This window comes from Streptococcus chenjunshii, assembly GCF_003086355.1.
Classification (GTDB): Bacteria; Bacillota; Bacilli; order Lactobacillales; family Streptococcaceae; genus Streptococcus; species Streptococcus chenjunshii.
On record NZ_CP031733.1, the window covers coordinates 1841670 to 1899340 of the forward strand.

At 43.7% G+C, this 57671-nt stretch carries 44 protein-coding genes, 7 tRNA genes, 3 rRNA genes and 1 pseudogene (2 of these 55 cut by a window edge); 23 read left to right on the forward strand and 32 right to left on the reverse strand.

The genetic code is table 11. The features are described from left to right. Positions 1-821, reverse strand: the 5' portion of a protein-coding gene (locus tag DDV21_RS08810) for a glycoside hydrolase family 68 protein (RefSeq protein ID WP_241964665.1). Its footprint begins 1627 nt before the window's first position; the window shows 821 of its 2448 coding nt (coding positions 1-821); it begins with the start codon at positions 819-821; the stop codon falls past the left edge of the window. Between the two features lie 602 nt (positions 822-1423). Between DDV21_RS08810 and DDV21_RS08815 the strand changes: the two genes are divergently transcribed. Then, positions 1424-3163 carry a glycoside hydrolase family protein gene (locus tag DDV21_RS08815; RefSeq protein WP_116878027.1) on the forward strand — a complete coding sequence of 580 codons (1740 nt, stop codon included), beginning with the start codon at positions 1424-1426 and terminating at the stop codon, positions 3161-3163. A gap of 110 nt (positions 3164-3273) precedes the next feature. Here the strand turns inward: DDV21_RS08815 and DDV21_RS11955 are convergent, their stop codons facing one another. The 7 genes from DDV21_RS11955 to DDV21_RS08850 all read right to left on the reverse strand — a co-directional run bounded on the left by DDV21_RS11955 (position 3274) and on the right by DDV21_RS08850 (position 12308). Beyond that, entirely contained in the window at positions 3274-5805 is a 2532-nt protein-coding gene (locus DDV21_RS11955) for an SA1320 family protein (protein WP_241964666.1), read from the reverse strand. Positions 5806-5810: 5 nt separating this feature from the next. Beyond that, positions 5811-6482, reverse strand: a complete 672-nt coding sequence (locus DDV21_RS08825) for a hypothetical protein (protein ID WP_117287788.1) — start codon at positions 6480-6482, stop codon at positions 5811-5813. A gap of 66 nt (positions 6483-6548) precedes the next feature. Further along, positions 6549-7070 carry a hypothetical protein gene (locus DDV21_RS08830; protein WP_117287789.1) on the reverse strand — a complete coding sequence of 174 codons (522 nt, stop codon included), beginning with the start codon at positions 7068-7070 and terminating at the stop codon, positions 6549-6551. Positions 7071-7081: 11 nt separating this feature from the next. Next, positions 7082-7732: a hypothetical protein gene (locus DDV21_RS08835; RefSeq protein WP_116878386.1), complete on the reverse strand. Its 651-nt coding sequence runs from the start codon at positions 7730-7732 to the stop codon at positions 7082-7084. A 279-nt stretch (positions 7733-8011) separates the two neighbouring features. After that, positions 8012-9175 carry a MalY/PatB family protein gene (locus DDV21_RS08840; protein WP_116878387.1) on the reverse strand — a complete coding sequence of 388 codons (1164 nt, stop codon included), beginning with the start codon at positions 9173-9175 and terminating at the stop codon, positions 8012-8014. A 3-nt stretch (positions 9176-9178) separates the two neighbouring features. Beyond that, complete coding sequence (locus DDV21_RS08845) at positions 9179-10273, reverse strand: cystathionine gamma-synthase (protein ID WP_116878388.1); 1095 nt, start codon at positions 10271-10273, stop codon at positions 9179-9181. Positions 10274-10664: 391 nt separating this feature from the next. Continuing rightward, entirely contained in the window at positions 10665-12308 is a 1644-nt protein-coding gene (locus DDV21_RS08850) for a putative polysaccharide biosynthesis protein (protein ID WP_116878389.1), read from the reverse strand. A 96-nt stretch (positions 12309-12404) separates the two neighbouring features. Here DDV21_RS08850 and DDV21_RS08855 point away from each other — a divergent pair, with 96 nt between their 5' ends. The 17 genes and pseudogenes from DDV21_RS08855 (at position 12405) to DDV21_RS08935 (ending at position 30094) form a co-directional block, all read left to right on the forward strand. Further along, a complete protein-coding gene (locus DDV21_RS08855; RefSeq protein ID WP_116878390.1) occupies positions 12405-13853 on the forward strand; it encodes a UDP-N-acetylmuramoyl-L-alanyl-D-glutamate--L-lysine ligase in 1449 nt (482 codons plus the stop codon). Positions 13854-14140: 287 nt separating this feature from the next. Then, positions 14141-14923: an ABC transporter ATP-binding protein gene (locus tag DDV21_RS08860; protein ID WP_116878391.1), complete on the forward strand. Its 783-nt coding sequence runs from the start codon at positions 14141-14143 to the stop codon at positions 14921-14923. A gap of 422 nt (positions 14924-15345) precedes the next feature. Then, on the forward strand, positions 15346-16272 hold the full coding sequence (locus DDV21_RS08865) for an ABC transporter substrate-binding protein (protein WP_116878392.1): 927 nt from the start codon (positions 15346-15348) through the stop codon (positions 16270-16272). Positions 16273-16287: 15 nt separating this feature from the next. Continuing rightward, the gene (locus tag DDV21_RS08870; protein ID WP_116878393.1) at positions 16288-17313 is read left to right on the forward strand and encodes a FecCD family ABC transporter permease; all 1026 of its coding nucleotides are present in this window, start codon (positions 16288-16290) and stop codon (positions 17311-17313) included. After that, positions 17310-18315: pseudogene (locus tag DDV21_RS08875) on the forward strand (FecCD family ABC transporter permease). Before DDV21_RS08870 ends, DDV21_RS08875 begins: the two are co-directional and overlap by 4 nt. A gap of 142 nt (positions 18316-18457) precedes the next feature. Continuing rightward, the gene (locus tag DDV21_RS08880) at positions 18458-18922 is read left to right on the forward strand and encodes a MarR family transcriptional regulator (RefSeq protein ID WP_116878394.1); all 465 of its coding nucleotides are present in this window, start codon (positions 18458-18460) and stop codon (positions 18920-18922) included. After that, positions 18906-20111, forward strand: coding sequence for an alpha/beta hydrolase family protein (locus DDV21_RS08885; RefSeq protein WP_116878395.1), 1206 nt, complete (start codon positions 18906-18908; stop codon positions 20109-20111). Before DDV21_RS08880 ends, DDV21_RS08885 begins: the two co-directional genes overlap by 17 nt. Positions 20112-20392: 281 nt before the next feature. Next, positions 20393-20719 carry a PadR family transcriptional regulator gene (locus tag DDV21_RS08895; protein WP_116878397.1) on the forward strand — a complete coding sequence of 109 codons (327 nt, stop codon included), beginning with the start codon at positions 20393-20395 and terminating at the stop codon, positions 20717-20719. A 442-nt stretch (positions 20720-21161) separates the two neighbouring features. After that, positions 21162-21710, forward strand: coding sequence for a DUF2812 domain-containing protein (locus DDV21_RS08900; protein ID WP_116878398.1), 549 nt, complete (start codon positions 21162-21164; stop codon positions 21708-21710). A gap of 220 nt (positions 21711-21930) precedes the next feature. Then, the gene (locus DDV21_RS08905; protein ID WP_116878399.1) at positions 21931-22677 is read left to right on the forward strand and encodes an SDR family NAD(P)-dependent oxidoreductase; all 747 of its coding nucleotides are present in this window, start codon (positions 21931-21933) and stop codon (positions 22675-22677) included. Position 22678: 1 nt separating this feature from the next. Continuing rightward, positions 22679-23839: a glycosyltransferase gene (locus tag DDV21_RS08910; protein WP_116878400.1), complete on the forward strand. Its 1161-nt coding sequence runs from the start codon at positions 22679-22681 to the stop codon at positions 23837-23839. Beyond that, the gene (locus DDV21_RS11785) at positions 23817-24449 is read left to right on the forward strand and encodes a hypothetical protein (protein ID WP_162886303.1); all 633 of its coding nucleotides are present in this window, start codon (positions 23817-23819) and stop codon (positions 24447-24449) included. The genes DDV21_RS08910 and DDV21_RS11785 overlap by 23 nt, the downstream gene beginning before the upstream one ends. After that, a complete protein-coding gene (locus DDV21_RS08915; protein ID WP_162886304.1) occupies positions 24427-25695 on the forward strand; it encodes a glycosyltransferase in 1269 nt (422 codons plus the stop codon). Before DDV21_RS11785 ends, DDV21_RS08915 begins: the two co-directional genes overlap by 23 nt. Next, a complete protein-coding gene (locus DDV21_RS08920; RefSeq protein WP_116878402.1) occupies positions 25692-26675 on the forward strand; it encodes an NAD-dependent epimerase/dehydratase family protein in 984 nt (327 codons plus the stop codon). The genes DDV21_RS08915 and DDV21_RS08920 overlap by 4 nt, the downstream gene beginning before the upstream one ends. Next, on the forward strand, positions 26650-27450 hold the full coding sequence (locus tag DDV21_RS08925; RefSeq protein WP_116878403.1) for an MBL fold metallo-hydrolase: 801 nt from the start codon (positions 26650-26652) through the stop codon (positions 27448-27450). Before DDV21_RS08920 ends, DDV21_RS08925 begins: the two co-directional genes overlap by 26 nt. Next, a complete protein-coding gene (locus tag DDV21_RS08930) occupies positions 27447-28721 on the forward strand; it encodes a F390 synthetase-related protein (protein ID WP_116878404.1) in 1275 nt (424 codons plus the stop codon). The genes DDV21_RS08925 and DDV21_RS08930 overlap by 4 nt, the downstream gene beginning before the upstream one ends. A gap of 440 nt (positions 28722-29161) precedes the next feature. Beyond that, complete coding sequence (locus DDV21_RS08935) at positions 29162-30094, forward strand: 3-oxoacyl-[acyl-carrier-protein] synthase III C-terminal domain-containing protein (RefSeq protein ID WP_116878405.1); 933 nt, start codon at positions 29162-29164, stop codon at positions 30092-30094. Between the two features lie 131 nt (positions 30095-30225). Here DDV21_RS08935 and DDV21_RS08940 read toward each other — a convergent pair whose 3' ends face one another. The 9 genes from DDV21_RS08940 to DDV21_RS08980 all read right to left on the reverse strand — a co-directional run bounded on the left by DDV21_RS08940 (position 30226) and on the right by DDV21_RS08980 (position 40674). Beyond that, entirely contained in the window at positions 30226-30741 is a 516-nt protein-coding gene (locus DDV21_RS08940; protein ID WP_116878406.1) for a YbhB/YbcL family Raf kinase inhibitor-like protein, read from the reverse strand. Between the two features lie 407 nt (positions 30742-31148). Further along, positions 31149-31811, reverse strand: coding sequence for a DUF1803 domain-containing protein (locus DDV21_RS08945; protein ID WP_116878407.1), 663 nt, complete (start codon positions 31809-31811; stop codon positions 31149-31151). A gap of 209 nt (positions 31812-32020) precedes the next feature. Continuing rightward, on the reverse strand, positions 32021-32956 hold the full coding sequence (locus tag DDV21_RS08950; RefSeq protein ID WP_116878408.1) for a manganese-dependent inorganic pyrophosphatase: 936 nt from the start codon (positions 32954-32956) through the stop codon (positions 32021-32023). Between the two features lie 320 nt (positions 32957-33276). Beyond that, the gene (locus DDV21_RS08955; protein ID WP_116878409.1) at positions 33277-34608 is read right to left on the reverse strand and encodes an SLC13 family permease; all 1332 of its coding nucleotides are present in this window, start codon (positions 34606-34608) and stop codon (positions 33277-33279) included. A 17-nt stretch (positions 34609-34625) separates the two neighbouring features. Then, positions 34626-35585, reverse strand: a complete 960-nt coding sequence (locus tag DDV21_RS08960) for an alpha/beta hydrolase (RefSeq protein WP_116878410.1) — start codon at positions 35583-35585, stop codon at positions 34626-34628. A 933-nt stretch (positions 35586-36518) separates the two neighbouring features. Beyond that, entirely contained in the window at positions 36519-37274 is a 756-nt protein-coding gene (aroD, locus tag DDV21_RS08965; RefSeq protein ID WP_116878411.1) for a type I 3-dehydroquinate dehydratase, read from the reverse strand. Between the two features lie 92 nt (positions 37275-37366). After that, positions 37367-38563, reverse strand: coding sequence for an MFS transporter (locus DDV21_RS08970; protein ID WP_116878412.1), 1197 nt, complete (start codon positions 38561-38563; stop codon positions 37367-37369). A 35-nt stretch (positions 38564-38598) separates the two neighbouring features. Beyond that, positions 38599-39471: a shikimate dehydrogenase gene (locus DDV21_RS08975; RefSeq protein ID WP_116878413.1), complete on the reverse strand. Its 873-nt coding sequence runs from the start codon at positions 39469-39471 to the stop codon at positions 38599-38601. Between the two features lie 60 nt (positions 39472-39531). After that, positions 39532-40674, reverse strand: a complete 1143-nt coding sequence (locus tag DDV21_RS08980) for an MFS transporter (RefSeq protein WP_241964667.1) — start codon at positions 40672-40674, stop codon at positions 39532-39534. 221 nt (positions 40675-40895) lie between these two features. Between DDV21_RS08980 and DDV21_RS08985 the strand changes: the two genes are divergently transcribed. Continuing rightward, on the forward strand, positions 40896-41804 hold the full coding sequence (locus DDV21_RS08985) for a LysR family transcriptional regulator (RefSeq protein ID WP_116878423.1): 909 nt from the start codon (positions 40896-40898) through the stop codon (positions 41802-41804). Between the two features lie 147 nt (positions 41805-41951). Here DDV21_RS08985 and DDV21_RS08990 read toward each other — a convergent pair whose 3' ends face one another. The 3 genes from DDV21_RS08990 to rpe form a co-directional block, all read right to left on the reverse strand. Further along, entirely contained in the window at positions 41952-44870 is a 2919-nt protein-coding gene (locus DDV21_RS08990; RefSeq protein WP_116878415.1) for an NADH-dependent flavin oxidoreductase, read from the reverse strand. 494 nt (positions 44871-45364) lie between these two features. Beyond that, the gene (rpiB, locus tag DDV21_RS08995; protein ID WP_116878416.1) at positions 45365-45814 is read right to left on the reverse strand and encodes a ribose 5-phosphate isomerase B; all 450 of its coding nucleotides are present in this window, start codon (positions 45812-45814) and stop codon (positions 45365-45367) included. 4 nt (positions 45815-45818) lie between these two features. Beyond that, positions 45819-46466, reverse strand: a complete 648-nt coding sequence (gene rpe, locus DDV21_RS09000) for a ribulose-phosphate 3-epimerase (protein ID WP_116878417.1) — start codon at positions 46464-46466, stop codon at positions 45819-45821. Between the two features lie 183 nt (positions 46467-46649). Here rpe and DDV21_RS09005 point away from each other — a divergent pair, with 183 nt between their 5' ends. Further along, on the forward strand, positions 46650-47636 hold the full coding sequence (locus DDV21_RS09005; RefSeq protein WP_116878418.1) for a LacI family DNA-binding transcriptional regulator: 987 nt from the start codon (positions 46650-46652) through the stop codon (positions 47634-47636). A gap of 159 nt (positions 47637-47795) precedes the next feature. Here the strand turns inward: DDV21_RS09005 and rlmD are convergent, their stop codons facing one another. Continuing rightward, complete coding sequence (gene rlmD, locus DDV21_RS09010; RefSeq protein WP_116878419.1) at positions 47796-49169, reverse strand: 23S rRNA (uracil(1939)-C(5))-methyltransferase RlmD; 1374 nt, start codon at positions 49167-49169, stop codon at positions 47796-47798. Between the two features lie 74 nt (positions 49170-49243). On the opposite strand from rlmD, the gene recX reads away from it, so the two are divergent. The 3 genes from recX (at position 49244) to DDV21_RS09025 (ending at position 51003) form a co-directional block, all read left to right on the forward strand. Further along, entirely contained in the window at positions 49244-50020 is a 777-nt protein-coding gene (gene recX / locus DDV21_RS09015) for a recombination regulator RecX (protein ID WP_116878420.1), read from the forward strand. 82 nt (positions 50021-50102) lie between these two features. Further along, positions 50103-50636: a nucleoside tri-diphosphate phosphatase gene (gene ntdP, locus DDV21_RS09020; RefSeq protein WP_116878421.1), complete on the forward strand. Its 534-nt coding sequence runs from the start codon at positions 50103-50105 to the stop codon at positions 50634-50636. A 55-nt stretch (positions 50637-50691) separates the two neighbouring features. After that, a complete protein-coding gene (locus DDV21_RS09025; RefSeq protein WP_116878422.1) occupies positions 50692-51003 on the forward strand; it encodes a DUF960 domain-containing protein in 312 nt (103 codons plus the stop codon). 274 nt (positions 51004-51277) lie between these two features. Here DDV21_RS09025 and DDV21_RS09030 read toward each other — a convergent pair. The 11 genes from DDV21_RS09030 to hpf form a co-directional block, all read right to left on the reverse strand. After that, positions 51278-51349, reverse strand: a tRNA-Gly gene (locus tag DDV21_RS09030). Positions 51350-51351: 2 nt separating this feature from the next. Beyond that, positions 51352-51424, reverse strand: a tRNA-Thr gene (locus DDV21_RS09035). Positions 51425-51434: 10 nt separating this feature from the next. Then, positions 51435-51518: transfer RNA gene (locus tag DDV21_RS09040), tRNA-Leu, on the reverse strand. Between the two features lie 14 nt (positions 51519-51532). Next, positions 51533-51605: transfer RNA gene (locus DDV21_RS09045), tRNA-Lys, on the reverse strand. Positions 51606-51618: 13 nt separating this feature from the next. After that, positions 51619-51691 (reverse strand) — tRNA-Asp (locus DDV21_RS09050). A gap of 79 nt (positions 51692-51770) precedes the next feature. Further along, a tRNA-Val gene (locus DDV21_RS09055) sits at positions 51771-51843 on the reverse strand. A gap of 4 nt (positions 51844-51847) precedes the next feature. After that, a 5S ribosomal RNA gene (rrf, locus tag DDV21_RS09060) occupies positions 51848-51963 on the reverse strand. 58 nt (positions 51964-52021) lie between these two features. Further along, a 23S ribosomal RNA gene (locus tag DDV21_RS09065) occupies positions 52022-54921 on the reverse strand. 205 nt (positions 54922-55126) lie between these two features. Next, a tRNA-Ala gene (locus DDV21_RS09070) sits at positions 55127-55199 on the reverse strand. Between the two features lie 72 nt (positions 55200-55271). Continuing rightward, a 16S ribosomal RNA gene (locus DDV21_RS09075) occupies positions 55272-56827 on the reverse strand. The 16S, 23S and 5S rRNA genes sit together here with 7 tRNA genes alongside, the layout of an rRNA operon. A gap of 431 nt (positions 56828-57258) precedes the next feature. Continuing rightward, positions 57259-57671: the 3' portion of a ribosome hibernation-promoting factor, HPF/YfiA family gene (gene hpf, locus DDV21_RS09080; protein WP_116878860.1), read on the reverse strand. It continues 136 nt past the right edge of the window; 413 of the gene's 549 nt are visible here — the last part of the coding sequence; its start codon lies off the right edge, out of view — the gene reads right to left on this strand; the stop codon is at positions 57259-57261.

Sequence of the window (57671 nt, forward strand, 5' to 3'; positions counted from 1 at the left end):
TACTTATTGTAAAGAAGATAGATATGATTATCGTTAGTATTAGGGATTCCCATCATAGCAATAACCAGCTGGTAGCCGTTCCAATTGACAACTTCACCGGTTCGGACATCTTGTACAGGCCATGAGTCCCAAACATCCAAATCTGCTATCTCACCAGTTTGAGCGTCACGAGTTGTCGCTGCCTCCATATTTTCAATAACTTCTGCGTTAAAATACGGAATCGCATAGCGCGGATCCTGAGCAACCAGAATATTAGCAATTTCTTCAAATTGCTTATAAGTCATCTGTGTGCCGGTTTCTGCATCACTTGTCAGTTGTATCCGATTCAGCGCTGCCTTTTGAGCATCTGTCAAACTGGATATATCTAACTGCGCTTCTTCAGCAATATGAGCCGCTGTGTCCGTTAAACCAGTATCAGGATTGACTGCATTATCCGCAGCCTCGTCTTGATTCACAGCCGCTTCTGCCAGCACTTCCTCTGCAGGAGCTGCCTCAGCCTCCTCGGTCTGCTCAGCTGCTGGTATCTGTTCGGATACCTCAGCTGCTGCTTCTGTATTCTCAGCAGCCGCTTCAGCCGGAACAGCTGCTTCTAAGATATCTGTATCGGCAGGGGCTGCGTCAGTCTCTGAGTTTTGAGGATCTGCTGCCTCCGCAGGAGCAGGTGAGGTCGTTTCTGTCTGTGCAATCACCTCTGTTTCATTGCCGCTGGCTGTATCAGCCTGAACATCTCTGCCTTGAGCAGCAAAGGTCAAACTTGCTGCAGCAACAGTCATGACAACCCATCTTTTTTTGGATTTGCGCATTAATTTCCGAACTTTCATTAGAAATCTCCTTTTCCATTTATCAATATTTTGCTTAGCATTCTAACATGCTGAAAAATCAAAAACAAATTACAGGATGATGACTTCAAGATTTTGAAAGCGTTTTCTGTTACTTTAAGGTTATTTTTAGGTAACAGTTCTTCAGCCTGTATTTGCTTTTTCCCGATTTTTTTTTACAATAAAATCAGGCTTAAAAAGAAGATTTTTTGATATTTTTCTGTCTGCTCACGAGACAGCGAAAAAAGAAAAGATTTGTAATCATAATGTTACGTTATTCAGATGGTATGGAGATTACGGTTTAATGCTAAAAAAACAGCTGGATACTACTAAGCTGCTGCGGCTTGCATAACAGAGCAAAAGACTTAAAAAATAAAACTTTGTGCCCCCTTTCTGGTCATCTTGTCAGAGGGGCGCAGACGAAATCGGAGATTTCTGGCTTACCGTCAGCCGTAGACGTCTGAAAGCTTTGTCGTCTTAACAGCCGACCGCACCTTTCTAGTCGTCCTGGCAGGGGTGCGCAGACGAAATCAGAGATTTCTGGCTTACCGTCTTTTCATACGGATTTTGACACGGCCTTTGTATCTTACTTTAAGGAGGAGAAGATGAAAAAATCATTTAGGAATTGGGCTTTTTGGGGAGGGACTGCTTTTTTAGCGGGAGCGGCGGCTTTTGGGTTTTTGCAGCGCAGTACTGCGGCTGAGACCCTGACTTCAGATGAGCATGTTCAGAAAGCTCATTTAACAACAGCTCATGGCTGGTCCAACGACCTGCAGACGATTGTCTGGAATGATGAAGGGCAGTACTATGATATTTATTTCTTGCACTCGGCTGACGGGGCAACTCAGCCTTTTGGGCCGCAGGGGCAAGACTGGTACCATACAACTACAGCTGATTTTGTCCATTATTCGGAACAAAACAGCGCTCTTCCGTCATCAGGCGGAGACTCAAAAGATGGCTGGCTGTCTGCCTGGACTGGAACAGTTATCCGCAATGATGGTTCCGTCAAGGGAGCTCCTATCGAAGCTAAGGTCGCTTATTTTACGGGTATCCGAAAGAGCGACCAGCAGCAAAACATTTATGCCGCTTATTCTTCTGATAACGGAAGAACCTTCAGTCATGTTTTAAATGAAGGCAAAGCGGTGGCAGATATCAATGACAGCGAAACGGTAGGCGGCAGACACCCTGATTTTCGTGATCCTAATGTTTTTTACTGGAATAACAAAATGCTGATGTATATCGCCGAAGGCTCTGATATTGGGGTTTATCAGTCCAATGACGGCCTTAAATGGGAAAAAGCTGATAAACAGGGGGAATCTAAGGTTGTCAGTGCCACTTTCTTTCAGGGACATTCTTGGCAGGATAATGCGCCCGTTGAATGTCCGGTTCTCAAGACACTGACCATGCCTAACGGACAAAGCAGGCAGGTCCTCTTCTTCGGAGCCAAAGATGCTTCTAAGGGGGAAACAACGGGAACTTACTATATTGTTGGGCATCTTGATGCTAACGGCCTTTTTGTGCCTGAAACAGATGCCAGACGTCTCGACCAAGGCTCTGACTATTATGGGGCTAATTTTTCAGGAAGCGACAGCATTGACAGCAGCAATACGTCCATACTCACACTCGGCTGGGTCGGCAATTGGAACTATTTTACTAATGGGGTCCATTCAGATCAGGAAGCCAGCAGTCCATACGCTCAGCGGCTCGGTTCCTACTCCAGTGCCCGCCAAATCACACTGCAGAACGACCTGACTATAGCTCAAAGCTTAGTTTTACCTGATACGGTTCTCAGCCACACTGGAACTTATAGCAATGTGACTAAAAATAATCCGCAGTCAGAAGATAAAAAACCATGGGTAGACCGACAGGACACAAACGGTGACGTTTACGGGCTTTATGATATTCCCAATCAGTCGGCTGTTCAATACTATAAGCTGGATTTTACCAATACAAAAGGAAATTATTCAGGACGTATTTATATCGATATTTGGCAGGGAGCAGACTATGTTCACTTTAATTACGACCCTGCCAACGGTATGTACAATGTGAAACAGTACGCTGCTGAATTAAATAATGGGATAAACGGTCAGGGAGCAGCAGATTATTATCATAACGGACTATTGGGCAATGGCAACGGCTATCTGGCAGACAGCCAGCTCAAAGAGCAGCAAAACATTAGTTTGCAGGTTGTTACCGATATTAACAGTGTCGAATTTATCTTTCCCAATGGACAGACCTATACTGTCGCCCGCTTCAGTCCATCGTCCCGGCAGGATTTCAAAATTTTTACTGAAGACCCAACCGATGGCAATCAAGTCACTATCGAAACCGCTGATATCGGTTAACTAAGCTGAACTCCCCAAGACTTTTTTGTCTTGGGGAGTTTTACTATCTGTTATTCGTGCGCTTCGGCATTCAAAATCAGCTTGATTCAGCAGCTGACTGTTTTGCTGGCCTAATCGCCAAAACAATCTTCAATAAGGGTAGCCGCGTGTCCCATCAGCTGAGTGCTGTCCTGCATTTTGCTGCCCAGTGCTCTAACGGCTTCCCCTTCATTGATTGTTGCCAGCTCCTGTCCCAGCTCTTCAAAACGAGCCTTTACCGCTGCTAATATCTGACCCACTGCCTTCTGGCTGCGGACGATGGCCTCTAAACCGGCCGCTCCGTAAAAAGCATCCTCCATCCCAGTGCGAAAGACTGGTGTAAAGCCGCCCAGCATACCTGATACCGTATTAATCGTTGTCAGAGCGGTCGTCATCTGGCTGTCAATCGCTGTCAGACTGGTGTTGACTGTCTTCATCGTTTCCAAAACCGATATGGCTTTCCCAAGGGGCCCAAAAGTCTTTTTAGGCGGTGTTTGACCATCGGGTTTTAAATCCAGTTTGTCCTTGTAGCTAACGGTTTTCTTCGCCTCCTTCAGTAAATCGTCCAAACTGTAAGAAAGACCAGTCATCTTAACATTGACTTCGGTCAGAGAGTCTTCTGCACCGCGCAGGTAGGTCGAAAACTGTCCGGACATGTCCTCGGCCAAATCGCTGGACCGCACATCCACCTGATCGTCAAAGGCCGATAGCACCGCCCGGTCATCAAAAACCCCGCTGCTCTCCAGATAACCCTCATAACTCTCGGATACACTGACCGCCACATCCGGAATCTGGCTGGTATCAAAAGTGCTGATAGCATTGGCCAGACCGATATCTGCAGTCTCCATCGTCGTTTTGATGGTCTGCGCCACACTTGAGGTATAAGCGACTGCCTGCAAAAGGCTGGTCAGATTCTGAGCGATAACCCCCAGCAGTTCATGGACAGCCTGAGGCAGACCGTCCGCAAACTGACTGCGGCTGCCTAAACCCTGAAGCGACGCTTCAATGGCCCCTTCGAACTGGTTAACCAGATTTTCGCCTTTTTTAGCTAAGGCGCTGGTGCTGGTGTTTTCAAGCAGTCCGCCGTCAAGTGCTTCCGTAAGCCAATCATTCAAACTGCTGCTCGTAATCTGGGAAACCTGAGAGAGAATCTCACCGTCAATCATGCTTTTTAAGCTGCTGGCAGCGGTCGCCATCGTCTCCAGCTCACTGGCGGTCGTCTTGGGGTTCCAGCCTTTCTCTCCCTTAAACCAGTCTTTGGTCCAGGTATCAAACTGCCCGGAAAAGGCAGAGCTTTTGTAGTTGGAAAGGGTGGGCAGCTCATCAAACAGCTCTTCTAAGTCTTCACAAGCCTTGTCAATATCTTCGATGGCCTTGACCAGACTGATATTGTGCAGGTGCTCGACGATAACGGTTTTCAAATTCTGCTGCCGGCCGCTCATATTCTCCATAACGGTCAGATTTTCGGCAGATGCCCGAGCTGTCAGGTCAATCAGGTCTTGGAGCTGACTCTGGACGGTTCCAAGATTGCCTATCAGCCCTTCTAATGCCGCTGTATCCAGTTTAATCGTCCCGCCGGAAGAAGCAAAAGACGGCAGCAGAGGCTGACTGGTCAGGTAGTCCGGGGTTACGGCGAATTCTAAACTGCCGTCGCGGCCAAAATCAACACCGTAAGCTTCTTCCAGCACAATCTGTCTGCTGTAGGCCATGGCCTCAGCACTCTGACGGTAGTCCCGCATGCTGTGGAAGACAGGAACATCCACCGCCTGAACCCGCCCCAAATACAAAGGGTCGCTTTGGGTTCCCATAGCGATCTCCAAAGCGGTCATGAGTCCGCTGGCGGCCTTATCCCCATTGCGGTTAAACAAATCGATGTGACCGTCAAAGGAAATTTCCCCTTTGGGCTGATCCCAGAGGGCATTGGTCAGGATATCCCGGGTGGTGGAAAAGGTGATCGCATAGCCCTGATAATCCGCAACCAGCTTTTTAGCCCGGTCGGCTGCTGTGCGGGAGGCTTCTGCTGCAGTGAAGAGTTCCGGAGGCGCATAGCCGTTGTTAGTGGTCAGAGCTTGCTGCAGCGCGGTTTCCTGCAGAGTGAGAAGACTGACGGCCTGAGGAGCCCCTTGAAAACCGAACTTGTAAGGAATCTGCTTGAGGGCAGCCACACGGCTGGAGAGAAAATCGCCGTAGGAATGGCCGGCAGAAACTGTGATATTGGCTCCCTGCCGCTCCACTTTTTCATAAAAGGCGGCAGCTTTCTTTTCCAATTCTTCCAAATAAAGGGCATCATTGGTTCCGATAGCCATATCGGAGGTCACATCGGTCATGCCGTCCGCCTTCATATTGGTGCCGGCATAGGCAATATAGGTCTCGCCCGTCTGACTGTCCTCTACCGCCAGCGCTGCCACCCCTGTCTCCTCATCGTACATGGCGTCCGTGATGGTGGTATCGGAAGGAGGAGCAACGTTTTCTAATGCTTTAGTATTTAACTCACCTTCACTAAGTTTTGGTTGTTTGGACATAATTTCTGTATAGTTTTGCTCATACTTATAAACATAGTCAGAAATTTCGGCTGAAATATCAACACGTCGTTCTAATTTTTCGGCATTATTTAATTCAGTCATTAATTTCACTCCTTGAACGTTATATTATAAATTAAGTCAAGAATTTTGTTATCATCAACTATCATGATTCTAATGGAATATACCATTTCTTGTGTATAATAATTTTCTAAATAAAGAGACAGATTCGCATCCTGACTTATATTGTACTTTTTCATCAATTGCTTCAAAAAAGGAATACTGCTGTCTACCTCATAACTTATATCTTTCAAATAAGTTTCCGGATGTTCAGCTGTATAATCTGAAATAGGGAGTTTTTCAAAAAAATCTTTTTTCAAATGAAGATTAAAAAGGTCTTCATTATATTCTGCTGGCACGGAAGCAGAGTAGGATAATTCACCACTGTCATTAATAGATACAGGATACTCTGTCTTCCTCCCATTTTCAGTGATTGTATATGTCCCTTCCTGGCTACTAGGTAATTTATCAAAATCAACGCTATATTTTTTATCTCTACCTGTCTTACGATCTGTTTCAATAATAGCCGTCTCATATTTATTTACTTCCGAAAAATCCTTCTTCTCCTGTGCCAGAAAATCAAAAAGAGGCTGGAATTCCTGTTCCAGTTCGTACTGTTCTTTAGTGCGGTTATCAGGGATAGGTTCTTTGGTGCAGGCTGCAGCTGTCATTAGTATCACTCCTCCTAAAATCAGGAGACCTCGTTTCCATAAGCTTTTCATCGCTGGCTCCTTTTTTGCTTTTTTATTATTGTAACATGATTTGCTTTAATGTGAAAGTTATGAGAATTAGGACTGATATTGATAAGGAATCTGCTTGAGTGCAGCCACACGGCTGGAGAGAAAATCGCCGTAGGAATGGCCGGCAGAAACTGTGATATTGGCTCCCTGCCGCTCCACTTTTTCATAAAAGGCGGCAGCTTTCTTTTCCAATTCTTCCAGATAAAGGGCATCATTGGTTCCGATAGCCATATCGGAGGTCACATCGGTCATGCCGTCCGCCTTCATATTGGTGCCGGCATAGGCAATATAGGTCTCGCCCGTCTGACTGTCCTCTACCGCCAGCGCTGCCACCCCTGTCTCCTCATCGTACATGGCGTCCGTGATGGTGGTGTCGGAAGGCATTCTGTTTTCTATAGTATTTATCGCTTTCTTATTTATGTTAGTTACATTTACTTCTATATTTTTACTTTCTTCACGTTTTAAAAATTTAGTATAATTTTGTTCATATGTATAGACATAGTCAGAAAGTTCAGCTGAAATATCCACTCGTCGTTCTAATTTCTCTGCATTGTCTAGCTTCACTACCATCTCTGTCTCCTTTAATTTTGAAAGCTAACGGTATTAATAAAATCAAATGTCTGTTTTTTATCTTCCATAATAATTCTTATATTATAGATTAAATTTTTGTTATTACCGTATAATTGCTTAGCTCTTAAAAATAAAGTAGCATTATCAGACAAATTGTACTTCTTTTTAATTGGTGAAAAATAACTACTTTTATCATCTAAATCATAAGTAATATCCTTCAAATAGGTCTCCGGGTGCTCAGCTAAGTAATCTGAAATCGGCAGGCTCTGGAAAAAGCCTTTTTCAAATGTTAGATTAAAAACAGCAGTATCAAACGCTTCCGGTACCGCATCAGGATATGTCAGCTCCCCATTGTCATCCAGAGAAACCGGGTAGTCTGTCTTTTGGTCATTTTCAGTGATGCTGTAAATCCCAGAGGTATTGTTGGGTAATTTTTCAAAAGACACACTATACTCTTTTTCAGCCTCTGTTTCATTATTCGTAATATAGATTGAGCTCTTATAAACACTCACTTTCGAAAAATCCTTCTTCTCCTGTGCCAGAAAATCAAAGAGAGGCTGGAATTCTTGTTCCAGTTCGTACTGTTCTTTGGTGCAGGCTGCAGCTGTCATTAGTATCACTCCTCCTAAAATCAGGAGACCTCGTTTCCATAAGCTTTTCATCGCTGGCTCCTTTTTACTTTTTTATTATTGTAACATGGTTTGCTTTAATGTGAAAAAACAAAGAGAATCGTTCCTTTCTTCTATCTGTTAGAGTGGCTGAACCAGCCTTTTAAAAGCCTGATTTATAAAACATAAGTTCGAGATTAGCTGCAGTGCAGACTTCTTCATCAAAAACAAAGACCGGCGTCATAACTGTTATGATGCTGGTCTTTTCTATCTTTAGGATACTATTTTAACATGTGGATGAAAAGCGGCTAAGACAGGCTGAGCCCGAAGCCCTCAATTTCCAAAAACCCGGCCAATTCTGCGGCAGGCTTCTTTGACAGTCGTCAGAGGCGCTGCTACATTAAGTCTGGCATAGGTTTTACCCTCAGGACCGAAGCTGAAGCCGTCGTTTAAGACCAGACGCCCTTCATCTTGCAGTTTTTGGTTAATCTCCGGCTGCTGCAGGCCATAGGCACTGAAGTCCAGCCATATCAAGTAAGTTCCTTCTGGTTTCATCACCTTAATCTTGGTGTTTTCTGTTAAAACAGCTATGACGTAAGTGATGTTTTCTTCCAAGACTGCTTTGAGCTCCTCCAGCCAAGGCTTTCCGTAGGTAAATGCAGCCTCTGTAGCCAGTAAACCGACTGCCGGGAGTTCATGCTGATTATTGCCCAGCTGTCTTTTCTTAAAAGCCCTGCGCAGTTCTTCATTTTCAATAATGGCATAGCTGGTCTTGGTTCCTGCTATATTAAAGGTTTTTGTCGCAGAAGCCAGCACTAGGGTAAAATCCTTAAAACGCTGGTCAATGGTATTGATGGAACAGTGCTTATGGCCAAAAAGAGCCAAGTCCTGATGAATTTCATCGGAAACAAGAATCACCTGATGCTTCTCACAAATCTCAAGCAGCGCAGTCAGCTCTTCCTTACTCCAGACTCTGCCTCCAGGGTTGTGGGGACTGCAGAGAATATAGAGCTTTACTTTATGCTTGATAATATCAGCTTCCAGCTGTTCAAAATCAATGGTAAAGCGGCCGTCTCTGATGACTAAAGAATTGGTAATCAGCTGCCGCTGGTTTAACTTTACCGAACGGGCAAAGGGCGGATAAACCGGCGTATTAATCAAAACAGCTTCTCCTTCTTGAGTATAGGCCTGAATAGCTGTTGAGATAGCCGGAACGACCCCTTCAATGAGAACCACATGTTCTTTTTCCGCTGAATAACCGTGTTCCTTTTTTTCCCAGTCAAGTATAGACTGATACAAGCTGTCGCTTGGGTAAGTGTAGCCAAAAACATGCTGGTCGGCGTACTCAGAGAGAGCCTTTTTGACAGCCGGAAGCGGTAAAAAATCCATATCTGCCACCCACATCTGCAGCAGGTCAGGCTGATTTTCACTCTGCTGCCATTTGACGGAAGACTGGCCGAGACGATCGGGTCTGGTCGTAAAGTCATATCTTTGCATTTATTAAACCTCCAATGCTGACTGCAAATCTTCGATGAGATCAGCTGCATCTTCAATACCGATCGAAAGCCTCAGCAAATCATCGGTCAGACCGTAAGATTCTCGATCTGCTGCAGGAATGTCTTTATGTGTCTGTGTTGCAGGATAAGTAATCAGGCTTTCTACACCGCCTAAACTTTCAGCAAAAGTGATCAGCTCCAGATGATTGATGACAGCTGGAATTTTAGTCGGATGACAGACCTTAAAAGAAACCATGCCGCCCTTGCCTGTATAGTAAACTTCTTTGACAGCTGGAGAATGTTTCAGAAAAGCTGCTATTTTTTGAGCGTTTTCTGTCGCTTTTTCCATCCTCAGTTTCAGTGTCTTCAAACCGCGCATCAGCAGATAAGAATCAAAAGGAGAAAGGGTTGGGCCGGTTGTATTGTGATTATAAAAAAGCTTATCATAAAGGTCCTGATCATTGGTCATAACAGCACCTGCCAAAACATCATTGTGTCCTGATAAATATTTAGTTGCCGAATGGATAACAACATCTGCCCCTAATAAAAGAGGATTTTGATAGACCGGGCTGTAGAAAGTATTGTCGACAAGCACTTTGGCTCCCTTTTCATGAGCCAGCCGGGCTATCTTTTCAATATCAAACTCAATCATTAAAGGGTTAGTCGGCGTTTCTAAATAAACAATATCTGTATCATCTGTGATAGCAGCCAGCAGGTCTTCTTCTGTTTGAGCATATGTAAAGAAAAAGCGGCCGTTCCTCTCCTGCTCATCAAACCAGCGGAAAGAACCGCCATAAAGATCCCTGGCTGCAACAACCTTGCTGCCGATCGGAAAAGTTTCAAAAACCAAAACAACAGCACTCATACCAGAGCTGGTTGCCAAGGCAAAATCAGCATATTCAATAGCCGCTAAAGTTTTTTCCAAGGCTGCTCGGGTAGGATTCTTTGTACGGGTATAGTCAAAGCCTGTCGACTGCCCAAATTCCGGATGCTGATAGGTGGTTGAAAAATGAAGCGGCGCAGCCAACGCTCCTGTTGCTTTATCTGATTTAATGCCTGCATGAGCCAAGATTGTGCCCAAGCCTAATTGTTTTGTCATTATCTTTCCCTTCTCTTTTCTGTATCTTCTTACTATTCTATCACTTATTCCTGCTGTAAATAGGCTTTTGGCTATTTTATTTCCTAATAGGGAGCTATAGCTTTTTCTTATAGCAAAGCTGATAAACATGAAAAAGATTCTGTTCCTGCTATTCTTAACCTACTTCCGGTCGTAGACGACTGAAAGCTTTGCCGTCTTAGCAGGGGAGTGTCAGCGATATCACAGATGTCAGAACTTCCCGTCTCTTGCTTTGCTCTTTTAACGGACTCTTGATTAACTGAGCACGCTTCTGAGTTCTTTGTAAAAAGATAACCCTCCCTTGGGGCTTTAGCAGCTCAAGTGAGGGTTCTTTTTACTGTTTTTAGAATACGGCTTTTTAGATTTAAGGGGCTCACCGTCTTGCTTTAATGTGCAGCCGCTGACGCAGGCTTTCTGCACGGCTGCCTAATAAAGGATCCACAGTGCGGGTAGCCAGAGACAGATAACCGTAAACAGCTATCCCGACAGCACCAATCAAAGCCAAATAGAGAATGCCTCCCAGACGGGTAGTTGGTTCTAAGAAAGGTTTAAAAAGCAGAATCGAAAGAATAACAGCAATTTCCATAATAACTGTCATTATGGCAATCAGCAGTGTCTTTCTAAGAATGGCCTGATGGCTGAAATGGGTTACTTTGTGAATCTGCCGGTACATTAGAAAAATCGGCAGGCTTAAACCGACAGCCGTGGTCAGCAGAGGGCCGTAAGCCTGAAAAAGCCAAATCCCGGGAATCTGCAGGACACATTTAAGGAGCAGGCCGTAGATGAAATAATAAATCGCTTTGCGGTTTTCAAACAGAGCCTGCAGCATCGGAGCCAGCATGCTGTATAAGGCTAGGAAGATCACCTGAGCTAAAGCAGCGACAAAAAGCCACAGGGCCGTCTGACTGGGAGCACCGTAAAATACAGTATAAAGCGGCTCTGCTAAAGCGATTGCCCCAACCAGAGCAGGAACAAGTACCAAAAGCAGCATCTGGATATTATTGACAACTAAACGGGCGGCCGCTTTTTGATCCTGATTAACAAAGTTTTCAGTCAGCAAAGGAATGCCGGCTCCGCCGATGGCTGTGGCAATAGAAATCAAAATCATTGTAATCTTATTAGGATTTGAAGAAAAATAGGCATAGAGGATATGGAGCTCTCGGTTGCTGTAATCGGTGAAACTCTCCATAGTATTGACGAAAGTCCACTGATCAACCAGCTGAAAAATCTGAATCGCCGAACCGGTGATAATAAAAGGAATCGCTTCTTTAAAGGTTTCAATAATGAGAGCGTTGGTGTTGATATCAGCATGCTGAGGCTGCCTAGTAAAAATAGCCCGGAACATTCCTTCTTTCCATAGGAAAGCAAAAAGAACCCCAAAGCTGGCAAGCATCCCAATAAAAGCCGCAAAGGTAGACTGTACAACGGCAGCAACATAGTCGCCGGAACCGATTTTCATAATAATGAAGGCTGTCAGCAGCATCCAAATAACGCGGATGACCTGCTCCGCAATTTGGCTCATGGCATAGGGCTTTAAATTGTTGAACCCCTGAAAAAAACCGCGCAAAACACTCATAGCCGGGAAAATCAGGACAGCCCAGGACAGACTTTTCATCACACGAACCAGGTCTGTACCGCCTCCGCTCCAAGCAGCCAGCAAGGGAGAGCCGATATACATACTCAGCGCAAAAATCAGACCAAAACCGAGCATATAGAGCAAAATCCTGCGCAGAAGCTGGTAGCTGGTTTCCACTTGGCCCAAAGTATTATATTTAGAAACTTGTTTTGCAATGGCGACAGGAATACCTGCCGTTGAAATCAGCAGGAAAAGGGCATAAATATTATAGCCCATTCCAAATAAGGCATTGGCTTCTTCGGCATGTGTGCCCATCCAGGCATACCAAGGGATGATATAAAGAGCCCCGAGCAGGCGGCTGATGAAGTTAGAGGCCGTCAGCCAAGCCGTCCCGCGGACCATCTGAGCCTGCTGGGACATTTTTTTTTCGTTTTCAGACATAGCTTTTCCTTCTCAAATTATTATCAAAGACTATTAATTATTATAAACTTTTGCCCGCTACTTGTAAAACGGGACCATTCAGTCTAAAATAGGAGTATGATTACTATTGAAAAGACATTAGAGATTTTAAAAAAAGACTGCAATTTTCGGGAAATTATAGCAGATCAGAACTACTATTTCACTTGGAAAAAGCCATTTTCCTTTTCAAAAATCAGTTATGACAGCCGGTCTGCCGATGCCCAGACACTTTTTTTCGTCAAAGGAGCAGCTTTTAAGAAGCACTATCTGGAAAACGCGGTTGCTGCCGGTTTGCAGTTTTACGTAGCCGAACAGGATTATAATGTCGGTATTCCTGCAGTCCTTGTAACAGATATCAAAAAGGCAATGAGTCTTATTGCCATGGAATTTTATGATAACCCGCAGGATAAACTGAAGCTCCTTGCCATCACCGGCACAAAAGGAAAAACTACTGCTGCTTACTTTGCTTACCATATTCTCAAGCAAAATCATAAACCGGCTCTGCTCTCTACCATGAACACAACCCTGGACGGTCAAACCTTTTTTAAATCACAATTAACCACCCCGGAAAGTCTGGATTTATTTGCTATGATGGCAGAAGCCGCAGCAAACGGCAGGAGTCATTTGATTATGGAGGTTTCCAGCCAAGCTTATCTGACCAGCCGAGTTTATGGCCTTCAATTTGATGTCGGAGTTTTTCTCAATATCAGCCCGGATCATATCGGGCCGATTGAACACCCGACTTTTGAAGATTATTTCTATCACAAACGCCAGCTGATAGACAAGAGCAAATCTGTCGTTATTAACAGTGATATGGATCATTTCTCACTTTTGGCGGAACAGACCGGCCGTAAACCGCATGCCTTTTACGGCTCTCAGTCAGATAATCAGATCCATCATTCTCAGGCTTTTTCTTTTGAAGTCACTGGCCAGCTGGCAGGGAATTATAGCATTCAGCTCATCGGTGCCTTCAATCAGGAAAATGCGCTGGCCGCCGGGCTAGCCTGTTTCAGACTTGGAATTTCTCCTTTTGATATTCAAAAAGGGATTGCTGAAACGACTGTCCCCGGACGGATGGAGGTGCTGAGACAGGCCAATGGCGCCAATGTCTTTATCGATTATGCCCACAATGGCGACAGTCTGGAAAAATTAGTCGGAGTGGTTGAAACTTATCACAGCGGTCAAATTATTCTTTTAATTGGAGCTCCGGGCAATAAAGGAGAAAGCAGGCGAAAGGACTTTGCCCATGTCATTAATGCCCATCCAGATTTACAGGTTATTTTAACTGCTGATGATCCTAATTTTGAAGACCCGCAAGCCATTTCCGAAGAAATTGCCCGACATATCAGCAGGCCTGTTCAAATTATCGTTGACCGCAAGCAGGCCATTAAAACCGGTCTCAGCTTGACACAGACCGACAAAGATGCGGTTATAATTGCAGGAAAAGGCGCTGATGCCTACCAAATTGTTGAAGGAAAACGAGCTCCCTATGCCGGAGATCTAGAAACCGCCAAAGGCTATTGCTGAGCCGCAAAAGATATCAAGCAGAATCTCCCGGCTCCTTCATTTTAACCGTTCTAAATAAGGCTGAAAGTTCTAAAATATCTCTGAAAAGGCTTTTTTAAGCCTTTTTTCTATGCTATAATAAATGATAATTTTACAAGATTAGACTAAGTACTCTCTTGTAAAATAAAAGCAGGCCGCCCCTGCTGCTCTGTCTGAAAGTGTTTTTCATTCAGGCGGCGGGCCTGCCGGGCACAATAGTTTGACTGTCAAAAACTGTTCTGCCTGTTACATTAGAAAGGAGGTCATATATGTCAGACATTCGTGCTGAGAATATCTCTGTTGCCTACGACCAGCAGACCGTTATTAACGATTTATCCTTAAATCTGGCTGACAAACAGATTACGACTATCATCGGAGCCAATGGCTGCGGTAAGTCCACACTGCTTAAAGCTCTTACCCGTATTCAGGCTCTGAAAAAGGGGCAGATTTACATTGACGGTCAGGCAATTGCTCATTTGCCGACTAAAGCAGTCGCTCAAAAAATTGCCCTGCTCCCTCAGGTCTTAGATGCTGCCGAAGGTATTTCAGTCTATGAATTAGTCTCTTACGGACGGTTTCCCCATCAAAAGTACTTGGGAAGTCTAAGTGATGAAGATCGCAGTAAGATCCACTGGGCTATGGAAGTGACTAAAGTTACTCAGTTTGCCAACATGGATGTCGATTCGCTCTCCGGCGGCCAAAGACAGCGTGTTTGGATTGCTATGGCTTTGGCGCAGGATACCGACACAATCTTTCTTGACGAACCGACCACTTACTTAGATATGAACCATCAGCTTGAGGTTCTGGAATTGCTGAAAATGCTCAATTCAGACTCTCAAAAGACCATTATTATGGTTCTTCATGATTTAAATCTTTCGGCCCGTTTTTCCGATCAGCTTATCGCTATGAAGAAAGGAAAAATTAAATACCGCGGGCAGGTTGCAGATATTATGACACCTGAAATTCTGCAAGACATTTTCCAAATAGATGCCACAATCACTGAAGATCCTATCCATAAATGTCCGATATTGCTGACTTATCAGCTTACATAGATTATTTTAATAAGGAATGAGGTGTTTAGGGCCGTATGCCCTTTAACGTTCAGACAGCCCCAAGACAGGAAGCCAGTCTGTCCATTTGCCTCAAGGCTTGCGCTAAAGTCCATTTACCTTATTAACCGATAAAATAAGGCCAAAATCCTAGTGAAAAAGAGACGCAATCGTAGGAAGCGCAAGCTGACGTACGAGTGTGGCTGCTCTGTGAGTATGCCTGCCAGCGTGATGCAAGCATCACTTGTCAGACCCTATTTTCATACGGATTTTTAAACGGCCTTTGTATCTTGTTGAATTGAACACGCCCTGAGAGCTGTGCAAAAAAGAGAAAATTTTCTAGAGTCTTAGCGACTCTTTGTCAATTTTCCTATTTTTGCTTTGCTCTTTTAACGGGCTTTGTATCTTGTTTTTGGAGTGTTGAAATGAAAAAAATGTTGCTTTATATAACTGCTTTTTTAGCGGTTTGTTTTCTTGTTGCCTGCGGCAGGAAATCTGATGATTCTGCTGCTCTTTCTTCTATGCCTGAAATTGAAGGCATCACTTATTATGGTGATATTCCTGAAAATCCGGAGAAGGTGGTCAACTTTGCTTACTCATACACCGGTTATCTTTTAGAACTGGGGATTGATGTTTCCAGCTATTCTCTTGATCTTGAAAAAAACAGCGCGGCTTTTGGCGACCAACTGAAGGACGCAGTGCAGCTGACAACTTCTGACAGCGAAGCTATCGCCGCTGAAGAACCGGATTTAATCCTTGTATTTGCCGGTGATGATAATCTGGAGACGCTCAAAGAAATTGCGCCAGTTATTGAAATTACTTATGGAAAAAGTGATTATCTGCAGATGCTGACTGACCTTGGACAAATCTTTGGCAGAGAAAAGCAGGCACAGGCTTGGCTGGATGAGTGGGAAGAAAAGACCGATCAGGCTAAAAAGGAATTAGGAGACTATCTTGATCCGGATACAACCTTTACTGTTATGGATTTCTATGATAAGAACATCTATCTCTACGGTAATAACTTCGGCCGAGGCGGTGAATTAATTTATGATTCACTCGGTTATGCTGCACCGGATAAAGTGGTCGATGATGTCTTTAAAGACGGCTGGTTTGGTGTCTCACAAGAGGCCTTGCCTGATTATATCGGCGATTATGCTCTTATCAATGTCAATTCTGACACTAAAGAAGCTGCCGCCTCGCTCAAAGAAAGTGATATTTGGCAAAGTCTGCCGGCCGTAAAGAATGGACAGGCTCTTGAAATCGACTACAATCTCTTTTACTTTTCCGACCCAATGTCACTTGACCTGCAGATTGATGCATTTGTCAAAGCGATTAAGGATGCTAATTCCTAGAAGAAGCTTAATGATATGAGTAATGACAAAAAGTTTCTCAAGCAAGCCGGCCGGCTAAAAACACCTTGGCTGGCTGCTGGCATTCTGCTGCTGCTTTTTATACTCGGCTGGTATGCTGCCTTACGTTTCGGTGCGCTTAAATACAGTCACGCGCAGTTAATTGAGGTTTTCAGGCATCCTTTAACGGATTCCAGAGAACAGGATGTTATTATCGATTTGCGGCTCCCGCGTACTTTTGCCGCTATTTTAGTCGGCGCTGCTATGGCTCAGGCTGGAGCCATTATGCAGGGGGTCACGCGCAACCCAATTGCTGATCCGGGTTTATTAGGGATCAATGCCGGCAGCGGGCTGGCTCTCATTATCGGTTATGCTGTCTTTGATAATATGCATTATATGCGCCTGTTAGTCATTTGTTTGTTCGGAGCTTTTGCAGCAGCCTTTCTGGTCTTCGGCCTGTCTTATCAGAAAGGGAAGGGCTACAATCAGCTGCGGCTCATTTTAGCCGGAGCTATGGTGTCAACCCTATTTTCAGCTATCGGCCAAGCAGTAACGATCTATTTTAATCTGTCAACGGCTGTTATCGGCTGGCAGGCAGGCGGATTAGTACAAATTAACTGGAAAATGCTGGCTATTATTGCCCCATTTATCATTTCCGGTTTCATTTTAGCCCAGCTGCTAGCCCATCAGCTAACGATTCTCAGTCTCAATGAGACAGTGGCTAAATCATTGGGCCAGCGCACTTTTGCAGTCACAGTTGCTCTGCTTGGAATTGTTCTGCTGATGTCAGCCGGAGCCGTCGCTTTAGTTGGTTCAGTCTCTTTCATCGGCCTGATTATTCCGCATTTTATTCGTATGTTCGCCCCTAAGAGCTACCGAATACTGCTGCCTTTAACAGCTTTTGCCGGTGCGACTTTTATGCTGTGGGTTGATATCATCTGCCGCAATCTCAACCCGCCGGCTGAAACACCGATCAGCGCAATCATCTCTATTATCGGTCTGCCTTGCTTTTTATGGCTGATTAGAAGGGGGAGCAACCTATGATTTCCCATAAACAGATTAAACTGCGGTTTGCCTCCTTGCTGCTTCTCTTTATCTTTATTTTTATTCTGTCGCTCTCCGTCGGTTATGCAAACTCATCCCTCGGGGACAGCCTGGCTGTTTTTGGAGGCAGCAAAAGCCATCTTATGCTTCTGATTATTACAAAAATTCGTTTGCCCCGCATTATTGCCTGCATCTTGGGCGGTGCCTCACTGTCTCTTGCTGGTGTTCTGCTGCAAACATTGACTAAAAATCCTTTGGCGGACTCCGGTATCCTTGGTATTAATACTGGAGCCGGTCTGGCTGTTGCTTTTGCAGTCGGTCTGACCGACTTCAGCGATCCTGCTGCTGTAGGTATGACGCCGATTTTTGCTATGCTGGGAGGCTGGACGACTATCATGGCTGTCTACCTCATTTCACGTAAGAAAAACCACGGTATCAGTCCTGTTCGTTTAATTGTCACTGGTGTCGGCGTTTCCAGCATGCTGTCTGGTGTTATGGTTACTATTATCTCAAGGCTTGATGATTATAAAATGTCTTATATCGTTGAGTGGCTGAGCGGTAAAGTTACGGGGGGGGAACTGGACAATGCTGGGGCTTTTTGCTCCTGTTCTGATTTTGCTGTGGGTGCTGACCTACAGCCGCAGTCAGGCACTTAATATCATGAACCTTAATGAACAGACTGCTCTGGCACTCGGGCTTCAGCTGCAAAAAGAACGCTTATACATATTGATGCTTTCTACTGCATTAGCAGCTTTCAGCGTTATTTTAGTAGGTAATATCACCTTTGTCGGTTTAGTCGCAGGACATATTACCCGCCGAATTTTTGGAAGCAACCACCATCTTGTCCTGCCCGCTTCAGTCTTTGTCGGTATCCTTATTTTGCTTTCTGCCGATACAATCGGCCGTGTGCTGCTGGTCGGGACAGGCATCCCGACAGGCCTTGTCGTCTCAGTTATTGGTGCCCCCTATTTTCTTTATTTGATGTTAAAAACAGCAGCTTAAACAGCCGTTAATTCAGCTGCAAAACAGAATCCTTCCTTATCTGAGATTAAGGAAGGATTTTTCTTGAAATCCAAAAGGAGAGTGTTATAATTAGTTTAGTTCTAGATGAACTAAACTAATTTATGTTAATAAAAGAGGACTTATGGATAAAGAAAAATCTAAAAAAATACAGGAAATCAGTAAAATCTTCACAGGGCTGAGCTTTGCCAAAAATCAGGCGCTTATTCTTGCTTTTCTGGTTACTGAAAAAAAGAACTCGGTGACCTTCAGCCGCATTTTAAAAGAGTTAAAGCTATCGAAGGCCAGTGCCAGCATTGCTCTGCGTTCTTTGGCAGAAAAAGAACTGATTAGCTATCGGCGGTCTCAAAACAGCCGTGAACGGCAGATCACTCCTCATCTTTACGGTACTGTTGCTTATATATCTCATCGTATGCAGATTTTAAAAGAGATGCGCGGTTTATTTGAGCAGGCTGCTCTTTGGCATCAGGATGACCGCAATTATGCTCAGGAATTTTTAACTATAGCTGACTTATATAAACAGCTGGACCATGCTGTTATGAACATTATCGAAACATTTGAAGGAGGCAATAATGAAAGCAGGCAGTGAACTTCTCAAAAGGCAGCAAACACCAATTCACTTTCGCAATAAGGATATGGATTTTATGCTGAATTGGAGCTTAGGTATCAGTCAGCTCATAGGCATGAGCCCGGGAGAAATCCTTCTTATCGCCCAAAAGATAAGGAATGGGCAGCCACAGGACTGGGAATCGGGGTTTAAGCAGCATGCTCATTATCTGGCTGAACAAGCTCGTCGTTCTCTTGAAAAAGGGTATTGCCGCACGGCTTCCCAGCAATATTTCGGAGCTTGTTATGCTTTAAAAGCAGCTTTACAGTTCTCAGATCCAAGACTTCCCGATTATCAGAGCAATTATGACCGAATGGAAGAATATTTCTCAAAAGGGAGCCATTTAGCCAATTTGCCTCTGCAGGAAATCACTATCCCCTACCAGAATACTCATCTGCCGGGCTACTATTTAAAAAGCCGAAGGGAGAAGCAGCCGACACTGCTGGTAATTGGCGGCGGTGATACTGGCAGAGCAGACTTGTTTTACTTTTTAGGGCAGAAAGCTTTTCAGGCAGATTATAATGTGCTCATGGTCGATTTACCCGGCCAGGGAATCAATCCGGCAAGAAACCTCACTTTTACAGTTGATGCTGGTCAGGCTGTCTCGGCTGTTTTAGACTGGTACGATGCACCTTCTGGTGCTATTGCTTTAGCAGGGCTAAGCGGCGGAGGCTATTTCACCGCACAGGCTGTAGAAAAAGATAAGAGGATTAAGGCTTGGATTGCTTCGACTCCGATTTATGATATCAAAGCTGTGTTTCAGCACTCTTTTGGCCGGCTTTCGGCACTTCCCAATCCGGTTTTGCAGTTTGCAGGCAGCTTGCTGTCCAGTGTCAGTGCAGTGACAGCCGTTCAGCTTAAAAAATATGCCTGGCAGTTTGGGACAGAAAACTTCAGTCAGGCTGTTAAGGAAGTGCTAAAACAGGCCTATACGGTAAATATAGATAAAATCTCTGTTCCCTCTCTATTCCTTGCCGGAAAGGGGGAAGATGCTGAACTGATCAGGCAGGCTAAAGTTCTGGCCCAAAATCTGTCTGCAAGAGACATTCCGGCTGCTCTGAAGGAATTTGACAGTCTCAGCGGTGCAGACGCCCATTGTCAGGTAAATAACCTGCGGCTCATGAACCACATTGTTTTAGATTGGCTGGATATGACCTTTAAAAACAGATAGATACAGCAGGCGATAATGTCGGAGAAAAGCAGCCAGATTTTTCAGTCCTGTAATTCACAAATTCTGATTCACAGTGTAACGGTTCAGCAATTAAATAATTCTTTTCGAAAAGTGACAGAAAAACCAGCTCCTAGAAGCTTGCGACAAGTGCTTGTGTGGGGCAAAACTGACCAAAATCACTATTCCGTGATTTTTTCTATTTGATTATTGACATCTATTACAGATTGTGATATATTACAAGTAAAGATATATCGAAAAACGTAACAAAGAAGGGAGCAGTCATGGGCCGAACAGCAAACAGCGGCGCTCTCACGGAGTCTGTCTTTTATATTCTGCTGCGGCTCCATTCTCCCGCACACGGCTATGCTTTAATGAAGGATATCGCACAGATGACAAATAACCGTGTCAGACTCGGAGCCGGTTCTCTCTATGGAGCTTTGGATACTCTGCAGAAAAAGGGATGGATCAGAGCACTGGATGAGCGTCCACAAGACAGAAAGATTGAGTATATCATTACAGACACAGGAAAGCAGTTTTTTGAAAAGGAACTGCTGCGTTTGGAGGAATTGCTGCACAATGCCGAAAAGATAAAACAGAACACGGTCTAAGAGCTGTGCAAAAAAGACATAATCGCAGAAAATTTAAGCGGCTTACAGGTGGGATGTGACTGCTCTGTGAGCATAAAATTGCTTAGAGTCTAAGAACTCTTCATTAATTTTCCTATTTTTGCTTTGCTCTTTTAAGGGCCTTTATATCTTAGCGGAACTGAACACGGCCTAAAATCCTAGTGAAAAAGAGACGCAATCGTAGGAAGCGCAAGCTGACGTACGAGTGCGGCTGCTCTGTGAGTATGCCTGCCAGCGTGATGCAAGCATCTTGTTAAACGACCCTAGCCGTAGCTGACTGAAGGCTTTGCCGTCTTAACAGACGACCGCACCCTTCTAGTCATCTTGGCAGGGGTGCGCCAACGAAATCAGAGATTTCTGGCTTACCGCCATTTTCATACGGATTTCTTAACGGCCTTTGTATCTTATTTTAAGGAGGCATGCTATGAAAACAACTGTTAAGAAGGCTTTTTTGGACATTCAAAAAGAGGAAGAGTGGCTGAACGAACAGGGGGAAAAGGGGCTGATGCTCGTGGAATGTCATAATGGTAGCTATGAGTTTGAGGTGGCTTCTCCGGCGAAATTCCAATACAAAATAGACTTGCCGGATTATATTGGCAGCAAAAAGAAGGACTATCTTTCATTTCTGAAGCAGAGCGGCATTTCAGTTGTCTCCGAGTATGGCGGGAGAGTCTATCTGCGGAAAAATACGGCTGATGGTCCGCTGAGCCTGTATACTGACAGTAAGGGGGTCAGAAGACAGATGAATAAGCGATATACACATTTCTTTATTATCGGCATAACGCATTTCCTTTTGGGAATAACTTTGTTGCTTCAAACACTAAACTATGCAGAACAAAGAGGTGTTCCGTTTTGGTTTACAGTGATTGTTGGAATCGGGTTTATGATTTCCGGAATGATCTTTTTATTTCTGGGAATCCGAAAACATCGGCAATATGCCGCACCTAAAGACGAAACAAGGCTTTGGGAATAAGTTGATTTTTACAAGTGCTGCCCTCTCTCTAAAACTGAATATCCAGCATCTATCACAGCGGCGTATTAAGCAGTAAGTCTTGAAAAAAAGATTTGCTGCTTTTTGTATCCAGCTTTAGTATTTCAAAAAATTGTTTGCCGGAATAAGTTTTGCCTGACTATTTTTCAATAAATTTTCTGTTTTTATATGTTATAATGGGAAAAAACAGGAGTATACAGTTATGCGGGCACTGCTAACCGGAGCCAGTTCGGGGATTGGGCGTGAGATGGCTTACTTGCTTGCTGAAAAACAGGTCAATCTCATTTTAACGGCCAGAAGGCAGCCAGCACTGCAGCGGCTGCAAAAAGATTTGATTCAAACTTACCAAATCGACTGCCAAATCATCATAGCTGATTTATCTGATCCCGCAGAATTATCCGCTTTAACCGATTTTAATATTGATCTGCTGATCAACTGTGCCGGCAGGGGGGAGATTGCAGATGCTTTAAACGTTTCTGCCGCTAATGATGAACAAATGCTACAGCTTAATTTCTTAAGTCCGCTTTCTCTGACAAAATTTTTTTGCCGGAAATGGCTGGCAGCAGGACAGCAAGGTCGGGTTATCACTGTCTGTTCACTGGCTGCACGACTTCCTCATCCCTACATGGCTATGTACAGCGCCAGTAAAGCAGCCATGCTCTCCTACTCTTTAAGTTTGAGTCAGGAGCTGAGAAAAAGCGGCGTTATTGTTCAGACAGTATGCCTAGGGCCTGTGGCGACAGCTTTTTTAAGCTCTGATCAGGCTGAAAAAGGCGGACAGCTGTCCCCAAAATCAGCGGCTCAAAAAATTTTATCCGTCTGCCGTCACAAACGTCCTCTGGCTGTTTTTGGCTTAGGAAGCCGGATTCTTAACTGCTTATTTAAAATTTTGCCCATCCGTGTCAGCCTTTTTCTGACAGCTGCAATTTTGAACCGAATTAGGAGCTAAAATGTTTTATCTCATCAGTACTTTACTTATGGTGTTCTTATTTGGCCTGCGTATCTTTTTGGCGCAAAAATATTTTAATCAGCTGCCTTTGGGCTCTGATTCCGCCTTTAAAGACAGTGACTATACCGTACTGCAGCCAATCTTGTCAGGTGATAAGCGCCTTTCTGACTGTCTGCAGGCTAATCTTGACCATACTCAGGATATGCAGTTTATTTGGCTGGTTGACCAGAATGACAGTTTGGCTCAGGATATATGCCAAACCATTATAGACAAGCAAACCAATCCCAGCCGAATCCGCCTGATACTCTGCGAAAATGTTTCGGATAATCTTAATCCCAAAGTTTTTAAACTGCAGAAAGGCCTGAAGCTTGTTGATACAGTTTATACGGTTGTTTTAGATGACGACAGTATTATTGATAAAACGGTTCTGCCGCAAATCAAACTGTATGCTGCTCTGCCTGATGAGTGGCTGGTGACTGGTATTCCTTATAACGATGATAAAGAAAATTTTTGGTCTGCTCTTCTTGCCGCTTTTGTTAACAGTCAGTCCTTCTTTACTTACTTTTCGATGGCAGCAGTCAAAGACAGCAGATCCCTAAATGGCATGTTTTATTTTGCTAAAACCGCAACCTTTAAAAACCATCGCCTCTTTGAACAGATTCAGGACTGGCTGTGCGATGACTTAGCTTTGGCGACAGTCTGCCGGACCGAGCATATCAGAATCATTCAGTCCAGCCTGTTCTGCCAAGTCCGAACGACCGTCCAGTCAGGCTGGCAGTATCTGCTTTTATTAAAAAGATGGCTTCTATTTGCTAATGTCTTTATCAAACAGAATTTCTCTTTCTCGTTTTTACTCATCGCTTTTCTCCCTGCTGTCTTGCCGCTCCTTTTACTCAGCAGTAGCCTCTTATGGGGCTGGCACGGTTTGCTGTGGGGATTAGGACTTCTCACAGCGAAAGCCTTTGCCCAGCGTTTGTTTCGCCGGCATATCCTAAAAAAAGAGGAAAGCCTCTCAGCGCTTGGTTTTGAATGTCTAAATGATCTGCTTTTACCTTTTATCTACTTGTACACGTTGATAACAGGACCTGTGATTGTTTGGCGGCAAAGAAAGATCCGAGTCGCTGATGGAAAAATTCGCTATGTTTCATTTCAATCATTATAAAAAAAGGCTTCAGCAGCTGGATGAACAGCAAGGAAGTCTCTTAAATCAAGACAAACTACTGCTCATTCTAAGCGGAAGCAGCCAGCTTAACACAGCTGCCTTAAGCACTGTCCAAAAAGAGCTGCTGCAGGAATTAAGCCGAGCAGGCTATCACCCTGTGTTCAGCAATTTCCCTTATCACCAGCAATTTACTTATGAGAAGAGTGATAATGTCTCTTTACTTCAGGCAAGCTGCTCCAATATTAATTATTACTGGCATGCTGTCAGAGACAAAAGTTTTCAGGCTGATATCTGCCGGTTGCTAAAGCCTCTCTTACAATATCGAGACTGCGTTATTATTGCTCAAAGCCAAGGAATAAATCTTTTATCTATTCTCCTGCAGCAAGAACGATTGATTCACCCCTTGAAAGTATTTGCTTTAGGGCCGGTTGCTCACAGTCAGCTGTCTTCTTCTCTGCTTGATTTGCATGTTATTAAAGGATATAGAGATTATTATTCCCGTTTTTTGGACCGCCATCCTGTGCAGACTTGGACTGCTGATAATCATTTTGACTATCTCAGCAATCCTGATGTTAGGAGGATCATCTATGACCGGATTAAAACATATTAAAATAGCGGCCGTTGCTCCTCCTTTCAGCGGCCATCTCTATCCGCTTCTGGGACTGCTTCAGCCGTTCCTGAAAAACGCCGATTATAGTATTCGTGTCTATACAGGCTTGGCCAAGAAGGAGATGGTTACGGCCAGCGGCTTCTCCTGTCAGGTTATCCATACAGAAGACCCTTATGTCTTTGAACGTATTGCCAACACTGAGAAAAAGATTTCCGTTTTGGGCATGTTAAAACAGTTTTCTCAGTATCTAGCTATCCTTGACGAGCTGTCAGCAGAGCTGGAAGATGCTTTTTCTGACTATCAGCCGGATATGGTTATTGCCGATTTTACGGCAGCCCCAATCGCTCTGCTTTATCAAAAAATGTCTTTTAAATGGATAACGGTTATCCCTACACCATTTGCTATTGAAAGCTCTAGCGGTACGCCAAGCTATCTGGGCGGCTTAAGTCCCAAAAACAATCTATGGGGAACATTGAGGGACTGTTCCGGACGGCAGTTCATTCATTTGTTTAAACGGGCGGCAGCTCTTCTTTATCACCGCCGTTTGGCATCCTACCGCTTTAAAATCTATAATAAACAAGGGCTGGAAAATCTTTACTCCCCGGAATCCATTGTAGCTGTTGGTATGAAAGAATTTGAATTTCGTGATGACTTTCCGCCGCAGCTGAAATGGGCCGGTCCTGCTTATTTAAAGAGACCGTCTTATCCGGCAGAAAAGACTTGGAATCAGCCTTTTGCTAAGCGGATTTTGGTTACCAACGGCACGCACCTTTTATGGGGGAAAAAAGAGATGCTGGCTATCACGGCCGATTTGGCCTCCAGACATCCGCAGATTCAATTCCTTGTCTCGCTGGGGCAGGAAGAATCAGCCGCAGCTGAAAAAAAGTTAGCTGATAATATCCTTATCAGCCCTTATCTGGATTATGAAATGATTTTACCTCAGGTTGATGCTGTTATTCATCATGCCGGTGCAGGCATTACCTATGCCTGCATTAGACACTGTAAGCCTGCTTTGGCTATCCCTTATGATTACGATCAGCCGGATTATGCCGCTCGCTTGGCTTGGTTTGGTGCCGGCCGCCGTCTTAAAAGGTCTGCTTCACTTGAAACAATCGATCAGGAGTTCACCGCTTTACTAGAAACAGCTGACTGGCCAGCTTTAAAAGAACTCTGTCATGCGGCGCAGACTTATACCCCTGCTGATACTGTAGAAAAAGAAATCAACCGTTTATTAGGAGAAATATGAAAGTTTTAGTAACAGGAGCAACTGGTTTTTTAGGACAGTACATTGTCCGTGAATTAGTCGCGCATAATTATCAGATTGTTGCTTTTGGCCGCAAGGAGGCCGTTGGTAAAAAACTGGAAGAAGATTACCCCTCACTCACTTTTGTTCGAGGAGACTTAAGGAGCTCTTCTGATCTTGAAAAAGCTATCAAAGACTGTTCAGGAGTTGTTCACGCGGGAGCTTTGTCTGATCTCTGGGGACGCTGGCAAGATTTTTACGACACCAATGTTTTAGGGACACAGCATATTTTAGAGCTTTGTCAAAAATACCGCTGCCAGCGTTTAGTCCATATCTCTTCGCCCAGTATTTATGCTAGACCGCATGACCAGCTGAACCTGACTGAAGAACAAGCTCCGCAGCAAAATAAGCTGAACTATTACATAAAGAGTAAACTTTTGGCTGAACAGCTGGTTTTAAAGGCTAAAGGTGTACCAAGTGTCATCTTACGTCCCAGAGGGCTGTTTGGCATTGGCGACAGCAGTATTGTTCCGCGGCTCTTACGTGTTAATGACAGTTTAGGTATCCCCCTTTTGCATCAAGGAAAGCAGCTGATCGATATGACTTGTGTTGAAAATGCTGCTTATGCTGTCAGACTTTGTCTTGAAAAAGAGGCGGCTCTGGGGCAGATATACAATGTCACAAACGGCGAGCCTATGCCGTTTAAAACATTGCTTGAGCTCTTTTTTAAGGAAGCGGGAAAAACAGCTCAGTTCCGTCCTTACAACGCTAAATTTTTGGGCGTTTTGGTTACGCTTCTCGAATTTAGCTACCGTTTATGCCGCAGTCCCAAAGAACCGCCCCTTACCCGCTATACATACTATTTATTGGCTTACAGCCAAACCCTGTCCATCGATAAAATCAGGCGCGAACTCGGCTACAGCCCTCAGCTCAGTTTGCTTGAAGGAGTCCAAAATTATGTCAAACACCATCCAATCTCTTGACTATTTTGCCTGCGGCTTCTGCAGCAATCAGGCCCGTTTCTTATTTAAAGGCATTCCTAAAGAAACATGGAACTTCCCGGCTGGAGTCTTTTTGATAAAACATCGAACCCAAGGTTATATTTTATATGACACTGGCTATGGTTATTCTATTATGTCCAATAAACTTAAGTACCTGCTTTACCGAGCGCCAAATCCAATCGTTTTAAGGCCGGAACAGACTATTTCCAGACAATTAAAAAGCAAGGGCATTCCTCCGGAAGACATCAATTATATTATTCTTTCCCATTTACATCCTGATCATATCGGCGATACCCGACAGTTCCCCCAGGCCCGCTTTATTATCACACAGGACTGTTTCGCAGAATATCAGCACGCCCGAAAGCGCTCCTTAATTTTTCAGGAATTTTTGCCCGATGATTTTATCAGCCGTCTGCAGATTGTTCAGCCGCATGAAACCCATACAGATTTCCCTTTTCTGCCAGTTTATAATTTATTTGGCGATAACAGCATGCTTCTAAGTGCTTTATCGGGGCATGTAGACGGGCAGTGCTGTCTTTTTCTGCCTGAGAAGCATTTTTTTATCGCAGCGGATGTCACCTGGGGCATCCCTCTGCTGTCTTTAACTAACCGAATGCGCCTGCTCCCCCGGATGATTCAAAACGATTTCAAAGCCTACCAAAAAAGTGCTCACATATTGGAAAAAATCATGGCAGCCGGTATTAAGGTTGTGGTGAGTCATGATCAGGAAGCACGTATAAGGAGCCTGCTGGTATGAAAAAATATCATTTTCTAAAGTCTTTTATTAAGACACGCTGGCTGCAGCACTGGCCTTCCCGCCAAGCTCTTGAAGCTTATCAAAAAAAAGCTGTGGCAAAACAGTTAGCTTACTTTCAGGCGAAATCACCCTATTTTCAGAAACATCCTGATATAGATAGTTTCCATATGGACAAGGATTTCATGATGACTCATTTTGATGAGCTTAATACTGTCGGTATTAAAAAAGACACAGCTTTTGATTTAGCTATTAAAAGTGAGCGTCTGCGGGATTTTTCACCTGACTATCAGGGAATCTCTGTCGGTCTCTCCTCCGGAACCTCCGGTCACCGCGGAATTTTTCTGACCAGCCCCAAGGAACAAGCTGTCTGGGCCGGAACCATTCTGGCTAAGCTCCTGCCCAAAAAACGCCTGCTGGGACACAAAATTGCCTTTTTCTTAAGAGCTAATAATAACCTATATGAGACGGTTCAGTCTCCTTTTATCAAACTGCATTATTTTGACATGACTGTCCCCCTCGAGAATCATCTGAAACAGCTTGACCAGCTTCAGCCGACAATTTTAATTGCACCGGCGTCAGTCTTAAATCAACTGGCCGCTTATCAGGCACAGCGAGACTTGGACATTAATCCAGAAAAAATCATTTCAGTAGCTGAAATTTTGGAGAAAGAGGACCATGATTATATAGCTGCTGCTTTTGACAAAAAAATCATTTATCAAATCTACCAAGCAACAGAAGGTTTTTTAGGTTACAGCTGCGATTACGGCCGGCTGCATCTCAATGAAGACGGTATTAAGTTTGAAAAAGCCTATATAGATGATAAACGTTTTTATCCCATTATCACTGATTTCAAGCGGCAGTCGCAGCCCTTTGTTTCTTATCAACTGAACGATATTTTAGTTGACAGCAATGAAGAATGCCCTTGCGGATCCCCTCTGCAAGTTATCGAAAAAATTGAAGGCCGGGCTGATGATATTTTCTATTTTAAAAACAGCAGGCAAAAAGAAGTACTGATCTACCCAGACTTTATCAGACGCTGCTTTCTTTTTACAGAGAATATCAGAGAATATCAGGTTTTTCAGCTTTCTGAACAGGAAGTCTCCATTGCTGTCAAAGATTTGAATCAAACATCTAAGCATGAACTGCAAAAAGAATTCAACCGCCTCTTTGCAAGTCTAGACATTCGCGGTGTCCGTCTGCGCTTTATTGCTTATCAACCGCCTGCGGATCGTAAATTAAGGCGTGTGTGCCGGCTGATGGCCAAGAGCTAATCCGTATTTCAGACTTCTTTCTCAAATGTTCCAAAAAAACACTTTGAGAAAAAAGCTTAGAAAGAAACTTTGCTTTCATGGCAAACAGCCGGTGAAATCAAAGATTTCGGACTTACCGTCAGCCGTAGACATTTGCGTGATACAAACACCACTAGTCTGCCCCTATTTTTTAACGGCCTTTGTATCTTGGTGAAATTGAACACGCCCTAAACGCTGTGAGAAAAAGACCGCCCTCCCTTGAGTCTTTAGTGACTCAGCGGTCGGACGTCTATTTTCTCTTTGCGTTCTTAACGGGCTTTGTATCTTGTTATAATTGAACACGCCCTAAAATCCTAGTGAAAAAGATGGCTGTCATCGTGATGATTAGGCATCACTTGCCATCCCCTATTTTCATACGGATTTTTTAACGGGCTTTGTATCTTACTTAAAAGGAGATTTTTATGAGGAAACTACAGTTACAAGGATATGGAACCGCTTTGCCAAAGAAGGCTATTCATTTTGGCAAACAGACCCGTTACCGAGTCAGTCAAGATGAAAACCAATTACATCTTGCTGTACAGGCAGCTGGAAGAGCTCTGGCTAAGGCAAAAATGACAATTGACGAGATTGACTGTATCGTATCTGCCAGTGCTGTTGGTATTCAGCCCATTCCCTGTACTGCTGCTTTGATCCATGAACAGCTTGCTAAAGGTACAGACATTCCAGCGCTCGATATTAACACGACCTGTACCAGTTTTATCACGGCATTGGATCTCATATCTTACCCGCTTGAAGCTGGACGTTATCATAATGTACTGATTATTTCCAGCGAAGTCGGTTCTCTCGCCCTCAATCCAAAGCAAAAAGAAAGCTTTGAACTTTTCAGTGACGGCGCTGCGGCTATGATTTTCAGCCAAAGTCATGACGAGCAGAGCGGCATTATTGACAGTATACAGAAAACGTGGTCTGAAGGAGCCCATGCTACAGAAATTCGTGCTGGCTTATCTGCTGTTCACCCTAAACAATACTCCGAAGCCACTAAGGAAGAATTCATGTTCGATATGAAGGGCAAACAAATTTTAAGTCTCAGTGTCAAAAAACTCCCGCAAATGTTCTATAATTTTCTAGCTAAAAATGACATGACAACAACAGACTTAGACTTGGTTATCCCCCACCAAGCCAGCAGAGCTATGCCATTAGTTATGGAAAAATTGGGGATTAAACCTGATCAGTTTATTGATTTAATCTCTGAATACGGCAATATGGTCTCTGCTTCTGTTCCCTTTGCTTTCTGTCAAGCTTTAGAAAAGAAGCGTATTCGTCAGGGAAACAAAGTTCTCTTAATGGGAACAGCAGCTGGTTTAACTACAAATATGCTCTTACTGCAATTGTAACAGCTCTCATAATTATCTTTTGATTTGCTGTATATATCAGCAAATCAAAAAAAGGATGGGCACAGGCAGTCCTGATTGCGAAACAATCATGCTGCCTGCCCATCTTTTTTCTTTTAAGTTTCTTGATGCATTTAGTTTGAAAAACTAGGAACCCATTGCTTCTCTGGTTCTTTTTTGCTGCCAAAGCTGGCAGTCAGCTCCCCTTTTTGCAGAATATAGGGAGCAGCAGCTTTTAAAAAAACAGATTTCCTCGTATAAGGGCCCAAATCCAGTTTGCGATCCAGGCTATAAAGCCTAAAGCGATAGCGGTGCGTTTGGCCAAAGGGCGGTTTAGGACCGGCATAGCAATGCCAGCCATAGGCCAATCCCTGTCTGGCACCCCCCAATTCTGCCACTGTCTTTCCTTTAGGAATACCAGAAGGAATAGAAGCTCTTGCCGGAATATTCCAAATCAGCCAATGCGTAAAATCCTTCTTTAAAGGATGGCTTAAATCTTCTAAAGTCAATGCAAGGGTCTTAGCTCGTGAATCCAAATTTTGTAAGTAAAATTCCGGCGATTTATTTTCCCCTCTACCCGTATAAACGATTGGGAACTCCCCGCCCTCTTTGATACCAGCGCAGGAAAACAATAAACGTTCAGCTGCCATCCTACCTCTCCTTAATTAAGATATAAATACCATGAAAAAATCCGTATGAAAATGACGGTAAGTCCGAAATCTTCGATTTCGATGACGCACCTCTGCCAAGATGACTAGAAGGGTGCGGTCGGCTGTCAAGACGACAAAGCCTTCAGACAGCTACGGCTTCTCATCAAAGGCAGCACAATATGGTCTGGCCTTTTTCACTAGGATTTTAAGCCGTATTCAAATCATTTATAGCCTTTTCTAAGAGTTTACCATATTTTTAACAGACTGGCAGAGAATAACCGTAAATCAGTCTGAATTTCTCAGACGGCCAATTAAACAGATATAGCTGATCCAGCAGTACTGCGGTGCAGCAGTTTCAAAAAACAGACTTCTTAACCACACAGTACAGCCGGATCTGTTTTATCCTATCAAGGATTAATTTTTGTTCTAAAGGTCAGCTCTTCCTCAAAAAATTCCAATAACAGCTCGTATCTGCCGCTACCGTTCTTAGCGATATAACCCAGCAGTTCCAGAGCCTGAACAAAAATATCCGGTCTTTTCTGAGAAACCTCGGAGCGCCGGCCAAATTTTAAAAGAAAGGTTGTCATATATTTTAAGGCATACTCTTGATTCACATCTCCAAGAAGATGATACAGAGGCTGCAAAGAATCCGGCAGAGGCCGAGACTGGCGTAAACCGTAAAAATAGTTAGCTAAGGTTGCCTCCGATCGGTCTAAGCTTGTCCGCTCCAGCAAAAGCGCTTGATTAGTTTGATTGGTCAAGACAGTTGTAAAGGTCCTTGCCAGCAAAGACCGATAGAGTGGACTTTCTGTATCCACAAAAACCATATCATCTAAACCTACTATGCTCTCCTCTGTCACCAAGGGCAAGGTCAAACTGTAACGTCGGTTATTACGAAACAGATAGCCAGCCTGAACATAATCCTCAATAAAACGGTCAATTTTAACAATTGAAGGAAAGGCCTGTTTAATCTGTCGCAAAGTAACTGTCTTATCAGGATATAAAAAATTAATCAGTTCTTGAAAAAAAGGCTGACTGGTTAATCGGTCAGGATGAAAAATTTTAATCATAGGTTTATAATACCAATCTCATCTTTTATTTTCAACTATCTTCTGAAAATTGTTCGTGTTTTTAAAAAGAAAGACGTTATGTTTGTTAATAGTATAGAAACAGCAATTATAAAACTGGCCAGAACTAGATTGCAATAAGGTTTAAAACAGGGAGGCTGGTATCATACCAGCCTCCCTATACGATAATTTTCTAAACAGCCCGATGGCTTTTATCCGCCAAAACTGGCTGTCAGCTGCGGTACAACTTGTTTCTTCCGGGAAACTGCTCCCGCCAGAAATGCATGATTATTTTCCAATTTAAAATCAAAAGCAGCTTCTACCTTATCCATATTGGCACCAAGCGCCAAAATTTCCGAGTTAGAATTGACAATATCCGTAATCATTAACACAAAATCTGAGTATCCATTAGCTGCATTGCTCGCCTGAATAGCCTGCTCAATCTCTTCTTGGCGCTCAAGTACTTCCGCAATATCAACTGTATTCACTTGGGCAATTCTGACCTGATTGCCGTTTAATGGGAAGCTCTTTGCATCAATAGCTATTAATTCTGCTGCTGATTTGCTGGATAAATCTGTCCCGGCTTTGAGCATAGCCAAACCGTACTCTTCCAAGTTAACACCTGCCAGTTCAGCAAGCTCCTCAGCTACCTGAGAATCGGTAGCATGCGTTGTCGGTGATTTTAACAGCAGGGTATCCGAAATCAATCCTGACAGAAGCAAACCAGCCATCGCCTTAGGAACTTCCACTTGAGTTTCCTTAAACATGCGGTAAACAATTGAAGAAGCTGAACCCACAGGCTCTAAGCGCATAAAAAGAGGGTTAGCCGTTTCAAAATTAGCGACACGATGGTGGTCCACTACTCCCACGACTTCCACTTCTCTGATATCAGCAGCTGATTGCTGAAATTCATTGTGATCGGTTAAGATAACCTGTTCTGCTCCTGCATCTTTGACAGAAGTAATCACCTGCGGTGCCGGCACACCAAAATAATCCAGCACAAAAGCTGTTTCTTCATTAGGTGCACCTAAAGCAGCTGCTTCTGTATCCATACCGTAAGCTTCTTTTGCGAGATAAGCAAAAGCAATAGCTGAACCAATAGCGTCAGAATCTGGATTTTGATGGCCGAAAACAAGAATTTTTGACATGATTATACCCCTTAAATATTATTTCTCCTCAATTTTAGCAAAATTTAAGTTTTAGCGCAATTTAATTCTAAAAAGAAAATGGGATTTTACAACAAATGAGCAATGCTGTATCACTCTGACAGAAGTCTTTAAAAAGGACTGCTTTAAAATATAGCCTGCTCTGATATTTTTTTAATAACCAAAACGAAACCACATAAAATTATAAGAGAACACAGGAAACCATTGACACTAAAAGGGTTAAAGGAATGAAATAAAAAGCACATGAATCTAAGAACCGTTTACCTTAAATTCATGTGTTTTTTCTACTGCCAAGTGCTCAGTCAGACACGCAAAACGCCAAAAATCAAAGCTGTTGCGATAACCACTAAATTGGTTACAAACATAATAGGAGCAGCATATTTTGTATAAGTATCTGTCTCAACTTCACAAAGAGTTGTCCCAACATAGGTTGAAGAATTCATCGGCGTCACACTAGTTGCTAAAGCCAAGTTGCAGACAAAGGGCGCTATAACCATAATCGGTGTCAGGCCAAAAGAGGCTCCAACCGAGATAAATAGGGGATAAAGCGCATTATAAAGCTGATAGGGAATAAAATAAATGAGCGGTACTGCCAAAACTAAAAAGATGAGGTGCATGTAACGCATCAAAAACTCCGGAAAAACACTCTCAAGGAGTTCGGCTAAAGAAGCGACCATCGACAGCCTGCTGCCATCCTCTGGGGCTGCATTAAAGACAGCTAAATAAAAACAAATAGCAATCAGCATAATAAAAACATTAAAGAAAGTTCCGCCAGCCTTATTCCAAATATCGTTGAAATCTTTAGGATAGTTAATCAGCGACGTCACAATAGCAGCCGCAATAAAGACTAAATAAGACGGAAACTTGAAGTAAGCCAGACTGATAATGACAGCCAAAAAAATCAAAAGATTAAACCAAAAGAGCTGCGGCCTCGCATTTGGCTTATCCTCTGAAACAGCTTCAGCTGTTTCTGCTTCACCTTGACTCCCTTCGGGTAAACCTAAAGTCTTGTGCTCTTTTTTATGCTGATAAGCAAAATAACCCCATTGTAAAATGATAGCCGGAATAAAGCACAAACCCCACGGTATAGAAGCTGCTGCCAGACTCTCAGCATTGGTATTGGCCATTGTCGCTGACATAATCAACCCGATTCCCCAAGGCAGCCAGCACATGGCAGCAACTGCCGTCTGACAAAGGATAAAAGCATAATCACGCCTTAGATTAAATTTTTTGAATAACGGAATAACAATAGGAAAACATATCAGATAAGTAGTAGACATATTGGCTGTTAGATAGGCAATCCCACCAATAGCGCTGGTTAAAATCATGATACCAACAACGTTGAGACGATTTCCGATGCGCCGAATAAGCGCATTAACCATCATATCAAACATTCCGGTCTCTGTCAGCATCACAAAATAAATCAAACCAAACAAAAGCATATAACCTGTCTGTGACATTACCGTATTAATCTGGTTTAAGATTAAATTGCTGGTTTCAGCCAAATCATAGCCCAGCAAAAAACAAAAGATAACCGGCACCACAAACATGACAAAATTCATCGGAATTTTGTTCGTAACAATGCTGGCGATAATAATCGCAAGCATAATTAAGGCTAAAATTGCTGGACTCATTGATAAATCCTCCGATTTTATTTTTTGATCAAATTATCTAAAAGGCCAAACTCACGCTTAAAGGACCAGGCCATCATCTCATGGACAAAATCAGTATAAGGATGGGGAGCTGCTGTAAAGGTATGCCCGACCCTCGGAGCTACAAACAATTCACATGGAACAGCTGCCCTCAGCAAACGCTGACCGTATTCAAGTGCTGAATCACGCAAAGTATCATACTCTCCCATTATAATCATAGTTGGTCCTAGCCCTCCCAAATCATGACAAAATTTAGGAAAAGCATAGTAAGACGGAACGGTACCATTATAGCCTCCTAAATATGCAGCTTCAGCCCCTAAAGCTTTTTGATCAGGCCCCATTTTCAGTTCGATGAGCTGCTGAAAAGACATAGACTCCTCTATAGCAGTATCAACAGTTGGGCAGTTCATAACAGTTAAAGCGGGCTGAGGTTCGCTGCGATCTCGTAAATACAGAGCCAGCCCTTCAGCTAAATTGCCGCCCGCACTGGAACCATGCAGACCGATTTTGTCAGCATCACCGCCTAAGTCATCAGCATGCTCATGCAAGTACATATAAGCAGCATGACAATCGTAGAGCGGAGCAGGAAAACTGACCCCTTCAGTACCGCCAGCTAAGCGGTATTCCACAGATACCACGATAGCTGGTACCCGCTCTGCAAGAGCAATGCAGCGGGCATTGTCAAAAGAAATATTCCCAGCAACAAATCCCCCGCCATGAATATCTAAAATCATGGGTGCCCGCTCAGCTAAACCAGCTGACTTAAATATACGAATTTGCAGTTTCTGTCCCTCTTCAGGACCTGGAATGAAGCGATCCTCCATGCTCATTCCTTCAGGCAGCTCATAAGCCATCATAGCCTTTCCCTGAGCTTCCTTACGTTTTTTTATTTCATCAGTAACCGCTGCTATATTACTATAAAGATGATCCTCATAACCCGGAAACGGTTTTAAATCCATATTCCCCTCCTCCAATAAGATACAAAGCCCGTGAAAAAATCCGTATGAAAAGGCGGTAAGTCCGAAATCTGTGATTTCGCAGACGCACCCCTGTCAAGACGGCTAGAATGCTGCGGTCGGCTGCTAAGACGACAAAGCATTCAGACGGCTACGGCTGGCGGTAAGTCCGAAATCTGTGATTTCGCAGACGCACCCCTGTCAAGACGGCTAGAATGCTGCGGTCGGCTGCTAAGACGACAAAGCATTCAGACGGCTAGGGAGCGGGACAAAACCCCAGACCATAACGTTCGGCATCTCGCCCCCTCAAAAAGCCTAGCAGATATTTTAAAACTTTGAAAAAGCAACTTAAAATGGCGCTAGGCTACTGCATCTTGTTTATCGTACAAGCAATAATTTGGGAAGCTAGAATTTTTGTCTGCCTTCAGTCCAGCTTAGCCTTGTGACAGAACCTCGCATTATAGGTTCCCTCATTCTCCAATTTTCAAGTTCGGGCTGAGGCTGGTACAAAAGTTCCACCTTGTTTTACTTTTTTAAACAGATGCGTTTGGCGCAGTGGTTGATTGGAAGTTCTTATCCCTTATTGCGCAAGGGATAGCGGCCTCCCTGATCAACTGTTCGGAGGTGGGACAACAAAGTCGAAATCGTCAGTTATGACAATTTGCCGATTTCTACCCCACTCTCACACCCGCAACGTTTAAACCCATTCGTTTCAATATTTAGAATAACTGTTACCGTTTTCAAAATAATTACTACTATTATACCATTCTTTTACAAAAAATACTTTTTCTATTATGTTATGTACAATCTGAAAGATACAAAAAGGCTTTGCTTTCAGAAATGACACCAGTTTTTCAACTATTAATAAAAAAGTTAGAAAATGACCCCCCAAAAAAAATATTTTCGAGGTGTACTCTATTTTCTAACTTTCCAAAATCATTCTGCCAGTTGCAGCGTATTCAAGATACGGCGCAGCTCTCCAACCGGTACTTGACCGGGAGCTGAGGCCTGTTTGGCAGCCCCAAAGGTCGCAGCAGAGCCAAAGACTTCACCAGAAACCCGGCTGACCATGCCCAAAGCTCCCATAGACATGGTAATAAGCGGTTTAGTGATCGTTTGCTTAGCTTCTGCAGTTGCAGCCAATAAGGTCAGAACATCAGCATTTGTCTGCGGCATAACTGCAATTTTGCAGATGTCTGCCCCCTTACGGTCCATAGCTTTTAGCCGCGACACAATTTCTGCTTGACTCGGCGTAGCAAAGAAGTCATGGTTGCACATCACTATTTTAACCCCCTTGTCATGGGCAAGCGACACTGTTTCAGCAGCCTTATCCGCATCCGTAAATAACTCAAGATCCAATAAATCAGCTGCACCGTTTTCTAAAAGATCATGATAAATCGAAAAATAATCCGCTTCCGGCAGTTCTAATTCCCCGCCTTCTTTTTTTGTCCGAAAGGTGACAAGAAGAGGTTTTGCTAAAACCTGCTTAACCTTTTTAGACAGAGCGGATACCGCTCCCGGCTGAGTGACAGCATCATACCAATCAATCCGCCATTCAACCACATCACAGTCCAGATCACGCGCTTCCTCAGCAGCCGCTAAAATAGCTGTTTCTGTAACAGCAACAATCGGTACAATAATTTTTGGTCTTCCTTGGCCAAAAACAACATTTTCAACAGTAACAGTAGACATAAATTCCCTCTCTCTTTGATAAAACCCAATGAGGGCTTTAAACGTTTTAACTGTGAAAAAGGAATGGGAAGTTAGTTCCCATCCTCTCTCTTTTATTTCGAAGCTTTTGTATCAATAGTTTGATAGTAGCGAATAAAGACAATGACAGCAATCACGAAACCAATCACAGCAAAAATAGTATCCATCCACATAACATTTTGGATAGAAATCCGTCCGCCGATAAATGGTACGGCAAAGGAGGCAATTGATCCAAAGGTATAGAAGATAGACGTAATCGTTCCTTTACCTGCAGGGAACATTTCTCCCATAACAGTTAAGCCCAGCTGCATAACACCGCCGGCAGCAAAGAAACCGACCAGCACAGAACCAACCACAAGAACTGTAGCTGATGGGAACATCGTCATTGCACCTATCGCAATCATAGACATAAAGGTATAAGGCAGAACCAAGTTAACAGGGCGAATCTTTAACCCAACCAAAGCGGTAAAGGCTACACAGATTAGAGTACCTGTTGAATAATAAGAAAGTAAAAGTGAAGCTGCATTGTTGGACATACCAGCAGCTGCTTTAGCATAAGCAGAGATGAACTGAGAAATCGTGTAGAAGGTAGCCTGTGAAATGAAACCGTAAACGACAAAGGCTGCACCTTCAATAAACATGTTCGGTTTAGCTTTAAAGACTGTTGTTGTTTCTTCTGGCTTCTCTTCACCTGCTGCCTCAGCGGCCTTAGCATCTTCATCCGGGAAAGGAACCTTCCAAATCCAGAAAGCATTTAAAATCAAAACAATAGCAGCAATATAGAATGACAGTTGATACATTCCCAGTGTTGATGCCAAAATGAGAATCCAAGGCAAAATCCACTGACCGATTTGTACCGCTGCTTTGATCAAAACAGTTGCTGTACCTGCATGTTTCGGAAAAGATTCCATAAGCGCAGGATACGTTCCAGAATCCAAGAAGGAGTTAGCAATTCCGGCAATGACCGTCAGTATCATAGCCACAGTAATATTCGGTGCATAAATCAAACCAAGGAAGTACAGAACATAGCTGGCTATTCCCAAGAAGACAAAGGGTTTACGCCCGAATAAATCTGACAGATAGCCAGAAAAAACAATGGCAATCAGCCGCCCGATTCCAAGCATTGAAACAACTGTCATGACACCGGCAGTATCCGTATGCCATTGCAGAGCTAAAGCATCCGAATTTTGTGAGATAATGATAACCCCAATCCCATGAATAATATAATTAATATAAAGAGATAAGGCGGTTGGAAAATATTTTTTCTCCATATTGTAAAGTTCCTACTTTCTTTTTTATAAAACGATTAATCCAGTCCTAAAGCCTGTTTAACATGAGCAATCGGCATCTCTTCGCCAGTAATTAAGTTAAAGGCCTCCGCCCCTTGGTAAAGCATCATACCTAACCCGTTGTAAGCCTGTTTTGCCCCATGTTCGCGGGCAAAACGAAGGAGTTTAGTCTCAGCCGGACTGTAGACAACATCAAAAATAACAAGATCAGGACGAATCAAGTCCGGATCGGTGATCAGACTTTCATCTTGGAGCGGTTTCATACCGACACTTGTTGCATCGATGTAAACTGAACTTTCAGACAGAGATTTCTTAAAAGCCTCTTGATCAGCAAGCGGTGTAACAGTCGCTAAGGTAGTTGTTTTTTCATTAATCTTGCGCGCATTCTCACGAGCTGTTGCATAATGCTCATCGTCAGCGTTGAAAATACGAATTTCCTTAGCACCGTCAAGTGCGGCTTGAATAGCAATCGCTGTGCCGGCACCACCAGCACCTGTAAGTGTTACAATACGGTCCTTAATTTCAACACCTTCCTCGCGAAGAGCGCGCATGCAGCCTGTGCCATCAGTCACATGTCCAACCAAATGACCGTTTTGGTTTACTACCGTATTAACTGCACCGGCCATTTCTGCAGCTGGGGATAATTCATCTAATAAAGGAATGATTTTCTGCTTATTAGGCATTGAAACATTTGATCCTTTAATATCAAGGGCACGAATCCCTTTTACGGCATCTTCTAACTGTTCATTGCCGACTTCAAAAGCAAGATAAGCATAATCCATTCCATTTTTGGCAAATGCTTCATTCCACATTGTAGGGGAAAGACTGTGGCGAATCGGAGTCGCAATAAGACTGACAAGGAGTGTATGACCGTTTAGACGTTCTGCCATAATTTTCACCTCTTTATTTTTTTATAGTCACCATTCTTCAGGCAGAATGATGAAAGACCCTTATTTTTTTAAAATCTTAGTATAACGAACCTTGACCACCGAAACAGCCAGGAAACCGATAAAGGCTAAGAAAATATTATAAGCAAAAGTAAGATAGGTTGACTTTTCAGCCATCAATCCTGTAAGGTAAGGCGTTATCATAACTGAAACAGCCGTTGCAAAAGAATAAAAACTTGTAACTAAGCCTTTACTGCCCGGAAAAAATTCCAGCAAAACAGCCAGACCTAGCTGCCAGATACCGCCCGCAGCGAAAATCCCTACTGCTAAACTTGCCGTTACTAAGGACAGGAAAGAAGGGAAAAGCAGCATATAGATCATTGCTCCTCCTGTGATAAACAAACACCATAAGATTAAATTGGGAATGTTGGCCTTCTGTTTCACAATAAAGGATGTTGCAAAAACAGAAAACAGAGAAGAAATGCTGTAAACACTGACAAATAATAAACTGTCCGCTTCTGAAATATTAAGCACTTCCTGAGCAAAAGTCGGAATCCACAGCACAAAAATATTAAAGAGCGATACTGAAACAAAAGAAAAAATCAGCAAGGCCAAACCTTCAATCTGAATCTTAGCCTTGGGTATTTTGTGTGCGGTAATAATCGTTTTCAAAATAGCCTGACTGTCCGGATAAGAAAAGCGCAGCAGCAGACAAAAATTAAGAAACAGACCCAAAGCACAAAACCAAAAAGACCAGCCGAAATAAATATCATAATTAAGACTCCAGCGAACAACAAAAGGAAGAATAAACTGTCCCAGTGAAATAAAAGCCTTATTCATCACACTGAGAGCACTGCTGTCGTGTTCTTTCGGAAAAGCTTCATTAACAACAGGATAAGTTGATGTATCCAAAAAAGCATTGCCAACACCAGCAAGCAAAGCCACAAAGAAGGCCTGCAGATAGTGCTTGGTATAAACCAGGCCGGCAAAAAAGAAGAGGTTAGCCAGCACGCCAAGCAATACTGTATATTTCCTGCCGAAACGGTCCGAAAACCAGCCTGAGAAATTTAAAGAAATAAGCCGTCCCAAACCGATTGCACTGACAACCAAACTGACTTGGCTGACACTCGCAGCCCATCTGTCCTGAAAGAGATGCAAATTCTGTGAAATAATAATAGAAGCGATCCCTTGAAAAAAATAGTTCACATACAGACTGGCTATTAAGGGAATATAACTTTTTGTTTTGAAAACACTTTCCTCCTTACAATAATAGTCTCGTGATTTATTTCACTAATAATTATAGCAAATTCCGATTTATAAATCCAATGAATTTTTCAAATGAATATGATAAAATATATTTATTAAACTATACTAATCAGTACTATATTTCAGCAGCTTTTTCTGCTATTTTTAGAAAGTTATTTTTTATGAATATACAGCAGCTTGAATATTTTGTTAATCTGGCTCAAACAGAGCATATGACAAAATCAGCAACACTCCTGAATACCTCTCAGCCCAGTCTCAGCTACAGCATCCATGAATTGGAAAAAGAACTGGGAGTTCCTCTGTTTGAAAAGAAGGGGCGCAATATCCGGCTGACAAAGTACGGCAGGCTTTACTATTCTTATGTCCAAGATGCGCTCAATCAGCTGCACCTAGGCAATGATTATTTAAAAAATGCAATTGATCCTTTCAAAGGCAAGGTGGACTTTGGCTTCATTTACACGATGGGGTCGCTGACTGCCCCAAAATTAACTAAAGAATTTTCTCAGCATTATCCTCAGGTTACTTTTCATTTCAGTCAAAACAACAGCCGTGAATTGCTTGAAGAACTAAATAGAGGAGATATCGATATTGCTCTGGTGTCTTCAATCGATGGTTATCCGGACTTAAGCTTTGAGGCTTTTACAGAAGAGGAATTGGTTGTGATTGTCCCTAAGCAGCATTCATTAGCTCAGCAAAAAAACATAAAGCTTGAAGAAATTATTCAGGAAAAACTGGTCTACTATAATCAAAACAGCGGCCTTCGCCACTACTTAGACCAATTATTTGCCGACTTCGGACTAACCGTTGATCCAGTTGTTGAAGTTGAAGAAGATCACACTATCCTAGGCTTTGTAGCCCAGAATTACGGCATTGCCGTCATTCCCAATATCCCATCTATTTCTGCCTACCCTGTTAAAAAACTGCAGATCGCCAGCCGCTTCCAGCCACGACGTATTTTTTTGGCAACACGCAGAAAAGGATTCATTTCTCCGACAGTTGCTGCCTTCAGGGACTTTTGTCTAAAGAAAGCTGCGAGCTCAAAATCCTCAAAACAGGCTGAGAATCCATAAACAAATGGTTTTGGTGTTTTTTCTAACAGCCAGATTTATGAAACCCCAAAACACTGCATAACAAATGAATACGGCCTTTGACAGCTGGTTAAGTTATATATTGAGAGGCTGGGATAAAGCATCCCAGCCTCCTTTAATTTACCAAAATTAATCATTGGTACTTCTGTAAACACTCTCAGCTGCCAGTTTCCCTGAAGTCAGTGCCCAAGCATTATTGGCTCCGGATGGCGAATCCGTCCCCATAACACCGCCGACAACTTCTCCGGCAGCATAAAGACCTTCAATCAGGCTGCCTTGACTGTTAACAACCTGTAAATTAGTATTGACAACTAAACCGCCCATGGTTGTAGCAAAACGCGGCTTTTGTTCTACTAGATAGTATGGACCCTGTCCGACCGGTTTCTGTAAAAATTGATGCTGGCGGTCAAAGTCCTGATCTCTGCCGTCTGCTACAAACTGGTTGTAACGGCTGACAGTATTAACAAGGCTGTTTTTATCCATACCAGCCAGCTTAGCCAATTCCTCTAATGTGTCAGCATGGAAGAAATAAGGGGTTTGGCTGCCATTATTATCCAGCCACTGCTTGATATCAATCTGCGAAATACCGCCTTCTGCCACTTCTTCTTTAAAAATATCAAAATGTTCCTGATCCATCAAAATATAAAGCATCTTAGGATCCTGCTCCATCAGTACATCCAGAATGTCATGGTTGCTGGCACGTTCATTGACGACACGCTGACCATTGGTATTAACCAGCAAAGCATTTTCACGCAAAACAGCAATATTGCCGCCGATAGTTGATTTAGCAACGCCAGTTGATACTTCAATACCATTGGGATAAATTTTCCCATATTCCATCATCCGCGTTGCAGCTTCAATGCCGTGTGCCTGCGCCATCAGCAGACCTTCACCCATTGAACCGTTGGTTCCGTAGAAAAGCACATCCCTCAACTCTTCACTGAGAAGGTTCTTATTATGCCCGTAACCGCCGGTTGTTAAAATAACTGCTTTTGCAGTAATTTGATGGGTTTTGCCGCTCTCTTCGATCGCTGTCAGACCGCTGACACCGCCTTTGCCATCTGAAATCAGCTTAGTAGCTTTGGTATTAAGATAAAGTTTGACAGAGCTCTCTGCCATTTTTTGCCGAACAGCTGCTGCAAACCCATGGCCTCCATCTTCATAAGCCAATTCCCGATCACGGCTGTACTCTGCAAGAATATGAAGACCTTCAGTCATATCATACCGTACACCTACATAATCATGCACCCAGTCAGTTGTCTGTCCGACATTGTCAGCCAGCAGAGCCAGCAGTTCAACAACGTTTTTATTATTACCGTTTTTAAGAAAATCAGCTACCATAAGCAAAGCAGAATCGTCACTTACCCCTGCCTGCTTTTGTAATTTAGAGCCCATGACAACCTGATTGCCGCCTGAAACAGAAATGGCACCACCGATAAAGCTAAGCTTTTCAAGCATAACAACGGAAAGCCCCTCTTGTTCGGCCCGAAGTGCAGCTGCAATCCCAGCAGCTCCGCCGCCAACAACAACAACATCAAACGTCTCATCAACAACTTCTGTTGAACGTTCTCTAACCGGTTTAGGACGTGCTTTTAAAACCTCAACACTTTCTTGACCGCCAGCTAATTCTACAGCTTCTGCTACTCCATCTATAACTCCTTGGGAGGTAGCCGAAGCACCGCTGACAGCATCAACATTCAGCGTCTGAGCTGAGATGATTTGTTCAGGCAATGTGTCAATAACGGTATCGGAGAGACCTTCTGACTCTCCTGAATTGTCAATAGTGATCTGAGTAATCCGGTCATCAGAAAAACTGACAACCATCGGCAGATCGTTATTATGTCCCCTGGCTGTAACCTCATAATCCCCTGCTTTAAAGTGCAGTTTTGCCTTTAACAGCTCTTGCAAACGCTCTGCTTTTCGTTTTTCCTCCTCAGCATCTTTAACCAAAAAGAACGTTTCATCCATAAACTTCCAGAGTGGAATCGGAATCACCAATTCCTGACGCTGATGGATATCGGCAAAGTCTTGTACAGGTTCATTATGGCGCACCTTTTCAACCCAATCGGGCTCTACTAAAAAGGCCTTTCCAACGGCAACTAAGTCATAGCCAAGTTCAAGCGCTTGGTCGGCATCCTTACGCTGAACAATCGCCCCAACTCCCATAACTGGAATAGCTGCTAAAGCTTCTGAACGCTGCTCAAGATATTTTTCAATCAACAAGGTAGGATCTGTCGTATCTACAATGGAACCGCGAGTATAAGCTCCCATAGAAAAGTGAACATAATCTAAACCGTATTCTGCAATTGTATTCAAAAAATACATGGTATCATCAAAACGAATACCCGGCTCTTCCAATTCCTCAGGAGAAAAGCGGTAACCTAAAATAAAATTCGCAGCCCCTTCTTCTTTAATGACAGCTTTTACTGCCTTAATCACCTCAATGGCAAAATGAGCCCTTTTACTGCGCGAGCCGCCCCAAGCATCTGTACGCCGATTAGAATGAGGAGAGAAAAACTGCTGCAAAAGATAAGTATTGGCACCATGAAGCTCGATCCCATCAAAACCAGCTTTAATAGCACGTCGAGCTGCATTAGCAAAGAGCTGAATCATGTCTAAAACTTGCTGATGAGTCATCTCTGTTGGAACTGGAGCATTTGGACGCAGAGCAGCTACAGGACTGGGAGCTATTGGGATAGCACCGCCGTTCATATCCGGAAAAGCCATACGTCCAGCATGATAAATCTGAGCAACAGCCAAAGAACCTTTAGCCTTGATCGTCTTAGCTAAATAAGAGAGACTCTCGACTTTATCATCGCTGTCAATTCCCAGAGCCCCGGAAAAGCCGCGCCCTTTATCTTCGATAAAACAGCTCTCAACAACAATCATTGCCGCATCTCCGGAACGATGCTCATAATAATCCAGCAGTTCCTGCGGAACACTACCGTCAAAATATGCGGATTCGGTTGTCATCGGAGACATAGCGATACGGTTTTTCAGCGTCACACCTGACACAGGTAAAGTGAGTTCTTCAAATAAATGTGACATAAGAGATCCTTTCCTAAATATATGCTAGCTTGATTAAAAATGTAAGCCCTTTTTTGACTTTATTATATAGTTTTTTAGAAAGTTTGTGAAGTAGAAAACAAAAAATATTTATCTTTTTTTTTGAAATCTTTTTATTTATAAAATAAATTAATTAAATTTATCAAAATTCTAAAAGCTTAATGACCGCCCCTTGCTGTTTTTAGAAAGCAAAAAGAGCGGAACACGCCCCCGACTGTATACTTTCTCCCGCTCTTCCATTTCTAGATTCGGCTGGCATCATCGCTCTCTCGCACAGTTGCCTGAGATAGCTGCTGTGGGGAGCGTCGTTGAACTGTTTACGGTAGAAAAATTAAGAAAGGCCTTGATAAGAATGTCCAACCACAAAAATGTCTCCCTGTAAAACAAACGAATCTGGAACAGAACTGTCCCAGATTCCTATTGACATTTTATAGAGAATCACTGTCATGATAGCTATTTCACAAAAGCAAATAAGTCTAGCTGTTTTCTCCTGTCTCCATAGCTTTAATCATATCAACCCGTTTAGCATGACGGCCGCCTTCAAATTCAGCTTCCAGCCATTCTTTGACAATCATTTTTGCCAGCTCCGGTCCGATAACTCTGGCGCCAAAGGCCAGAATATTGGTATTATTATGCTGTCTGGACAGTTTAGCAGAGTAGGGCTCACTGCAAACGACTGCACGGATTCCTTTGACTTTATTGGCAGCAATCGATATCCCTACCCCTGTACCGCAAATCAAAACTCCTAAGTCAAATTTGCCGGCTGCTACTTCTTCCGCAACTTTCTTTCCGTAACTTGGATAATCAGCCCGTTCTCCCGAATAAGGACCAAAATCCACGACTTCATGCCCTAACTCCTGAAGATAGTCAATAATAATTGGTTTTAATTCCAAACCGACATGGTCACTCCCAATCGCTAATCTCATTTTATTATCCTCGCAATTCTTTTTCAATTTCCTGATAAGTCCGGTCTTTCCCGAAAACAGAAGACGTCCCTAAGATAAAACCTTTAACTCCAAGACGGCTTAAACGTTTAATATGCTCTGGTGAAATTGCACCGTCAACCATGATTTCATAGTCGAAATGAGGCTTCAGATTAACAAAATCAAGAATTTTATCCTCAACAAAATCTAAATAGTTCTGCCCTGCAAAACCAGGATTAACCGTCATAATCAAAACGTAGTCTACCAAAGACAAAAAAGGTTTGATACTTTCAGCAGATGTCCCAGGATTAATGGCTACACCTGCTTTTTTCCCTTTTTCTTTGATACGGGCCAATGTTCTGGTTACCTGCTGATCTGCCTCAGGATGGATATAGATAATATCAGCTCCTAAAGCCGCGAATTTATCAACATACCGCCCCGGATTTTGAATCATTAAATGGACATCAACCGGCTTGGCTGTCGTTTTCCTGACCAGTTCAAAATCCTGCAGCCCCATTCCAAAATTAGGGACAAAAGAACCATCCATAAAGTCCATATGGAAGATATCAAAACCTGCTTGATCCAGTCTTTCAACCTCATCTTCCAGACAAGCAAAATCAGCGCACATCATCGATGGACACAGTAATTGAGTCATAAACACCTCCTTGAAATACCAACTGAGTAAAACGTGAGTAATCGATTACTCAACCTTGAAAAAAAATAAGAACTAAGCTATAATATAACAAAAGGGTAATCGATTACTCTTTTCTTCATTATAACACTGATTTCTCATAAGTCAATACTTTTTATACCATTTTTCCAGCTGAAAGAAGAAATAATGAAAAAACACTCTATTAAGGACATCGCTCAACTCAGCGGTGTCTCTGTTGCTACAGTTTCGCGCGTTATTAACAATAACGGCCGATTCTCTGAAGAGACCCGCCGAAAAGTTTTGCAGGTCATTGAAGAAACAGGCTATCATACGAATTACAATGCTAAAGGCTTGCGGATGAAACGTTCTTATGCTATTGGTATCATCGTTCCTGATATTACCAATTATTTTTTTGCCAAACTGATTGAAAATATCGAAGGTCTTCTCTTTGAGAAGGGCTACTCTGCTATTATTTGCAATACTGCCCGCAACAGCCAAAAGGAAAAGTCTTATCTGGCTATGCTGGAAAATAAAGGTGTAGATGGTATGATTATCATTTCCGGCGCCGAAATATTTTCATTTCCTTCACACGAAGGCAAAACTCCCCCTTATATTTGCATTGACAGAGAACCCGAAAGCCTGTCCGATACTGTCTTCATTTCTTCTGATCATAAAGATGGTGCAGTTCAGGCAGCTAACTTTTTATTTGATTCAGGCTGCAGGCAGCCGCTTATCCTCACCCATTCTCTTCTGACCCAAACAGGCCAAAAAAGGCTGCAGGGCTTTATTCAGGCTTTAGCAGATCATCAGCTGGACTTCCAAGAGCAGCTCAACCACATCAGTCTTGACAGAGATAATCCTGCTGCTTATGATCAGGCTGCACGTTTTTTAACCAGCCATCCAGAAATAGATGGGATATTTGCGATCAATGACTTGCTGGCCATCGAAATCCAAAATGTTATCATACAGACGGGATTAAATAAACGCCATTATAAAATTGTCGGTTTTGATGATTCACCGATGGTCTCCCTCACTGCCCCTAAAATCTCATCAATCCGTCAGGATATTCCCAAGCTGGCAGAAATCAGTGTAGAAAAAATTCTGCAGCTTTTGCAGGGCAGCAATGACTTGGGAAAAATGTTCTCTGTGCCAGTCCAATTAATTAAAAGATAACAAACCGGTTCTTTTTGAAAAGAAAGGTTAAAATACCCTCCAAATTGGATAAAAAATCCAGCTCAGAGGGTATTTTATTTTTCTAAGGTTAAATAACAACAAACTCCAGCCCCAGGAACTGAGAAAATTTTGTTCGAATTGTTTGATTATTATTAAGGATTAAGTATCCTGTTTCTTATTTTGCTTCTTTTCCAATTTGACGACGGCCTCTGTCCTTGAAGTGTGCGGAAACATATCTATGGACTGAATATACTTAACTTGATAAACAGCGGTCAGCTTTGTCAAATCACGAGCCAGAGTCGACGTATTGCAAGAGACATAGACCATTTTAGGAGGAGGAAAACGTAAAATGGTTGCTAACAGTTTCGAATCAAGCCCGGTTCTTGGCGGATCAACAATCAGAGCTGTCGCTCGATAGCCGTTTTTATACCATTTAGGGATAATATCTTCAGCTTTGCCGACTTCATAGTGTGTATTAGTCAGCCCCAGTCGTTCTGCATTGCGTTTTGCATCAGCAATGGCCTCAGGAATAATATCCATCCCCCGTATTGATTTGACTTTTCGGGCAAAAGCCAAGCCAATAGTTCCTACACCACAGTATGCATCCAGCACATCTTCTTCGCCAGTGATTTCCAAAGCCTTAACAGCTTCCTGATACAAAATCTGGGTCTGCTGAGGATTGAGCTGATAAAAAGCGCGCGGTGACAGTTCAAAACGATAGTCTAAAACTTCTTCCTCGATAGTATCCTCTCCCCAAAGAACAATCGTTTTTTCTCCGTAGATCTCACTGGTTTTACGTGTATTGATATTTAGAGCAATTGTCTTTATCTCTGGATATTGGTCAACTAAATCGTTAATGACTTCGGTGAGGTCAAGTGTTTTACTGACAATAAAAATAAGCTGTAATTGGCCGGTGGCCTGAGCTTTGCGAATCATTACCGTGCGGACACCGGCAGATCGTCTCTCATTGTATATAGGAAGACGGTATTTTTCCAGTAATCTGCTTACAGTATTCATCACTTGCTGTGTTAATTTATCCTGAACAAAGCAGTCCTCTACGGCGATGAGACGATGACTGCCGGCAGCATACAGACCGGACATAACACTGCCGGAAAAAGAGCGGACCTGAAACTGCAGTTTTGCCCGATAGTGCTTAGGATCAGTCATACCTATTGTCGGCCGAATCTCATAGTGCTCGTAGCCCTTAGGTTTGAATTTTTTTAATGCCTGCCTGATAATATCTTCTTTATAAACCAACTGCTTATCATAGCGAAGATGCATTAGCTGGCAGCCTCCGCAGAGATCGTATACCGAACAGGCGGGTTTGACTCTAAATTTTGATTTTTTATTAATCTTTAAAAGTTTCGCCTCAGCAAAATTTTTTTTTACGCTGGTAATTTGACAAAAAACATCTTCGCCTTGCAAAGCACCCGGCACGAAAATTAACGTTTTTTTATAAAAACCAATTCCTTCACCGTTAATACCTAAACGCTTGATTTTTAACGGAATTTTCTGCTTTACTGATAAATTCATTTTTCAACTTTCTAACATAGCGGAAATTATATTCATTTCTCCATTATTTTACCATTTTTGTTATAATAAAAAACATGAAAATCACAAAAATAGAAAAGAAAAAACAGCACTATCTGCTTGAAATTGATGGCAAGGATCAGCTTTATATAACCCAAGATACGATTGTCCGCTTTTTGCTTAGCAAGGGTATGCAGCTCAATCAACAGCTCTTAACCGAAATTAAAGAATTTGCCCAATTCTCATTCGGCAAAAATTCGGCGCTTCACTACCTTTCCTTTAAACAGAGAAGTGAAACAGAAGTCAACAATTACCTGAAAAAACATGACTTTCAAGACCAAATAATAGGACGAATCATTGCTGACCTCAAAGACAACCGATGGATTGATGATCAAAAATATGCCGAAACTCTGATCCAGCAAAATCTGACTGCAGGTGATAAAGGACCGTATCTACTTAAGCAGAAGCTACGACAAAAAGGGGTTGCTGAAGCTGTTGCAGATCAGGAGTTGGCTAAAACCGATTTCAGCCCTGTTGCTGACAGAGTCAGCCAAAAACTGTTTAAAAAATATCAGAATAAACTGCCCGAAACTGGGCTGCGAAATAAAATTATTCAATCGTTAACAGTAAAAGGATTCAGCTATGAAGAAGCCAAAAAGACTTTTGCAGCATTAAGTATCGAAACAAGTGACGAAATTCAAGAGCAGCTCCTTGATAAAGAACTTGAGAAAGCCTATCGAAGATACAGCAAAAAATATGAAGGTTACGCCTTAAAACAGCGTTTAATCCAATATTTAGCCCGCAAAGGCTTTTCATTTGATGCTATAGATAGGGCTTTACGCAACTATCAATAAGCGTTGTTTTTTAAAAGTGATTTTTTTATAGAATTATGATATCCTATATAGGATAAGTTTAATTGTAGAAAGTTGGTAGGGCATGAAATTACCTAAGGAAGGCGACTTTATTACAATTCAAAGTTATAAACATGATGGCAGTTTGCACCGAAGCTGGCGCGACACTATGGTACTAAAGACCACCGAAAATGCTGTTATAGGGGTCAATGATCACACACTCGTCACAGAGAATGATGGCAGACGATGGGTCACACGTGAACCCGCAATCGTCTATTTTCACAAAAAGTTTTGGTTTAATATTATTGCAATGATAAGGGATAACGGGGTCTCCTACTACTGTAATTTAGCAAGTCCTTATATTCTGGATGAAGAAGCGCTGAAATATATCGATTATGACCTAGATGTTAAAGTTTTCGCTAACGGCGAGAAAAAACTCTTAGATGTTGATGAATATGAATCACATAAACAAAAAATGAACTACCCTTCAGATATTGATTTTATCTTAAAAGAGAATGTTAAAATATTAGTTGCCTGGATTAACGATGGCAAGGGGCCCTTTTCGCAATCTTATATCAACATTTGGTACAAACGTTATCTTGAACTGAAGAATCGTTAATAAGTTGTCTGACACTCCTCTTTAGGGGTGTTTTATAGCATTGAAAGGAAGAAAGATGGCATTTAATAATACAAAAGAAAGATATGCAAGCTTTGGTGTTGCAACAAGTCTGCCTCATGAAATCATTGACATTTTCTGGGAGCTTCTAGACCATTATTTAAAAAATGTTGTTCCTTTAGACACACTCTTGACCTTCCAGTTAATTAAGCATCAAGGAAAACTTTCCTTTGCTTATCAGGACAGCAAAAGAGAACTGTTCATCATTTTTGACTATAACACACCCTATGATCCTTTTTATCCCGAAACAGTTAATATTGTAGACGATCACGGAATAGAAACCATCCTCCTTCCGCATGAATTAAATTAAAGTAAAAGCAGTGCAGAAGATATTTCGGCTATTTTTACACTTATATCAGAAAAACTGTTGTGGCAGTTTTTTAATTGCTCTGAACACGGTCAATGGAGCAATAACTGTTCCTAATTTACTGCATCTTTTCTCACTATATCTCTAAAAAATCATAATCGCTGACAAGCGGTTATGATTTTTTAGACATAAACAAAAAAAGAACAAAAATTGTTCTTCCTAGTTTATGTATAAAAAACTGATACTTGATACTGTAAAACGCCACCCCGGCGCTAAAAGCGAACGACGGGATTCGAACCCGCGACCCCCACCTTGGCAAGGTGATGTTCTACCACTGAACTACGTTCGCTATGCCGGCTACATGACTTGAACACGCGACCCTCTGATTACAAATCAGATGCTCTACCAACTGAGCTAAGCCGGCCTTTCCTCTATGCGGGTGAAGGGACTTGAACCCCCACGCTTCCTTAAGCGCCAGATCCTAAATCTGGTGCGTCTGCCAATTCCGCCACACCCGCCTCTTCTCCCCTCATGACCCGTACTGGGCTCGAACCAGTGACCCTCTGATTAAAAGTCAGATGCTCTACCAACTGAGCTAACGAGTCCTCTACTGCCTAACGGTCCCGACGGGAATTGAACCCGCGATCTTCGCCGTGACAGGGCGACGTGATAACCGCTACACCACGGGACCAGGTAACTCTTGTACAATCAAATAAATAGTACTCAGGCTAAAAGCATGCGCCTTTCTTAACGCCCTTAGTTACTTTTTATGGGAGTTAACGGGATCGAACCGCTGACCCTCTGCTTGTAAGGCAGATGCTCTCCCAGCTGAGCTAAACTCCCCCTTGCTAAGCGACTTCCTTATCTCGCAGGGGGCATCCCCCAACTACTTCCGGCGTTCTAGGGCTTAACTGCTGTGGTCGGCATGGGTACAGGTGTATCCCCTAGGCTAGCGTCACTTAACTCGATGAATAAACCTCTAGTCTACTCAAAATTGAATACCTCTCCCTCTCCTTACGCCTTGGTTAAGTCCTCGAGCAATTAGTATTAGTCCGCTTAATAGCTCACACTACTTACACTCCTAACCTATCTACCTGTTCTTCTCTCAGGGCTCTTAATAACCTACTGTTATGGGAAATCTCATCTTGAGGCAGGCTTCACACTTAGATGCTTTCAGCGTTTATCCTTCCCCTACTTAGCTACCCAGCTGTGCCCTTGGCAAAACAACTGGTACACCAGCGGTAAGTCCACTCCGGTCCTCTCGTACTAGGAGCAGCCCCTCGCAAATTTCCTACGCCCGCGACGGATAGGGACCGAACTGTCTCACGACGTTCTGAACCCAGCTCGCGTGCCGCTTTAATGGGCGAACAGCCCAACCCTTGGGACCGACTTCAGCCCCAGGATGCGACGAGCCGACATCGAGGTGCCAAACCTCCCCGTCGATGTGAACTCTTGGGGGAGATAAGCCTGTTATCCCCAGGGTAGCTTTTATCCGTTGAGCGATGGCCCTTCCATACGGTGCCACCGGATCACTAAGCCCGACTTTCGTCCCTGCTCGACCTGTATGTCTCGCAGTCAAGCTCCCTTCTGCCTTTACACGCTATGATTGATTTCCATCCAATCTGAGGGAACCTTTGGGCGCCTCCGTTACCTTTTAGGAGGCGACCGCCCCAGTCAAACTGCCCGTCAGACACTGTCTCCGTAAGGGATAACCTACCGGGTTAGAGCAGCCGTAACACAAGGGTAGTATCCCAACAACGCCTCCAGAGAAACTGGCGTCCCTCCTTCTTTGGCTCCTACCTATCCTGTACATGTCTTACAGATACTCAATATCAAACTGCAGTAAAGCTCCATGGGGTCTTTCCGTCCTGTCGCGGGTAACCTGCATCTTCACAGGTACTAAAATTTCACCGAGTCTCTCGTTGAGACAGCGCCCAAATCATTACGCCTTTCGTGCGGGTCGGAACTTACCCGACAAGGAATTTCGCTACCTTAGGACCGTTATAGTTACGGCCGCCGTTTACTGGGGCTTCAATTCACACCTTCGCTTCCGCTAAGCGCTCCTCTTAACCTTCCAGCACCGGGCAGGCGTCACCCCCTATACATCATCTTGCGATTTCGCAGAGAGCTGTGTTTTTGATAAACAGTTGCTTGGGCCTCTTCACTGCGGCTGACCTTAGTCAGCACCCCTTCTCCCGAAGTTACGGGGTCATTTTGCCGAGTTCCTTAACGAGAGTTCGCTCGCTCACCTGAGGCTACTCGCCTCGACTACCTGTGTCGGTTTGCGGTACGGGTGGTATCTCTCTACGATAGAAGCTTTTCTTGGCAGTGGGACATCACTCACTTCGCTACTATTAACTTCGCTCCCCTTAACAGCTCAGTGTCATTAGTGATAAGCATTTGACTCTTCACTCACCTCACTGCTTGGCCGGACTCTTCCATTCGTCCGGTTGAGCTAGCCTCCTGCGTCCCTCCTTCTCTCCTGATACCAGTACAGGAATATCAACCTGTTGACCATCGGATACACCTTTCGGTCTCTCCTTAGGACCCGACTAACCCAGGGCGGACGAACCTTCCCCTGGAAACCTTAGTCTTGCGGTGGACAGGATTCTCACCTGTCTTGCGCTACTCATACCGGCATTCTCACTTCTATGCCCTCCAGTGCTCCTCACGGTACACCTTCGCCGAACATAGAACGCTCTCCTACCATACCTTGCGGTATCCACAGCTTCGGTAAACTATTTCAGCCCCGGTACATTTTCGGCGCAGGGGCACTCGACTAGTGAGCTATTACGCACTCTTTGAATGAATAGCTGCTTCTAAGCTAACATCCTAGTTGTCTCTGCACCCCCACATCCTTTTCCACTTAATAGTTATTTGGGGACCTTAGCTGGTGGTCTGGGCTGTTTCCCTTTCGACTACGGATCTTAGCACTCGCAGTCTGACTGCCGGGCGGAAGTCTATGGCATTCGGAGTTTATCTGAGTTTGGTAATCCGGGAAGGACCCCTTACCCAAACAGTGCTCTACCTCCATGACTCCTTCACACCGACGCTAGCCCTAAAGCTATTTCGGAGAGAACCAGCTATCTCCAAGTTCGTTTGGAATTTCTCCGCTACCCACAAGTCATCCAAGCACTTTTCAACGTGCCCTGGTGCGGGCCTCCAGTGCGCTTTACCGCACCTTCACCCTGCTCATGGGTAGGTCACTTGGTTTCGGGTCTACATCTAGATACTCATCCGCCCTCTTCAGACTCGGTTTCCCTGCGGCTCCGCCTCTTCAGCTTAACCTCGCATCTAAACATAACTCGCCGGTTCATTCTACAAAAGGCACGCTCTCACCCATTAACGGGCTCGAACTTCTTGTAAGCACACGGTTTCAGGGGCTATTTCACTCCCCTTCCGGGGTTCTTTTCACCTTTCCCTCACGGTACTGGTTCACTATCGGTCACTAGGGAGTATTTAGGGTTGGGAGATGGGCCTCCCAGATTCCGTCGGGATTCCTCGTGTCCCGACGTACTCAGGATACTGCCGGTTATATATAACTATTTCAAATACGAGGCTCTTACTCTCTCTGGCTTATCTTCCCAGATAATTCTTCTATAGCTCTATGTAACCTGACGGCAGTCCTTCAACCCCGAAGTGTAAACACTCCGGTTTGCCCTCCTGCCCTTTCGCTCGCCGCTACTCAGGCAATCGCTATTGCTTTCTCTTCCTGCAGCTACTGAGATGTTTCAGTTCACCGCGTCTTCCTTCCTCACACGCTATCGTGTGGGATACCAGCCTCTAGCTGGTGGGTTCCCCCATTCGGACATCTCTGGATCCTCGCTTACTTACAGCTCCCCAAAGCATTTCGTTGTTTGTCACGTCCTTCTTCGGCTCCTAGTGCCTAGGCATCCACCGTGCGCCCTTACTAACTTAACCTTATTTTCTCTCTTCGGTCTTCTTTCAGCGTTTCGGTTTCTTTTTATGTTCTATCATGGCAGGCACAGACCTCTCTCTGACCTGCCATCATAAATGTGGTTGAGGTATTCAATTTTCAATGGACTAAAGCATAGAACCATCCCCCCTGCGACTTGCGCATGAGGCGGCATACGTCCTATCTCTTTATCTAGGTTCCCCTAGATAATGGAGCCTAGCGGGATCGAACCGCTGACCTCCTGCGTGCAAAGCAGGCGCTCTCCCAGCTGAGCTAAGGCCCCACATGACCTCTCAAAACTGAATAAAAACCTCTGACGTATCCGTTCTAAAGTCTTGCGACTTCTTTTCCTTAGAAAGGAGGTGATCCAGCCGCACCTTCCGATACGGCTACCTTGTTACGACTTCACCCCAATCATCTATCCCACCTTCGGCGGCTGGCTCCATTAGGTTACCTCACCGACTTCGGGTGTTACAAACTCTCGTGGTGTGACGGGCGGTGTGTACAAGGCCCGGGAACGTATTCACCGCGGCGTGCTGATCCGCGATTACTAGCGATTCCGACTTCATGGAGGCGAGTTGCAGCCTCCAATCCGAACTGAGACTGGCTTTCAGAGATTAGCTTGCCGTCACCGACTCGCAACTCGTTGTACCAGCCATTGTAGCACGTGTGTAGCCCAGGTCATAAGGGGCATGATGATTTGACGTCATCCCCACCTTCCTCCGGTTTATTACCGGCAGTCTGGCTAGAGGGCCCAACTGAATGATGGCAACTAACCATAAGGGTTGCGCTCGTTGCGGGACTTAACCCAACATCTCACGACACGAGCTGACGACAACCATGCACCACCTGTCTCCTCTGTCCCGAAGGAAAAGTCTATCTCTAGACCTAGCAGAGGGATGTCAAGACCTGGTAAGGTTCTTCGCGTTGCTTCGAATTAAACCACATGCTCCACCGCTTGTGCGGGCCCCCGTCAATTCCTTTGAGTTTCAACCTTGCGGTCGTACTCCCCAGGCGGAGTGCTTATTGCGTTGGCTCCGGCACTAAGCCCCGGATAGGGCCTAACACCTAGCACTCAGCGTTTACGGCGTGGACTACCAGGGTATCTAATCCTGTTTGCTCCCCACGCTTTCGAGCCTCAGCGTCAGTAACAGACCAGAGAGCCGCTTTCGCCGCCGGTGTTCCTCCATATATCTACGCATTTCACCGCTACACATGGAATTCCACTCTCCCCTTCTGCACTCAAGTCCTGCAGTTTCAATAGCATACATTGGTTAAGCCAATGCCTTTGACTTCTGACTTACAAAACCGCCTGCGCTCCCTTTACGCCCAATAATTCCGGACAACGCTCGGGACCTACGTATTACCGCGGCTGCTGGCACGTAGTTAGCCGTCCCTTCCTCGTAAGTTACCGTCACTGCCTGAACTTTCCACTCTCAAGCACGTTCTTCACTTACAACAGAGCTTTACGAAACGAATTCCTTCTTCACTCACGCGGCGTTGCTCGGTCAGGGTTCCCCCATTGCCGAAGATTCCCTACTGCTGCCTCCCGTAGGAGTCTGGGCCGTGTCTCAGTCCCAGTGTGGCCGTTCACCCTCTCAGGCCGGCTATGTATCGTCGCCTTGGTAGGCCTTTACCCTACCAACTAGCTAATACAACGCAGGTCCACCTCTAAGCGGAGCTCTTGCCCCTTTCTTCCCTCAAACAGGCGTCTGAGAAAAATATGCGGTATTAGCTATCGTTTCCAATAGTTATCCCCCTCTTAAAGACAGGTTACCTACGCGTTACTCACCCGTTCGCGACTCCTCTTCCTTGTGAGTGCAAGCACTCGGTAAGAAAGAAGCGTTCCACTTGCATGTATTAGGCACGCCGCCAGCGTTCGTCCTGAGCCAGGATCAAACTCTCATCACTAATATGAGCTTGTTCTTGCTCGTCTTTTCTGTCCGCTGACAGATTCTTTTTTTTGACAGGTTAATTCCTTAACCCGCACGTCTTGGTTTTTATTCAGTTTTCAAAGGCCATGTCCTCCTGCGAGACCAACTCCTTTATTCTAGCAAATCCCGACTCGGCTGTCAAGAACCTTTTGGACTTTTTTTCACGCTCATCACATATCAAAAGCCTCTTAAAGAAAGATTGGGCCTACAGAAACCCTTCCCCTCTGACAGCTTCATTAGTATAGCATCTCTCTGCCCCTGATGTCAACCCTTAAAAAACGGTTTTTTTGTGAAAAAGAAAAAAACGGGCTGAATTATCTCTTAGCCCGTTTTCGACTCTATAATATCTATAGTGAGTGAAATCACTGCAGGGATTATGGAGTTTTTTCTGTCTTCAGCCTTTAATCTTTACTTTGCCTCAATAAGACCTAGTCCGCCATCTTCGCGGCGGTAGAGAACATTGGTCTGTCCATCTTCGGCATCAGTATATATAAAGAAATCATGGCCTAATAAATCCATTTGCAATAATGCTTCCTCAATATCCATCGGTTTAAGGCTGACATTTTTTGTACGAACAACTTTAGCTGTAGCGGTTTCTTCGGCCGGTTCTGCCTCAAATTCACTTGTGAAGACGTGGCCGGCGGGTACTTTTTCACGATGTTTTTTAGCAATTTTTGTTTTATTTTTACGGATTTGACGCTCTATTTTATCAACAACTAAATCAATTGAGCCATACATATCTTGTGATACATCTTCTGCTCTAAGCGTAATTGAACCAATTGGAATAGTAACTTCTACTTTTGACATTTTTCCTCGATAAA

What these genes read in the sequence shown, in the direction of transcription:
- DDV21_RS08815 (WP_116878027.1), top strand. Translation starts at nt 1,424, where the DNA reads ATGAAAAAATCATTTAGGAATTGGGCTTTTTGGGGAGGGACTGCTTTT.
- DDV21_RS11955 (WP_241964666.1), bottom strand. Translation starts at nt 5,805, where the DNA reads ATGACTGAATTAAATAATGCCGAAAAATTAGAACGACGTGTTGATATT.
- DDV21_RS08825 (WP_117287788.1), bottom strand. Translation starts at nt 6,482, where the DNA reads ATGAAAAGCTTATGGAAACGAGGTCTCCTGATTTTAGGAGGAGTGATA.
- DDV21_RS08830 (WP_117287789.1), bottom strand. Translation starts at nt 7,070, where the DNA reads ATGGTAGTGAAGCTAGACAATGCAGAGAAATTAGAACGACGAGTGGAT.
- DDV21_RS08835 (WP_116878386.1), bottom strand. Translation starts at nt 7,732, where the DNA reads ATGAAAAGCTTATGGAAACGAGGTCTCCTGATTTTAGGAGGAGTGATA.
- DDV21_RS08840 (WP_116878387.1), bottom strand. Translation starts at nt 9,175, where the DNA reads ATGCAAAGATATGACTTTACGACCAGACCCGATCGTCTCGGCCAGTCT.
- DDV21_RS08845 (WP_116878388.1), bottom strand. Translation starts at nt 10,273, where the DNA reads ATGACAAAACAATTAGGCTTGGGCACAATCTTGGCTCATGCAGGCATT.
- DDV21_RS08850 (WP_116878389.1), bottom strand. Translation starts at nt 12,308, where the DNA reads ATGTCTGAAAACGAAAAAAAAATGTCCCAGCAGGCTCAGATGGTCCGC.
- DDV21_RS08855 (WP_116878390.1), top strand. Translation starts at nt 12,405, where the DNA reads ATGATTACTATTGAAAAGACATTAGAGATTTTAAAAAAAGACTGCAAT.
- DDV21_RS08860 (WP_116878391.1), top strand. Translation starts at nt 14,141, where the DNA reads ATGTCAGACATTCGTGCTGAGAATATCTCTGTTGCCTACGACCAGCAG.
- DDV21_RS08865 (WP_116878392.1), top strand. Translation starts at nt 15,346, where the DNA reads ATGAAAAAAATGTTGCTTTATATAACTGCTTTTTTAGCGGTTTGTTTT.
- DDV21_RS08870 (WP_116878393.1), top strand. Translation starts at nt 16,288, where the DNA reads ATGAGTAATGACAAAAAGTTTCTCAAGCAAGCCGGCCGGCTAAAAACA.
- DDV21_RS08880 (WP_116878394.1), top strand. Translation starts at nt 18,458, where the DNA reads ATGGATAAAGAAAAATCTAAAAAAATACAGGAAATCAGTAAAATCTTC.
- DDV21_RS08885 (WP_116878395.1), top strand. Translation starts at nt 18,906, where the DNA reads ATGAAAGCAGGCAGTGAACTTCTCAAAAGGCAGCAAACACCAATTCAC.
- DDV21_RS08895 (WP_116878397.1), top strand. Translation starts at nt 20,393, where the DNA reads ATGGGCCGAACAGCAAACAGCGGCGCTCTCACGGAGTCTGTCTTTTAT.
- DDV21_RS08900 (WP_116878398.1), top strand. Translation starts at nt 21,162, where the DNA reads ATGAAAACAACTGTTAAGAAGGCTTTTTTGGACATTCAAAAAGAGGAA.
- DDV21_RS08905 (WP_116878399.1), top strand. Translation starts at nt 21,931, where the DNA reads ATGCGGGCACTGCTAACCGGAGCCAGTTCGGGGATTGGGCGTGAGATG.
- DDV21_RS08910 (WP_116878400.1), top strand. Translation starts at nt 22,679, where the DNA reads ATGTTTTATCTCATCAGTACTTTACTTATGGTGTTCTTATTTGGCCTG.
- DDV21_RS11785 (WP_162886303.1), top strand. Translation starts at nt 23,817, where the DNA reads ATGTTTCATTTCAATCATTATAAAAAAAGGCTTCAGCAGCTGGATGAA.
- DDV21_RS08915 (WP_162886304.1), top strand. Translation starts at nt 24,427, where the DNA reads ATGACCGGATTAAAACATATTAAAATAGCGGCCGTTGCTCCTCCTTTC.
- DDV21_RS08920 (WP_116878402.1), top strand. Translation starts at nt 25,692, where the DNA reads ATGAAAGTTTTAGTAACAGGAGCAACTGGTTTTTTAGGACAGTACATT.
- DDV21_RS08925 (WP_116878403.1), top strand. Translation starts at nt 26,650, where the DNA reads ATGTCAAACACCATCCAATCTCTTGACTATTTTGCCTGCGGCTTCTGC.
- DDV21_RS08930 (WP_116878404.1), top strand. Translation starts at nt 27,447, where the DNA reads ATGAAAAAATATCATTTTCTAAAGTCTTTTATTAAGACACGCTGGCTG.
- DDV21_RS08935 (WP_116878405.1), top strand. Translation starts at nt 29,162, where the DNA reads ATGAGGAAACTACAGTTACAAGGATATGGAACCGCTTTGCCAAAGAAG.
- DDV21_RS08940 (WP_116878406.1), bottom strand. Translation starts at nt 30,741, where the DNA reads ATGGCAGCTGAACGTTTATTGTTTTCCTGCGCTGGTATCAAAGAGGGC.
- DDV21_RS08945 (WP_116878407.1), bottom strand. Translation starts at nt 31,811, where the DNA reads ATGATTAAAATTTTTCATCCTGACCGATTAACCAGTCAGCCTTTTTTT.
- DDV21_RS08950 (WP_116878408.1), bottom strand. Translation starts at nt 32,956, where the DNA reads ATGTCAAAAATTCTTGTTTTCGGCCATCAAAATCCAGATTCTGACGCT.
- DDV21_RS08955 (WP_116878409.1), bottom strand. Translation starts at nt 34,608, where the DNA reads ATGAGTCCAGCAATTTTAGCCTTAATTATGCTTGCGATTATTATCGCC.
- DDV21_RS08960 (WP_116878410.1), bottom strand. Translation starts at nt 35,585, where the DNA reads ATGGATTTAAAACCGTTTCCGGGTTATGAGGATCATCTTTATAGTAAT.
- aroD (WP_116878411.1), bottom strand. Translation starts at nt 37,274, where the DNA reads ATGTCTACTGTTACTGTTGAAAATGTTGTTTTTGGCCAAGGAAGACCA.
- DDV21_RS08970 (WP_116878412.1), bottom strand. Translation starts at nt 38,563, where the DNA reads ATGGAGAAAAAATATTTTCCAACCGCCTTATCTCTTTATATTAATTAT.
- DDV21_RS08975 (WP_116878413.1), bottom strand. Translation starts at nt 39,471, where the DNA reads ATGGCAGAACGTCTAAACGGTCATACACTCCTTGTCAGTCTTATTGCG.
- DDV21_RS08985 (WP_116878423.1), top strand. Translation starts at nt 40,896, where the DNA reads ATGAATATACAGCAGCTTGAATATTTTGTTAATCTGGCTCAAACAGAG.
- DDV21_RS08990 (WP_116878415.1), bottom strand. Translation starts at nt 44,870, where the DNA reads ATGTCACATTTATTTGAAGAACTCACTTTACCTGTGTCAGGTGTGACG.
- rpiB (WP_116878416.1), bottom strand. Translation starts at nt 45,814, where the DNA reads ATGAGATTAGCGATTGGGAGTGACCATGTCGGTTTGGAATTAAAACCA.
- rpe (WP_116878417.1), bottom strand. Translation starts at nt 46,466, where the DNA reads ATGACTCAATTACTGTGTCCATCGATGATGTGCGCTGATTTTGCTTGT.
- DDV21_RS09005 (WP_116878418.1), top strand. Translation starts at nt 46,650, where the DNA reads ATGAAAAAACACTCTATTAAGGACATCGCTCAACTCAGCGGTGTCTCT.
- rlmD (WP_116878419.1), bottom strand. Translation starts at nt 49,169, where the DNA reads ATGAATTTATCAGTAAAGCAGAAAATTCCGTTAAAAATCAAGCGTTTA.
- recX (WP_116878420.1), top strand. Translation starts at nt 49,244, where the DNA reads ATGAAAATCACAAAAATAGAAAAGAAAAAACAGCACTATCTGCTTGAA.
- ntdP (WP_116878421.1), top strand. Translation starts at nt 50,103, where the DNA reads ATGAAATTACCTAAGGAAGGCGACTTTATTACAATTCAAAGTTATAAA.
- DDV21_RS09025 (WP_116878422.1), top strand. Translation starts at nt 50,692, where the DNA reads ATGGCATTTAATAATACAAAAGAAAGATATGCAAGCTTTGGTGTTGCA.